At 63.7% G+C, this 57,102-nt stretch carries 50 protein-coding genes, 1 tRNA gene and 1 pseudogene (1 of these 52 cut by a window edge); 25 read left to right on the forward strand and 27 right to left on the reverse strand.

The window, feature by feature from the left end:
• From HMPREF2550_RS12215 to HMPREF2550_RS03165, 5 genes and pseudogenes are all read right to left on the reverse strand, one after another.
• A pseudogene (locus tag HMPREF2550_RS12215) lies at window positions 1–548 on the reverse strand (hypothetical protein); the annotation flags it as partial.
• A 21-nt stretch (window positions 549–569) separates the two neighbouring features.
• The gene (locus HMPREF2550_RS03150) at window positions 570–2,267 is read right to left on the reverse strand and encodes an MFS transporter (protein WP_246819737.1); all 1,698 of its coding nucleotides are present in this window, start codon (window positions 2,265–2,267) and stop codon (window positions 570–572) included.
• An 81-nt stretch (window positions 2,268–2,348) separates the two neighbouring features.
• The gene (locus tag HMPREF2550_RS03155; RefSeq protein WP_070764684.1) at window positions 2,349–2,879 is read right to left on the reverse strand and encodes a GNAT family N-acetyltransferase; all 531 of its coding nucleotides are present in this window, start codon (window positions 2,877–2,879) and stop codon (window positions 2,349–2,351) included.
• Between the two features lie 89 nt (window positions 2,880–2,968).
• Window positions 2,969–3,577 carry an LGFP repeat-containing protein gene (locus HMPREF2550_RS03160; protein ID WP_070789650.1) on the reverse strand — a complete coding sequence of 203 codons (609 nt, stop codon included), beginning with the start codon at window positions 3,575–3,577 and terminating at the stop codon, window positions 2,969–2,971.
• Window positions 3,578–3,641: 64 nt separating this feature from the next.
• On the reverse strand, window positions 3,642–4,322 hold the full coding sequence (locus HMPREF2550_RS03165) for a type 2 periplasmic-binding domain-containing protein (protein ID WP_070789651.1): 681 nt from the start codon (window positions 4,320–4,322) through the stop codon (window positions 3,642–3,644).
• A gap of 24 nt (window positions 4,323–4,346) precedes the next feature.
• On the opposite strand from HMPREF2550_RS03165, the gene HMPREF2550_RS03170 reads away from it, so the two are divergent.
• Entirely contained in the window at window positions 4,347–4,706 is a 360-nt protein-coding gene (locus tag HMPREF2550_RS03170) for a DUF5997 family protein (RefSeq protein WP_070789652.1), read from the forward strand.
• Here HMPREF2550_RS03170 and glyA read toward each other — a convergent pair.
• A complete protein-coding gene (glyA, locus tag HMPREF2550_RS03175; RefSeq protein WP_070789655.1) occupies window positions 4,703–5,995 on the reverse strand; it encodes a serine hydroxymethyltransferase in 1,293 nt (430 codons plus the stop codon). The two genes, HMPREF2550_RS03170 and glyA, sit on opposite strands and share 4 nt — an antisense overlap.
• Window positions 5,996–6,146: 151 nt before the next feature.
• Here glyA and coaA point away from each other — a divergent pair, with 151 nt between their 5' ends.
• A complete protein-coding gene (coaA, locus tag HMPREF2550_RS03180; protein WP_070789656.1) occupies window positions 6,147–7,082 on the forward strand; it encodes a type I pantothenate kinase in 936 nt (311 codons plus the stop codon).
• Window positions 7,083–7,085: 3 nt separating this feature from the next.
• On the opposite strand, the gene HMPREF2550_RS03185 is transcribed toward coaA, so the two are convergent.
• From HMPREF2550_RS03185 to mca, 3 genes are read right to left on the reverse strand one after another with little or no spacing between them, the layout of a single operon-like run.
• Window positions 7,086–7,856, reverse strand: a complete 771-nt coding sequence (locus tag HMPREF2550_RS03185; protein WP_038589441.1) for an isoprenyl transferase — start codon at window positions 7,854–7,856, stop codon at window positions 7,086–7,088.
• Between the two features lie 26 nt (window positions 7,857–7,882).
• Complete coding sequence (locus HMPREF2550_RS03190; protein ID WP_070764690.1) at window positions 7,883–8,194, reverse strand: hypothetical protein; 312 nt, start codon at window positions 8,192–8,194, stop codon at window positions 7,883–7,885.
• A gap of 25 nt (window positions 8,195–8,219) precedes the next feature.
• Window positions 8,220–9,077 (reverse strand): mycothiol conjugate amidase Mca, encoded by an 858-nt coding sequence (gene mca, locus HMPREF2550_RS03195; RefSeq protein WP_141757901.1) that lies wholly within the window; start codon window positions 9,075–9,077, stop codon window positions 8,220–8,222.
• A gap of 127 nt (window positions 9,078–9,204) precedes the next feature.
• On the opposite strand from mca, the gene HMPREF2550_RS03200 reads away from it, so the two are divergent.
• From HMPREF2550_RS03200 to HMPREF2550_RS03210, 3 genes are all read left to right on the forward strand, one after another.
• Entirely contained in the window at window positions 9,205–9,675 is a 471-nt protein-coding gene (locus HMPREF2550_RS03200) for a DUF4307 domain-containing protein (protein ID WP_070764692.1), read from the forward strand.
• 124 nt (window positions 9,676–9,799) lie between these two features.
• Complete coding sequence (gene greA / locus HMPREF2550_RS03205) at window positions 9,800–10,318, forward strand: transcription elongation factor GreA (protein WP_070764693.1); 519 nt, start codon at window positions 9,800–9,802, stop codon at window positions 10,316–10,318.
• Window positions 10,319–10,361: 43 nt separating this feature from the next.
• On the forward strand, window positions 10,362–10,826 hold the full coding sequence (locus HMPREF2550_RS03210) for a hypothetical protein (RefSeq protein ID WP_070789657.1): 465 nt from the start codon (window positions 10,362–10,364) through the stop codon (window positions 10,824–10,826).
• Between the two features lie 60 nt (window positions 10,827–10,886).
• Here HMPREF2550_RS03210 and HMPREF2550_RS03215 read toward each other — a convergent pair whose 3' ends face one another.
• A complete protein-coding gene (locus HMPREF2550_RS03215) occupies window positions 10,887–11,663 on the reverse strand; it encodes a Bax inhibitor-1/YccA family protein (protein WP_070789659.1) in 777 nt (258 codons plus the stop codon).
• Window positions 11,664–11,870: 207 nt separating this feature from the next.
• On the opposite strand from HMPREF2550_RS03215, the gene HMPREF2550_RS03220 reads away from it, so the two are divergent.
• Genes HMPREF2550_RS03220 through HMPREF2550_RS03235 form a run of 4 tightly spaced genes read left to right on the forward strand, consistent with a single transcriptional unit; the run spans window position 11,871 to window position 16,002 of the window.
• Window positions 11,871–12,785 (forward strand): suppressor of fused domain protein, encoded by a 915-nt coding sequence (locus HMPREF2550_RS03220; protein ID WP_168167680.1) that lies wholly within the window; start codon window positions 11,871–11,873, stop codon window positions 12,783–12,785.
• Between the two features lie 57 nt (window positions 12,786–12,842).
• The gene (locus HMPREF2550_RS03225; RefSeq protein WP_038589420.1) at window positions 12,843–13,601 is read left to right on the forward strand and encodes an SDR family NAD(P)-dependent oxidoreductase; all 759 of its coding nucleotides are present in this window, start codon (window positions 12,843–12,845) and stop codon (window positions 13,599–13,601) included.
• 11 nt (window positions 13,602–13,612) lie between these two features.
• Window positions 13,613–15,169 carry a phytoene desaturase family protein gene (crtI, locus tag HMPREF2550_RS03230; protein WP_070789662.1) on the forward strand — a complete coding sequence of 519 codons (1,557 nt, stop codon included), beginning with the start codon at window positions 13,613–13,615 and terminating at the stop codon, window positions 15,167–15,169.
• A 14-nt stretch (window positions 15,170–15,183) separates the two neighbouring features.
• Window positions 15,184–16,002 carry a hypothetical protein gene (locus HMPREF2550_RS03235; RefSeq protein WP_141760505.1) on the forward strand — a complete coding sequence of 273 codons (819 nt, stop codon included), beginning with the start codon at window positions 15,184–15,186 and terminating at the stop codon, window positions 16,000–16,002.
• Between the two features lie 17 nt (window positions 16,003–16,019).
• Here HMPREF2550_RS03235 and HMPREF2550_RS03240 read toward each other — a convergent pair.
• Window positions 16,020–16,096: transfer RNA gene (locus HMPREF2550_RS03240), tRNA-Leu, on the reverse strand.
• 190 nt (window positions 16,097–16,286) lie between these two features.
• Between HMPREF2550_RS03240 and HMPREF2550_RS03245 the strand changes: the two genes are divergently transcribed.
• From HMPREF2550_RS03245 to HMPREF2550_RS03255, 3 genes are read left to right on the forward strand one after another with little or no spacing between them, the layout of a single operon-like run.
• Window positions 16,287–17,312 (forward strand): DNA cytosine methyltransferase, encoded by a 1,026-nt coding sequence (locus HMPREF2550_RS03245; protein WP_070789665.1) that lies wholly within the window; start codon window positions 16,287–16,289, stop codon window positions 17,310–17,312.
• 2 nt (window positions 17,313–17,314) lie between these two features.
• On the forward strand, window positions 17,315–18,193 hold the full coding sequence (locus HMPREF2550_RS03250) for an NgoMIV family type II restriction endonuclease (protein WP_210400205.1): 879 nt from the start codon (window positions 17,315–17,317) through the stop codon (window positions 18,191–18,193).
• Between the two features lie 14 nt (window positions 18,194–18,207).
• Window positions 18,208–18,834, forward strand: coding sequence for a CPBP family intramembrane glutamic endopeptidase (locus tag HMPREF2550_RS03255; protein ID WP_070789668.1), 627 nt, complete (start codon window positions 18,208–18,210; stop codon window positions 18,832–18,834).
• On the opposite strand, the gene mfd is transcribed toward HMPREF2550_RS03255, so the two are convergent.
• Window positions 18,824–22,453 (reverse strand): transcription-repair coupling factor, encoded by a 3,630-nt coding sequence (gene mfd / locus HMPREF2550_RS03260; RefSeq protein WP_070789670.1) that lies wholly within the window; start codon window positions 22,451–22,453, stop codon window positions 18,824–18,826. The two genes, HMPREF2550_RS03255 and mfd, sit on opposite strands and share 11 nt — an antisense overlap.
• Window positions 22,454–22,457: 4 nt before the next feature.
• The gene (locus HMPREF2550_RS03265; RefSeq protein ID WP_070764702.1) at window positions 22,458–23,096 is read right to left on the reverse strand and encodes a TetR/AcrR family transcriptional regulator; all 639 of its coding nucleotides are present in this window, start codon (window positions 23,094–23,096) and stop codon (window positions 22,458–22,460) included.
• Window positions 23,097–23,313: 217 nt separating this feature from the next.
• Between HMPREF2550_RS03265 and HMPREF2550_RS03275 the strand changes: the two genes are divergently transcribed.
• Entirely contained in the window at window positions 23,314–25,347 is a 2,034-nt protein-coding gene (locus HMPREF2550_RS03275; RefSeq protein WP_070789671.1) for an acyltransferase family protein, read from the forward strand.
• Here the strand turns inward: HMPREF2550_RS03275 and HMPREF2550_RS03280 are convergent.
• Window positions 25,325–26,740, reverse strand: coding sequence for a multicopper oxidase family protein (locus HMPREF2550_RS03280; protein ID WP_246819738.1), 1,416 nt, complete (start codon window positions 26,738–26,740; stop codon window positions 25,325–25,327). The genes HMPREF2550_RS03275 and HMPREF2550_RS03280 overlap by 23 nt on opposite strands.
• 121 nt (window positions 26,741–26,861) lie before the next feature.
• On the opposite strand from HMPREF2550_RS03280, the gene HMPREF2550_RS03285 reads away from it, so the two are divergent.
• The 5 genes from HMPREF2550_RS03285 (at window position 26,862) to hisC (ending at window position 32,993) form a co-directional block, all read left to right on the forward strand.
• Window positions 26,862–28,106, forward strand: coding sequence for an MFS transporter (locus tag HMPREF2550_RS03285; RefSeq protein WP_070789784.1), 1,245 nt, complete (start codon window positions 26,862–26,864; stop codon window positions 28,104–28,106).
• A gap of 60 nt (window positions 28,107–28,166) precedes the next feature.
• Window positions 28,167–29,606, forward strand: coding sequence for a bifunctional UDP-N-acetylglucosamine diphosphorylase/glucosamine-1-phosphate N-acetyltransferase GlmU (gene glmU / locus HMPREF2550_RS03290; RefSeq protein WP_070789675.1), 1,440 nt, complete (start codon window positions 28,167–28,169; stop codon window positions 29,604–29,606).
• 9 nt (window positions 29,607–29,615) lie between these two features.
• Window positions 29,616–30,593 (forward strand): ribose-phosphate diphosphokinase, encoded by a 978-nt coding sequence (locus HMPREF2550_RS03295; RefSeq protein ID WP_070789677.1) that lies wholly within the window; start codon window positions 29,616–29,618, stop codon window positions 30,591–30,593.
• A gap of 67 nt (window positions 30,594–30,660) precedes the next feature.
• Window positions 30,661–31,947, forward strand: coding sequence for an amino acid permease (locus HMPREF2550_RS03300; protein ID WP_070789679.1), 1,287 nt, complete (start codon window positions 30,661–30,663; stop codon window positions 31,945–31,947).
• Between the two features lie 11 nt (window positions 31,948–31,958).
• A complete protein-coding gene (gene hisC / locus HMPREF2550_RS03305; protein WP_070789681.1) occupies window positions 31,959–32,993 on the forward strand; it encodes a histidinol-phosphate transaminase in 1,035 nt (344 codons plus the stop codon).
• Here hisC and HMPREF2550_RS03310 read toward each other — a convergent pair.
• Window positions 32,990–34,459 carry an NAD-dependent succinate-semialdehyde dehydrogenase gene (locus HMPREF2550_RS03310; RefSeq protein WP_070789683.1) on the reverse strand — a complete coding sequence of 490 codons (1,470 nt, stop codon included), beginning with the start codon at window positions 34,457–34,459 and terminating at the stop codon, window positions 32,990–32,992. The two genes, hisC and HMPREF2550_RS03310, sit on opposite strands and share 4 nt — an antisense overlap.
• Before the next feature lie 289 nt (window positions 34,460–34,748).
• Here HMPREF2550_RS03310 and HMPREF2550_RS03315 point away from each other — a divergent pair, with 289 nt between their 5' ends.
• The 3 genes from HMPREF2550_RS03315 to HMPREF2550_RS03325 all read left to right on the forward strand — a co-directional run bounded on the left by HMPREF2550_RS03315 (window position 34,749) and on the right by HMPREF2550_RS03325 (window position 36,844).
• Window positions 34,749–35,387, forward strand: a complete 639-nt coding sequence (locus HMPREF2550_RS03315) for a 50S ribosomal protein L25/general stress protein Ctc (RefSeq protein ID WP_070789685.1) — start codon at window positions 34,749–34,751, stop codon at window positions 35,385–35,387.
• A 61-nt stretch (window positions 35,388–35,448) separates the two neighbouring features.
• The gene (gene pth / locus HMPREF2550_RS03320; protein ID WP_070789687.1) at window positions 35,449–36,006 is read left to right on the forward strand and encodes an aminoacyl-tRNA hydrolase; all 558 of its coding nucleotides are present in this window, start codon (window positions 35,449–35,451) and stop codon (window positions 36,004–36,006) included.
• A 10-nt stretch (window positions 36,007–36,016) separates the two neighbouring features.
• The gene (locus tag HMPREF2550_RS03325; protein WP_070789690.1) at window positions 36,017–36,844 is read left to right on the forward strand and encodes a fumarylacetoacetate hydrolase family protein; all 828 of its coding nucleotides are present in this window, start codon (window positions 36,017–36,019) and stop codon (window positions 36,842–36,844) included.
• Here the strand turns inward: HMPREF2550_RS03325 and HMPREF2550_RS03330 are convergent.
• On the reverse strand, window positions 36,829–37,734 hold the full coding sequence (locus HMPREF2550_RS03330; RefSeq protein WP_070789692.1) for a nitronate monooxygenase: 906 nt from the start codon (window positions 37,732–37,734) through the stop codon (window positions 36,829–36,831). The two genes, HMPREF2550_RS03325 and HMPREF2550_RS03330, sit on opposite strands and share 16 nt — an antisense overlap.
• A 16-nt stretch (window positions 37,735–37,750) precedes the next feature.
• Between HMPREF2550_RS03330 and pth (HMPREF2550_RS03335) the strand changes: the two genes are divergently transcribed.
• Complete coding sequence (gene pth, locus HMPREF2550_RS03335; protein WP_371441166.1) at window positions 37,751–38,323, forward strand: aminoacyl-tRNA hydrolase; 573 nt, start codon at window positions 37,751–37,753, stop codon at window positions 38,321–38,323.
• Here the strand turns inward: pth (HMPREF2550_RS03335) and HMPREF2550_RS03340 are convergent.
• From HMPREF2550_RS03340 to HMPREF2550_RS03350, 3 genes are read right to left on the reverse strand one after another with little or no spacing between them, the layout of a single operon-like run.
• The gene (locus HMPREF2550_RS03340; protein WP_070789696.1) at window positions 38,320–38,844 is read right to left on the reverse strand and encodes an NADPH-dependent FMN reductase; all 525 of its coding nucleotides are present in this window, start codon (window positions 38,842–38,844) and stop codon (window positions 38,320–38,322) included. The genes pth (HMPREF2550_RS03335) and HMPREF2550_RS03340 overlap by 4 nt on opposite strands.
• 57 nt (window positions 38,845–38,901) lie before the next feature.
• Window positions 38,902–39,582 carry a potassium channel family protein gene (locus HMPREF2550_RS03345; protein ID WP_070789697.1) on the reverse strand — a complete coding sequence of 227 codons (681 nt, stop codon included), beginning with the start codon at window positions 39,580–39,582 and terminating at the stop codon, window positions 38,902–38,904.
• Window positions 39,575–40,876: a TrkH family potassium uptake protein gene (locus HMPREF2550_RS03350; protein ID WP_070764717.1), complete on the reverse strand. Its 1,302-nt coding sequence runs from the start codon at window positions 40,874–40,876 to the stop codon at window positions 39,575–39,577. The genes HMPREF2550_RS03345 and HMPREF2550_RS03350 overlap by 8 nt, the downstream gene beginning before the upstream one ends.
• A gap of 47 nt (window positions 40,877–40,923) precedes the next feature.
• Between HMPREF2550_RS03350 and HMPREF2550_RS03355 the strand changes: the two genes are divergently transcribed.
• Entirely contained in the window at window positions 40,924–42,513 is a 1,590-nt protein-coding gene (locus tag HMPREF2550_RS03355) for a peptide chain release factor 3 (RefSeq protein ID WP_070789699.1), read from the forward strand.
• Here HMPREF2550_RS03355 and HMPREF2550_RS03360 read toward each other — a convergent pair.
• From HMPREF2550_RS03360 to HMPREF2550_RS03370, 3 genes are all read right to left on the reverse strand, one after another.
• A complete protein-coding gene (locus tag HMPREF2550_RS03360; RefSeq protein WP_070789701.1) occupies window positions 42,510–43,373 on the reverse strand; it encodes a patatin-like phospholipase family protein in 864 nt (287 codons plus the stop codon). The genes HMPREF2550_RS03355 and HMPREF2550_RS03360 overlap by 4 nt on opposite strands.
• Before the next feature lie 73 nt (window positions 43,374–43,446).
• Complete coding sequence (locus HMPREF2550_RS03365) at window positions 43,447–44,337, reverse strand: patatin-like phospholipase family protein (protein ID WP_070789703.1); 891 nt, start codon at window positions 44,335–44,337, stop codon at window positions 43,447–43,449.
• A gap of 4 nt (window positions 44,338–44,341) precedes the next feature.
• Window positions 44,342–45,490, reverse strand: coding sequence for a YihY/virulence factor BrkB family protein (locus HMPREF2550_RS03370; protein WP_070789705.1), 1,149 nt, complete (start codon window positions 45,488–45,490; stop codon window positions 44,342–44,344).
• A 236-nt stretch (window positions 45,491–45,726) separates the two neighbouring features.
• Here HMPREF2550_RS03370 and HMPREF2550_RS03375 point away from each other — a divergent pair, with 236 nt between their 5' ends.
• Together HMPREF2550_RS03375 and HMPREF2550_RS03380 are read left to right on the forward strand one after the other, a co-directional pair.
• A complete protein-coding gene (locus HMPREF2550_RS03375; RefSeq protein WP_070789706.1) occupies window positions 45,727–47,151 on the forward strand; it encodes an HNH endonuclease signature motif containing protein in 1,425 nt (474 codons plus the stop codon).
• A gap of 9 nt (window positions 47,152–47,160) precedes the next feature.
• Complete coding sequence (locus tag HMPREF2550_RS03380) at window positions 47,161–47,559, forward strand: hypothetical protein (protein ID WP_070789708.1); 399 nt, start codon at window positions 47,161–47,163, stop codon at window positions 47,557–47,559.
• A 1-nt stretch (window position 47,560) separates the two neighbouring features.
• On the opposite strand, the gene HMPREF2550_RS03385 is transcribed toward HMPREF2550_RS03380, so the two are convergent.
• From HMPREF2550_RS03385 to HMPREF2550_RS03405, 5 genes are all read right to left on the reverse strand, one after another.
• Complete coding sequence (locus HMPREF2550_RS03385) at window positions 47,561–49,054, reverse strand: DASS family sodium-coupled anion symporter (RefSeq protein ID WP_246819739.1); 1,494 nt, start codon at window positions 49,052–49,054, stop codon at window positions 47,561–47,563.
• A gap of 67 nt (window positions 49,055–49,121) precedes the next feature.
• Window positions 49,122–51,362 (reverse strand): hypothetical protein, encoded by a 2,241-nt coding sequence (locus HMPREF2550_RS03390; RefSeq protein ID WP_070789711.1) that lies wholly within the window; start codon window positions 51,360–51,362, stop codon window positions 49,122–49,124.
• Window positions 51,359–52,915, reverse strand: a complete 1,557-nt coding sequence (locus HMPREF2550_RS03395) for a Rib/alpha-like domain-containing protein (RefSeq protein ID WP_141760508.1) — start codon at window positions 52,913–52,915, stop codon at window positions 51,359–51,361. Before HMPREF2550_RS03395 ends, HMPREF2550_RS03390 begins: the two co-directional genes overlap by 4 nt.
• A gap of 38 nt (window positions 52,916–52,953) precedes the next feature.
• The gene (locus HMPREF2550_RS03400) at window positions 52,954–55,053 is read right to left on the reverse strand and encodes a zinc metalloprotease (RefSeq protein WP_141760509.1); all 2,100 of its coding nucleotides are present in this window, start codon (window positions 55,051–55,053) and stop codon (window positions 52,954–52,956) included.
• A 459-nt stretch (window positions 55,054–55,512) separates the two neighbouring features.
• On the reverse strand, window positions 55,513–57,102 hold the 3' portion of the coding sequence (locus HMPREF2550_RS03405) for a zinc metalloprotease (protein ID WP_070789717.1). The gene runs 729 nt beyond the window's last position; only the last 1,590 of its 2,319 coding nucleotides appear in the window; its start codon lies beyond the right edge, outside the window; it ends in the stop codon at window positions 55,513–55,515.

Here is a 57,102-nt window from a genome sequence, read left to right on the forward strand (position 1 = left end):
AGGTTGGCGGTCACGCGCACCAGGTACTCCGCCTTTGGGCACCCGCCGTTTAGCCACCCGGTCACATCGTTCTTCGCAGCATCGAAGACGCCCTGGACGTCGGCGGCAGGGCCGGTAAGTCTCAGGGTGGCGTACCCATCACCGTGGTGGGTGACCCGTGCTTTCGGGGTGCGCGGCTCAGGGGCCTGCAACTCGGCTTTCAGCTCTGCGGCCACGCGGCGGATGCGCGCCAAATCGCCGGATGTGTTGCAAAGCTGATCGATGTAGTGCCAGCGCTTCGTCACGTCCTTGAGCGAACGGGCAGAACGGGTGATGTAGGCAAGCGTGTCCAACCGGTGGCCATGCACACGCGCGCCTTCTTGGGCACGCGCCTGGTACTTGGTGTGCGAGGTTTTCCCGCACAGCACCGAGGCGGTGTCGCGCAACTGCTTGGCGCGGTCGAGTTGGATGCCGTGCGCCTGCAATTGGGCAAGCTCAAGTCCGGCCGCTGCGTGAACGAAGTCGTATCCGCAGCGGTCAACCAAAGCAAGTGCATCCAAATCTGTCATGCACCCGACGATAAACCACGTTTACCTGCCAAAACAAGGGAATGTGAGAATACACCCATTATTGGCCAGAAACGGAACCAACGACCCAAAACCTGCGTCTAATCGTGGTTGGGCGTTTGCAGATTGGCGCTGCACCATCAGCGCGCCGAGAAGGCCGAGCACCAGGAAGGCTGCGGAGAAACCGATGGACCAGGCCGCGGAGTGTGCGAACGCGGTGGAGAGGCTCTCCACGGTGGCGTCGCGGGCGCTGCCGAGTGAGGCGACGAGGGGGTCGTTGGGCGCGGCGTCGCGAAGCTGCGCGATGGTGGAGCCGGCGGAGGCTTGGGTGGCGTGCGAGAGGCCGTCGAGAAGCTGCGGGGGCAACCCCTCGAGCGCCGCAGGGATGGTGCGGGCCATCGCCGCCGCCAGCGCGGAGCCGGCGATCGCGGCACCGAGGGCGGAGCCGAGCTGGCGGACCGTCGACTGGGTGGCGGAGCCGGCGCCGGAGAGTTCCTCCGGGATGTCGCGCAGCACCGTCGAGGTCAGCTGCGCGGACGCCAGGCCAAGCCCGATGCCGTACAGCACGAGCGCGGCGACCAGCCACCACGTCGCCGCCTGCACGCCCACCAGCAGCGCCACGCCGACGACCTCGAGGCCCAGGCCCAGCACAACGACGCCGGGCGCGGTCAGCCGTGCGGCGAGGTGGCGGGCGGCGGCTCCGGAGGCAAAGGCGCCGAGTGCCATTGCGGCGAGGACGAGGCCGGTGGAAAGCGTCGATAAGCCGACCGCATTGATGAGGAAAAGCGGGAGGACGAACATGAGGGAGAACTCCCCGATCGCCACGGTCGCGGCGGTGAGGTTGCCCCAGGAGAAGGTGCCGACCTTGAACAGGTGGAGGTCCAGCAGCGCGTCGCGGCCGTTGCGCGCGCGGTGCAGCTCCCAGCGGACGAAGAGCCCGATGAATACGATCCCGGTGCCAATGGCTACGGGCACCGGCGAGATCGACCACTGCTCCGGCCACGACCAGCTGCCAATCTGGAGGGTCTCCTTCTTGGTCCACCAGCCGAGCGTGGTCGCCTCGATCAGACCGAAGACAATTAGGCCGAAGCCGATTGCCGAGGTGAGCAGGCCGTCGACGTCCACACCGCGGGCGTCGCGCTTGCCGTAGGTCTGCGGTACCCAGGCGAAGATGCCAACGAGCACGAGTGCGCCCAGCGGGAGGTTCACCCAGAAGATCCAGCGCCAGGAAGCGTATTCGGTAAGCACGCCGCCGAGCAGCGGGCCGAGCGCCGCCGTGCCGCTCATCACCGCGCCCCAGACGCCGAATGCCGCGGCGCGGTCCTTGCCGCTGAACAGGGAGTTGACCGAGGACAGCGTCGCCGGCAGCACCAGCGCACCGCCGACGCCCTGGACCGCGCGGGCAGCGATGAGGCTGCCTGCGCCGCTCGCCGCCGCGGCGAGGAGCGAACCGCCGACGAAGAGGATCACGCCCGCGGCGAAAGTCGTGCGCCGGCCGATACGGTCACCTAGCCTGCCCGAGCCCAAGAGCAGGGCTGCGAAGATCACGTTGTAGATCGCGTTGACCCACTGCGCGTTGGTCAGGCTGAGATCCAGGGCGGAGATCATCGTTGGCAGCGCCACGCCGACGATCGTGCCGTCCATGACGATCAGCGCCAGCCCGAAAGCAAGGACGGCAAGGGCCTTCCACCGATTCGTGGTTTGAGTATTCAGCGTGTTCACGATCATCCTTTCGACGATTCCGACAGTAGGCCTGGTCAGACACTGTCAACATCGACCGATCGGATGATTCGCGGCTACACCTTACTTCTGATCGGGTTTGGGAAGCAGGAGCTCGTAGATGTCAGAGTCGCGCCACTCCCCGGCCTTCTCGCCGTAGGTCATCTTCGCCATGTGGTGGAAGGTGCCGACCTTTTCAAAGCCGCGCGAGATGTGCAGGCCGGCAGAGCCGGTGTTCTCCGGGAAGATCCAGGAGTGGATCGACCACTTGTCCAGCTCGATGCAGGTGGCGATGAGCTTGTCCAGAAGCGCGCCGGAGACACCCATGCCGCGCGAATCCGGGTGCGTGTAGATGGAGTCCTCCACCACGCCGTGGAAGACACTGCGCGAAGACGCTTTCGCGGCCGCCACCCAGCCGAGGACCTTCTCGTCGTCCTCGGCGTCCACAGCTACGAAAGCGGTCTCGATGATCTTGCCGCGGGAGAATTCTTCCCACGTCTGGCCGCGCGTTTCGTAGGTGGCGTTTCCTGTGCTCAGTCCCATTTCATAGATCGCCCTGACCTGCGTGTAGTCCTCTGGGCGCATTGGACGAATGTTGAAACCGTTTTTGGTCATGCGCTCCATTCTCACGCGCAAAAAGCCCTCGCGCAAACTGCGCAGAGGGCTTCGTTTCACCACGGCGGGTGAGGTGCTAAAACGGGGCTTTAGGCCTCGTTGATAATAGGCGCGAACGCACCGTTTTCACCGCGGGTCCACTCGATGGTGCCGTGCTCAAACTCCTGGATCCAGCCGGACTCATTCGGCAGCGGGGTCTCCGCCTCCGTGGGGAAGCCGAGGACGGACTCGTGGTTGCCGTTAATCCACTCGTTGGCGATCTCGCCCCAGATCGGCGCGCCACCGGTGTTCTCGTTCCAGGTGACGTAGTGCTCGCCGTCGTAGGAGACGATCCAGCCGTTCTCGGTCTCTTCGACGGAGACTGGCTCGCCCCAAGCATCGTCGGCGTACTTGTCCATCGCGGCTGCCAGGCCGGACGGTGCCATTACAGACTCGCCGTCAGCGGTAGCGATCTCCGTAGTGTCGCCCTCAGCGCCCTCAGCACCTTCTGCATCCTCGGTGTTGTCGGCCCCCTCAGCGCCCTCGGCATCGGTTGCGTCTGCGTCAGCGGTCTCGGTTGCGGTGTCCACCTCGGTTGCGGTCTCCTCGACCACGGAGGTGCCGTCGGTGCTCTCCGCATCGTCGGAGGAGCAAGCAACCAGGCCAGTTGCCAGGGAGAGGGCTGCTGCGGATGCGGCGAGCTTGCGGGAGATGGTCATAAACTAAGCACTCCTTTGTACGTTTTTGTACTGATTTATTACGGCCCCATTATGCAGGCTTTGCTTATCGACGCCGCCGCTTCCCACCCTTACGGGGGTGATTTGCACGCTTCCCCTTGCGAAAATCACCGGTATGCGCCTTAGTGCGCGTCTTCTCCGGTTTGGCTGCCTGGGTCGTGCGCGAAGAGCGCACGGAACGCCCCTTGGTGATGCCGACGAAGTCCTGAATCGCGTCGCAGTCGTCGGCCTTTCGCCACACAAGCGCCACCGGCGTCGGTGCCACCGAGGGACCAGTCACCTCGAGCGGGACGACCTGCTTCTTCGAGAGGTGGGTCAACAGCGGCAGCGGGCCGTAGGCAATGCCGACGTTCGCGGCCACGACCTGCAGCGCCTCACGCACCGCGCCAACGTCTGGCCGCTGCGAAAATGCAAGATTCACGTGCTCGCCTTCCAGGTCGCGCTCGGCGACCTTCTCCCCCACTTCGGCGTAGACAGAGTCTTTCGGTACAGCCACCCCCGGCGCTTCCTCGTAGAGGCGCACCACGTGAAAGTCTTCGCTCGCCTCGTCAAGCCGCGGGTCGGGCAGGCGGATGAGGGCGACGGGAGGTGGGGACGACGGGGCGTCGATAAGCAGGGCCCAAGGGTCGGGAGAATCGACCGCCTCGATGCGATTGCCGGTGGCCTGCTGGTAACGGCGGATCCACTTCCCCGGCGCGGAGCCGGTGACGAAGGCGAAAGAGAGCATGGACAGAATGCTACCGTGTGCAGCATGACTCAGAAGACGCCGTCGAGCACGGCCATGAAGCCGGAAACCGCCGCCAAGAAGCTGGGCGTGTACCTGCCCGCCACTCCGCAGGAGTTTCAGGAGGGTGCGGTCACCCACGCCGAGCTGCGCGAACTGCAGCACAACCCGCCGGAGTGGCTCAAAGAGCTGCGGCTGAACGGCCCGCACCCGCGGCCGGAGGTGGCGCGCAAGCTCGGTATCTCCATTACCGCGCTGAAGAAGCACGAGATGGATCGCCCGCTGACCACCGCAGAGATCAGCGAGCTGCTGAAAAATCAGCCTGATTGGCTGCGCGAAGCCCGCGCCGCGCTTGCCGCGCAGCGCGGTAACGACGAGGAAGCCTAGAGCATCTTCCAGTCTTCCAGCTCTGGGTAGAGCGGGTACTTCTCCGCCAGCTTGTCGACGCGGGCGTGCAGCGCCTCGACGTCGGCAGCCTCGCCCTTGATCAGGGTTTCGGCGATGATCTCGGCGACCTCGATGAAGTCTTCCTTGCCGAAGCCGCGGGTTGCCAGCGCCGAAGTACCGATGCGCAGGCCGGAGGTGACCTTCGGCGGGCGCGGGTCGAACGGCACGGCGTTACGGTTGACGGTAATGCCCACGCTGTGCAGCAGGTCCTCTGCCTGCTGGCCGTCCATCTCAGAGTTGCGCAGATCCGCGAGCACCAGGTGCACGTCGGTGCCGCCGGAGACGACGTCGACGCCAGCCTCCTTCGCATCCGGCTGGGTCAGGCGCTCGGCAAGGATGCGGGCACCCTCGATGGTGCGCTCCTGACGGTCTTTGAACTCGGGCATGCCCGCGATCTTGAACGCGGTGGCCTTCGCCGCAATGACGTGCATGAGCGGGCCGCCCTGCTGGCCGGGGAAGACCGCGGAGTTGAGCTTCTTGTGCAGGTCCTCGTCGTTGGTGAGGATGAAACCGGAGCGCGGGCCGCCGATCGTCTTGTGCACGGTGGAAGAGACCACGTGAGCGTGCGGCACCGGGGAGGGGTGCACACTGGCGGCAACCAGGCCAGCGAAGTGGGCCATGTCGACCCACAGGTAGGCACCGACCTCGTCGGCAATGGAGCGGAACTCAGCGAAGTCCTCATGGCGCGGATACGCGGACCAGCCAGCGATGATCACCTTCGGCTTGACCTCGCGCGCCTGCTCACGCAGCTTCGCCATGTCGATGGTGTGGGTGTCCTTTTCCACCTCGTAGGCAGCGACGTTGTAGAGGCGGCCGGAGAAGTTGATCTTCATGCCGTGGGTGAGGTGACCGCCGTGCGCCAGGCTCAGGCCGAGGATGGTGTCCCCCGGCTCCGCGAGCGCCATGAGCACTGCCGCGTTCGCCTGCGCGCCGGAGTGCGGCTGCACGTTGGCAAACTTCGCGCCAAAGACCTCCTTGGCGCGCTCGATCGCCAGCTCCTCGACCACGTCGACGTGCTCGCAGCCGCCGTAGTAGCGCTTGCCCGGGTACCCCTCGGCGTACTTGTTGGTCAGCACGGAGCCCTGCGCCTGCAGGACGGCACGCGGCACGAAGTTCTCGGAGGCGATCATCTCCAGAGTGTTGCGCTGCCTGCTCAGCTCGTTGACAATGGCGTCGTGCACCTCTGGATCAAAGGTGGCGAGATCCTGGTAGCGGAAGTCATCAGACACGTGCTCCGGGTCCTTTCACTTGTATTTAAGTAGCAATTCTGCACAGCCGCTTCAAAAACACGGCCGCTGGCTAGCAGTATAAACGGCCGACCCTGCGCGCGGGGCCACCTGTATTCACCTGCCCTCACCGGTGTTTGGAAGAATAGCTGGCATGGCTCAAGGCGCACGGGGCTTCGATTCCAGCCCGTATCTGGATTTCCACCGCGACGATTGGCGCAAGCGGCGCGCGAAGATGCCGCAGGTGCTCACCGCAGACGAGGTAGAAAAACTCAGCGGTATCGGCGAGAACCTGGATCTCCAGGAAGTCGCGGACATCTACCTCCCCCTCTCTCGCCTGATCCACCTGCAGGTGCGGGCGCGCCAGAAGCTCACCAACGCCACCGAGACCTTCATCGGCGGCGACCCGGGGCATGTGCCCTTCATCATCGGGCTGGCTGGCTCGGTGGCGGTGGGCAAATCGACCACCGCGCGCGTGCTGCAGGTGCTGCTACAAAGGTGGGATTCGCACCCGCGGGTAGACCTGATCACCACCGACGGCTTCCTCTACCCCACCGCGGTGCTGGAAGAACGCAACTTGATGTCAAGGAAGGGGTTCCCGGAGTCCTACGACCGTCGTAACCTCATGCGTTTTGTCACCGAGGTGAAATCGGGCAAGCCCGTGGTCAAGGCTCCAATCTATTCGCACAACGCCTACGACATCTTGCCCGGCGAGTTCATCGAGGTCCGCCAGCCCGACATCCTGATCCTGGAGGGCCTGAACGTGCTGCAGACAGGGCCGACGCTGATGGTGTCGGACCTGTTCGACTTTTCCATCTACGTGGATGCCGCGACCGAGCACATCGAGCACTGGTACATTTCGCGCTTCCTCAAGCTGCGCAACACCGCGTTTACGAAGCCGGGCGCGCACTTTGCAAACTACGCGGGACTTGACGATACCGCCGCCTCGCGCGAAGCCCGCGAGCTGTGGCAGTCGATCAACCTGCCTAACCTGGTGGAAAACATCCTGCCGACGAAGGTGCGGGCCTCGCTGGTGCTGCGCAAGGGCTTCGACCACACCGTGCAGCGGGTGCGCATGCGCAAGATTTAGGCGCTACTTGCCAAAGCGGCGCGAGCGCTGCGAGTACTCGCGCAATGCGCGCAAGAAATCGATCTTGCGGAATGCCGGCCAGTACGTATCGGTAAACCAGATCTCCGAATACGCGGCCTGCCACAGCAGAAACCCGGAGAGGCGCTGCTCGCCCGAGGTGCGGATGACCAGGTCCGGGTCCGGCTGGCCAGAGGTGTAGAGGTGCTCAGAGATGGAATCCACCGTGACCGCCTCGGCGATTTCGGCGGCGCTGGCCCCCTTGCCCGCCTCGTCCTGGATGAGCTCGCGTACCGCGTCGACAATCTCCTGGCGGCCCCCGTATCCCACCGCGATGTTCACGGTCAGCCCGGCCTTGCCCGTAGTCGACGCCGCGGAGCGCTGCATGCGCGCCACCACGTCCTCCGGCAACAGATCAAGGTGGCCGACAAGACGAACGCGACACGTGTAGTGCTCGGTGGCGAGGCCGTCGATGACGTCCGAGATGATGTCAAAAAGCAGCTCGACCTCTTCGGACGTGCGCTGGAGGTTCTCCGTGGACAGCAAATAGAGCGTGACGACGTCCACGTCCATCTCGGCACACCAGCGCACGAGCTCGCCGATTTTGGCCCCGCCCGCGCGGTGCCCCTGCGAGATGTCGCTCAGCCCGGCCTCGCGGGCCCAGCGGCGGTTGCCGTCGGCCATCACGGCGATGTGCTTCGGCCGCTTCTTGCCGCGCAGCTCGCGCCGCAGGCGGTACTCGTATAGCGGGTACAGGATCTTTTCCAGCACAGTCACGCCCCTCACCTTACCTTTTGGCGCTGCTAGAAGATGCGCTTCTTGCTCCGGTCGTACACGCCGGCTTCCTGCATCGCTTTGTCCACCGCCTGTGTATCGAAGGGATCAATGCCGTGCGCTTGCGCGAACTGCTGGCGGCGACGGAAGCGGGAGAAGCGCCGGTGAAACGCGTATCCGAGCGTGAGGATCGCCGCAGCCAGCACGACGATGATCAACAGCCCCACCGGCGAGGCCTTGCCAAAGTCCGGCCCGACCGGCGTTTCCGCCGGTGCCTGGGCAAGCACAAAACTGGTGGCGTTGGTGGCGGAGGCGGCCAGCGTGGAAAACATCGAGCTCATTGTTCTTTAAGCGTCCTTCACTTCTCTACTTCTCTGCGGCGGGTATCCCCGCGAACAGGTCATCCTCGGGCAACGTCGTCTCAACGCGGCTGCGCGCGAGCTCAAACTCCTCAGTCGGCCAAACTTCCTGCTGGTCTTCGACCGGGCTGGCCAGAAACGCGCCGGCCGGGTCGATCTGCGTGGCGTGTGCCCTTAGGGCCTCGGCTCGGTTGGAAAAGTACTCGCTGCACTCCACCCTGGTGGTCACTCGGCTCATCACGTCCGCCTTGTTCTGCTCCCAGCGGGCAATCATCAGCTCGTAGGGGCTGGGCTTGCCCTGGGCAAAGAGCCGCTCCTGCAAAAGCTTCATGCGCTGCAGGATGAAACCGTGGCTGTAGTACATCTTCAGCGGCGTCCACGGCTCGCCTGCCTCGGGCGCAAACTGCGGGTCGCCGGACTTCTCCCAGGCCAGCATGGAAATGGCGTGCACCATGAGGTGGTCCGGGTGCGGGTAGCCGCCATTTTCGTCGTAGGTGATGATCACGTGCGGGCGGAACTCGCGTATCGACGCCACGAGCTTCTTAGTCACCACCACCGTGTCCTGCACCGCAAAGGAGCCTTCCGGCAGCGGCGGCCGCGGGTCGCCCTCTGGCAGCCCGGAGTCCTGGTAGCCGAGCCATTCGTGCTCGACGCCGAGCGCAGACACCGCGCGCGCCATTTCTTCCTCGCGCACCGCGATGATGTTTTCCAGCACCCCGGGGCGGTCCATCGCCGGGTTGAGAATGTCGCCGCGCCGGCCGTCGGTACAGGTCACTACCTTCACGCGGTGCCCTTCGGCGGCGTAGCGCGCCATCGTTGCCGCACCCTTGGACGACTCGTCGTCGGGGTGGGCGTGGATTGCCATTAACCGCAAGCCAGTCACTGAGAAACTCCAACTTTTGTAGGGGGTAGTGCGTTAGCTTCGGCCCATCTTAGTACGATCAGGGTCAAAGTCATCTTTCACTCCCGCAGCAGTTTGTGAGGTCACCGTAGTGTCTAGCTCGAGGTCGCACTCCTCTTCCACTTCCACCCGCCAGCGTTATGGTGCAGACGCGGAGAAGAGCTCGAACCTCCCCGGGCGCATCGTGGCTATTGCCGCTGTGTTGCTCGTCGGGTTCATGATCTTCGCCGTCGCCCGCGTGGTGAGCGACCGCTCCGCGCAGCCGATCAGCGCGGATTTCATCTCCCAGGAGCGCGTCGACGATAGCACCTCCCGCCTGTGGATCGACGTGACCCGCGACGACCCGGAGGTTCCCGCCTATTGCATCGTGATCGCGGTGGACTACAACCACGCTGAGATCGGGCGTCGTGAAGTGGTGCTCCCCGCAGGGGGCGAGACGATGCAGCGCATCCCGGTAGACATGCCGGTCAGCGGGGACCTCGCCTCGGGCCGCGTCTACGGCTGTTCTGAGCAGATCCCGCCCTACATGGATGCGCAGAGTGCCTTCTACGCTGCCAGGTAGCACCTCGCCAGTGTGATAAAATCCCGGCTGTATATTTGTACGAGCAAGAAGAGTGTTCCGTCGGACTGGGCCCGACCTGTATACCAGGCGGGCTCGTTTGACGTATGAGGGAAGGGTAAACCGCATGGCTGATACGCAGAAGCAGTACATCACCCCGGAGATGAAGGCCAAGCTCGAGGCAGAGCTGCAGGCGCTGATTGATAACCGCCCGGTCGTCGCAGCCGAGATTAACGAGCGCCGCGAGGAAGGCGACCTGAAGGAGAACGCGGGCTACGACGCAGCGCGTGAGCAGCAGGACCAGGAAGAGGCCCGCATCAAGCAGATCTCTGAGCTGCTGGCCAACTCCACCACCGAGCGCACCGGTGTGGTCGAGGGCGTCGCGCACGTGGGTTCTGTCGTGCACGTCTACTACGACGGTGACGAGAACGATAAGGAGACCTTCCTGATCGGGACCCGCGCGGCCTCCACCGGCAACAAGGACCTGGAGACCTACTCGGAGAACTCCCCGCTGGGCGCTGCCGTGGTTGGTGCCTCCGAGGGCGAAACCCGCACCTACACTGCCCCGAACGGCCGCGAGATTTCGGTGACGATTCTTAGCGCGGAGCCGTATGATTCTGTTAAGGCGTCCACGCCGCGCGCTTAACCCGCTAGATTTTAAAGTTCAACCTTAAAGAAGGACTGATCCTGTGATTTCCGTTTCCCGCACCGCTGCGGCCGGCCTCGTCGCCGTGGCAGCTGTCTCCCTCGCCGCATGCCACCCGCCGCACCAGGTCGATTCTGAGCAGAAGGTCGACACCGCTACCAGCCAGAAGGCTGAGTCGCTGGCATCCTACGGCGCTACCACCTCCGCCTCCAGCGCCACGGCCACCTCCGCGGCTGTGGCGGATGAGACGCCGACGATTGCCAACTGCGGCGCTGTCGAGCTCGAGCGCCCGACCGAGTTGACGCTGGATTGCCAGGGCCAGGACGATGTCCTGCGCAACATCACCTGGGATTCCTGGGAGGCAGACATGGCCACCGGCACCGGTACCCGCAATGCGCAGCAGCCGGAGGTTGCCATCTCGCTGAGCAACCCGCAGGTGGTCAACGGCGTGCTGGCCTACACCGACATCACGGTGGACGGCACCGCGATCTACCCCGAGGGCAACTAGCCCACAGCGTAAAAGCCCGGCCCCGCAAAGATTGCGGGGCCGGGCTTTTGTTGTGCGCGCCTAGCGGTTTTGGAAGATGTAGAGCAGGCGCAGGATCTCGGTGTAGAGCCACACGAGGGTCACGGCGAGGCCGAGTGCCACGCCCCACGCAGCCTTCTCGGGCGCGCCGGTGCGCACCAACTTGTCAGCCACGTCGAAGTCCTGCAGGAAGGACAGGGCGGCCAGCACGACGCAGACCAAGCCGAAGATGATGGCGAGCGTGCCACCGCCGCGCAGCGGGTTGATCCCGGTGAAGATAGCGAGCAGGAAGTTGCCCAGCGCCATGATGGCCACGCCGAAGATCAGGCCAGTGATGATGCGGTTGAAGCGCGGCGTCACACGGATGGCACCCGTGCGGTAAACCACGAGCATGCCGATAAAGACGCCGATGGTGCCGACGATCGCCTGGAAGACGATCATCATGCCGTTCGAGTCACCGACCTGCATGCCCGCGAACAGGAAGGAGAAACCGCCGACGAACAGGCCCTCGAAGACGGCGTAGAGCAGCGTGAGAGTCTTCGAGCCGAAGTTCTTCGAGAACGCGTGCACGAGCACGGTAATGAAGGCGGCGATGGCACCGCCGAAGGTCAGCATCATGCCGAGGCCAGGATTCGACAGGCTCAACATGAAATTCGCGACCGCGAAGACGACGATGACGGCAAGGGTGATGCCCGTCTTGCTCACCACATCATCGATGGTCATCGGGCGGTCGGCAGCCCGCGAATCGGGGGCACCAGGCGCGTAGCCCAGCGGCTCTGGCTGCGGCAGGTTCTTCAGTACTGGGTTGTTACTTCGCACTGAGTTCAGTCCTTTCCTTTTGGGAAGATTTTCACGCGTTGCTTTATGCGCAAGTTCACTGTGTATAACGCGTCACGCTTACAGATAGTTCCCGTTTGCGCCCGAGGTGCTTATGGTTGAGCTATGCAGCTGCCCAGTTGGGGCGCGCCAGAGCTGTTTGCCCGCGCCCATCCTCAAAGGTTTCGCCCCGCGTTGGTGGGCGATTGTTTGCGCGAACGCCTCATTTCGTGCACCGGCGACCCGGATCCTTTTGCCACGTCTTACCGCGGCGTGGACATCTTCGCCTTCCGGGTCGATGCGCCACTGCCCCATTGGCTGTATTCCACCTTTGGGCTCGCGCCGGTGCGTTCCTCGCAGCCTCTGGCCGGTACTCACACGGAGCTGACGTTCCGAGTGCCGGTCGGCACTGACCCGCTGCCCCCGGAGTGGCCCGCCGTGTTACTTGCGCACTTGGTGCGCCACATCCGAAACCGCGGGTTAAGCATCGAACCGGGCCACTACATGGACTTGCGCCACCCAGTGCGCCCCGACGCCCGCCTGACCGGGCTGAGCTTCGTCACCGACCCGATCCTCGGGCTGGTTGACGGTCCTCTGGCGCTCGCCCAGTTCACCTACGCGGTCGGGCTCACCACAGCTGACCTTGAGGCGGCGCTCGCGTGGGATCCGCTGAAGCTCACGGGCGTGCTTGGCGACGTCTTCCCGCTCGGACTCAGCGACCCCGACCGCGCGGATCTCGCCGCAGATCCCCAGGCTGCGGCCCGGATCGCAGCAGCAACCGCAGCCGAGGGCTCGAGCATTGGCGCGGCGAGCGTACGCCTGCTCGACGCGGAGCCGGGTGGGCGCGTCGACGTCGACATCGCCGGCGCGCGGGCAATCCTGCGCGCAATGCGCCACCGGCTCCCCTTCGACCGCAGCTTCGCGCTGGTCGAGGACACCGGCAACGCATGGCTGCTGTTCGAGCCCGACACAACTGCGGAACTACTGCCACAGGACCAGGGGCTGCTTATTCACACTCCAGCGAACCTGCGCAACGAAATCCTGGCCACCCTGGACGCGAAGCCGGGCAAGTACAGCTTCGTCAGCGCACCCCTGACGCTGCACGTGGTGGACACCAGCACTTAAGGCCCGGAAGTTTTACAGTGGGGAAAGCAAGGTACACGCAGAAGGAAAGGACTCCCCATGGGTATCTTTGACAATCGCGTCGCGCTGGTCACCGGCGCGGGTTCCGGTATCGGCAAGGCAATCGCCCAGGACTTGGCCGCCCACGGTGCCAAGGTTGTGGCTAGCGACATCAATCTGGAGGCCGTGGAGGCAGTCGTCGCTGAAATCGAAAACCACGGCGGCACCGCCAAGGCCTTCACCCAGGATGCCTCGAGCAAGGAGGACAACGCTGCGGCGGTCGCCTTCGCGGTGGAGCATTTTGGTGCGCTGCACCTGGCGGTCAACAACGCGGGTATCGGCGACCAGGTGCCGCTCGCGGAGAAGAAGCTCGAGGACTGGGACCGCCTGATCAACCTCAACCTCAACGGCGTGGCCTACGGTTGCCACTATCAGCTCATTCAGATGCTCGCCCAAGACGACGAGGTCCCGTGCGCGATCGTGAACATGTCGTCGATCCACGGCTCGGTGGCCCGCCGGGGCGGAATCGCCGCCTACGCCGCGGCCAAGCACGGGGTAATCGGGCTGACCAAGTCCATCGCCGCTGACTACGCGGACAAGGGCATCCGTTGCACGAGCGTCGGGCCGGGCTACATTGATACCCCGCTGCTGGAGCGCCTGGGAGAAGAGAAGCGCCAGGAGCTTCGGCACCGCCACCCGCAGGATCGCCTGGGCAAGCCAGAAGAGGTCGCCGCGCTGGTGCGCTTTCTGCTCAGCGATGAGGCGTCCTTCATCAACGGCTCCTACCACCTCGTCGACGGCGGCTACACCTCCATCTAGAAAGCATTCCTGTGTCCACTACTTCACCTCAACGCGCTGCTGTCATCGGTGCCGGCTTCGCGGGCCTTGCAACAGCGGCGCTGCTCGCTCGCGAGGGCTACGACGTCACCGTCATCGAAAAGCTTGAGACCGTGGGCGGGCGCGCCGGCGAGGAAACCTACGAGGGGTTCCGCTTTGACATGGGTCCCTCGTGGTACCTCATGCCGGACGCCTTCGACCACTTCTTCGCGCTCTTTGGCTACCGCACCGAAGAGCTTTTGGACCTGGTGCCGCTCGACCCGGCCTACCGCCTGTTCCCGGAAGGCCAGAACCCGATCGATGTGCCGAAAGACCCGGCGCAAACCGTCCATCTTTTCGAGTCGATCGAGCCAGGGTCTGGGAATGAGCTCACCGAGTACCTGGATTCTGCGCAGCGGACCTATGACCTCGCGTTGCGGCACTTCCTCTACACCACCTTTTCTTCCCCTAAGGCGTTTCTCACCCCCGAGGTGCGCGCGGGCTACGCGGATCTGGCCAAGTTCCTCACCACCCCGCTCGACCGTTTCGTCGCCCGCCGCTTCCGCGACACGCGCCTGCGCCAGATGCTCACCTACCCCGCGGTCTTTTTGTCCTCGCACCCGTCGAAGACTCCTGCCCTGTACCACCTGATGAGCCACACGGATCTCACCCAGGGCGTGCGCTACCCACTCGGCGGTTTTGCCGCGGTGGTGGACGCCGTCTACCGAGTAGCCCGCGAGCAGGGCGTGCGTTTCCGCCTCGGCACCGAGGTCAGCGCGATCACCTACTCAGGTTCGCGCGCCACCGGTGTGCGGGTGGGTGCAGAGCAATTGCTTTTCGACGTCGTCGTGTCCGCCGCAGACCTCCACCACACAGAGACTCGCCTCTTACCCCCGAAGAAGCGCCCCTACGACGAGCCATACTTCAGCACACGCAACCCTGGGGTCAGCGCAGTGCTGGTGCTGTGTGGGGTGCGCGGGAAGCTGCCCCAGCTGGACCACCACAATCTGTTGTTCAGCCGCGACTGGGACACGGACTTCGACGCGGTGTTCGCAGGCCCGGTCGCCGAACGCCCGTTGGGTGCTTCGCAATCGATCTACGTCTCGAAGCCGTCTGCCACCGACCCGGGCACGGCCCCGGACGGCGATGAGAACCTGTTCGTACTGGTGCCTGCCCCCGCCTCGGCGGCGCTGGGAACGGGCGATGCGTACGGCGAGGGGGCGTCGATAAGCGTGCAGCGCATTGCAGAGGCCGCGCTGGACCAGATCGCTAAGTGGTGCGACATCCCGGACCTACGCGAGCGCATCGTGGTGCAGAAAACTGTGGGCCCGGCTGACTTTGCGGCGCGCTACCACGCGTGGTCCGGCGGGGCGATCGGACCAGCACACACGCTGCGCCAATCGGCGTTCCTGCGCGGGCGCAACGCCTCGCGCAAACTGGAAAACCTTTACTACGCCGGCGCAACGACTGTGCCCGGAGTTGGCGTGCCAATGTGCCTGATCAGCGCGGAAAATGTGTTGAAGCGACTGCGCGGCGATACAAGTTCCGGCCCACTGCGAACCGATTTTTAAGTATGGTCGGGCGCATGAAACGACACACTGCAATTGCCGCATCAATCGTGACCACCATCGGCCTGACCCTGGCCGGCTGCGCCGAGGACGACGCCACCGTCGCAGAAACCTCTGAAACTGCAGAATCCGCAGAGTCCGCAGACACTGCTGAGTCGGCGGAAACCTCCGCAGCTGAGGAGCGCGACGCCGGCGAGGCCCCCACCGAGCACAGTGAGAAGGCCCAGGAGCTCATCGCCGCGTTCAAGGAGCACTACCCGGACGCTGAAGAGACGGATCTCAACGAGCTGTACGCGCAGATGGAACAGGCCAATGAAGACGTGCCCGACGATTCTGACGTGAAGGTGGACCCGCCGGAGTGCGACTTCTCCGATGAGACTGATGAGCTGGACACGCTGGCTACTGAGCGTTCCTTCGGCACTCTTGTTTCCACAACCGTGGGCGGTTCGGAGCCCACCGAGGATGACATGGGGATTCCCCCGATGGATGCTACCTCTATCGACCTAGTCGTCCACGACTTCGCCAACGAGAAGGACGCCAAGACCTACCTCAAGGGCAGCGACCTGTACGGCGGCAAGTGCTCCGAGATCACCGTCACCAACGGCGAGGGCGAGGGCGCGTTTGAGGCCCACCAGACCTTCGAGAAGACCGACCTGTCCCTCGACGGCGCGGACGATTCCTTCTCCAACAACGTGACCATGGATGGCGCGCTCAGCCAGAGCGGCGGCATGCTCTTTGCTCGCTTCGGCAGCACCGTGGTGACCATTTCCACTTCTGGCCAGGACCCGGAAGAGGCCCGCCAGGCACTCGAGGACACCGTTGCGGCCCTGAATTAAGGGAAAACGGGCAGATTTGGTGCCCCCAGTGGGACTCGAACCCACACTGAATCGATTTTAAGTCGACTGCCTCTGCCGATTGGGCTATGGGGGCAACAGCCAAATATCGTACCTGCCCGCACCGCTTCATCCCGAATCGGCACCGTGTAGCCCTCTGGGTAAGGTAGTAACGCGCCCAACGGAAGAACAAGCGAATGAATGTTCGACTAAAGTGCTTCCGATGTTTGCCCCGGCATTACACTCATGCCTTAAAACAAATGGGTTAATACAAGGTAGGTTGCACGATGAAGAAAAAGCTGACGTCAGTTGAGATTTGCGCAGGTGCCGGTGGTCAGGCGTTAGGCCTGGAACAGGCTGGATTCGACCACAGCGCTGTTGTAGAAATTGATGACCACGCGGTTGCAACGCTTCGCGCCAATCGTCCGGAGTGGAATGTTATCCACCAGGATGTCTTAGAGTTCGACATCTCCCCCTACACCGAAGATCTCGATCTTTTTGCGGGAGGTGTCCCCTGCCCTCCTTTTTCCATTGCCGGTAAGCAGCTCGGTCAGGACGACGAACGCGATCTTTTCCCACGCGCAATTGAGCTGATCGCCGAGGCTCACCCTAAAGCTGTCATGCTTGAAAACGTCAGGGGCTTGGCGCAGCCCCGCTTTGCGGCTTATCGAAGTCAGCTCGTCAGCCAACTCGCGGATCTGGGCTACCAATCACATTGGGAACTCATCACCGCGGCCGACTATCAGGTGCCTCAGCTTCGGCCACGCTTTATTCTCGTTGCACTCAAAGACGAGTACGCGGAATACTTCGCCTGGCCCGAACCTGTAGGCACCAGAACAACTGTGGGTGAGGCGCTTGAGCCGCTCATGGCCGAGAATGGCTGGCCTGGCGCAAAGGCATGGGCGAAGCAGGCCAACAATATAGGCCCCACCCTAGTTGGCGGTTCGAAGAAGCACGGTGGCCCTGACGTTGGCCCGTCGCGGGCACGGGAAGCCTGGAAGAAACTCGGTGTGCGGGGCACCAGTATCGCGGAGGAACCTCCTGCCGCAGATTTCCCAACAGATCTCCAGGAGGAGCTTCCTCGCCTTACTGTAAAAATGGGCGCAGTGATCCAGGGCTTCCCTGCAGAGTGGAAGTGGGAAGGCGGCAAAACCGCCGCCTGGAAGCAAGTGGGCAATGCCTTCCCGCCACCGGTCGCACAGGCTATTGGTACTCGCATCGCGGCTGCGTTGCAGAAAGAACCGCTGGCCCAGCTCGCACCCGCGACTCCGATCATCCCCGACCTGCCGCTCCTGGAAGAGATTTCATCATGACAATGCACCCTGCACTCATCACCGCTGCGCGGCAGAACCTCCACCGGGAGCTAGTCGATAGCGGAACGCTGACCATCGCGGAAACGACGCTTGGCCGGGTAGCTTCAAATGCTGATCGGAGCCAAGCCACCTCCCGCCGACTCTCTTTGCACGTCGCCGAGCAGCTTCATGCGCATACTGCTGTAAAAAGCGCGGGCCAAACCGCTGGTGCAGGATTCGAACGCATCGTCGCCGATTTCTTGCGGGCTACGTTTCCGAAGATGCAATCCGCTCGTCCAGGCGATTGGACAATCCTTAACGTAGGTAGCTCTCGGCGAAAAGATCACCTCTCCGCGTATGAGCCTTACACGCATCTGGCCGACCTCGCCGAGGCGATTCGTTTGAACCCCGAAATCGGTGCCTCGCTTGGCAATAACTACGTCATTTCCCCGGACATCCTCGTCCTGCGGGAGGCTTTACCCGATAGCACCTTGAATAGAGATCTCAAGGTGGTTGATGACCACTCAGGATTGCTTTCCCCAGTGCGTGCTACAAACCGCAATTCTCCAACTCAGCACGTTCACGCGGTTATTTCCTGCAAGTGGACAATGCGCAGCGACCGATCCCAAAATACACGCGCGGAGGCACTGAATCTCATCCGCAACAGGAAAGGACGATCTCCGCACATCATCGCTGTCACAAACGAACCCACGATGAGTAGAATCGCTAGCCTTGCCCTCGGCACCGGCGACATTGACATGGTGTACCACGTCGCACTCAATGAGCTGATGCTAGCAATCGAGGATGAAGGTAGCGATGACGCGAAGGAGCTCCTCGAGACACTGGTACATGGCAACCGATTGCGAGATATCGGTGACCTCCCACTCGACCTATCGGTCTAACTATCTGTACCCCAATGCCCCGCCAATGGCTCTTCCTGATGCCCTGCGCCCTCGGCGCACTCGGGCTCTTCCTCGCCCGCCGCGCCGGCGACGGCTCCCCCGGTTTCTTCGCCGCCACGCTCGCTACCGCCGCACTCTACGGTCTCGCCTGGTGGGTGTGGGGAAATCCTTCGGCGTTTGCCGGGCCGCGCAAGCTTAACGACGTCGCGCTCGGGGTCGCCTCCGGCCTCGCTTTAGCCCTAGTGTTTTTCCTCGGTGCGCTCGTCGTCGCCCGCATCCCGTTTTTGGCCGAGCCAGCGACGGAGCTGCTCGCTACTCCAGAGAAAGGCGGGCTCGCTCCCACTCTCGCCGTACTCGTGCTCAACGGGGTCGGCGAGGAGCTGGTCTACCGCGACATGGTGCCCCGCCAACTCCGCCTCTTAGGCATGAGCATGAACGCCCAAGCCTGGTTTTCCACCTTGCTCTACACGCTGATCACCGTGGCGATGGGCGTGCCACTTTTGCTCGTCGGTGCCTGCCTGCTCGGTGCGCTCGCGTTCGTGCTCGCCGCGCGCACCGGCAGGTGCCTCGCCCCAATCGCAGCACACCTGACCTGGAGTACCTCCATGGCCCTGGTGCTGCCGCTGCTACTTACTCGCTGACGGAGATCACTTTCTTCTTCTTGTGCTTCTCTGGTTGCGCAATGCCGTTGACGTCGATGGTGTCGATGTCGAACATGCTGGAAAGGAAGTCGGCGACCCACTGCACGAGTTCGATGTCGCGCAGGTTCGGGCTGTTGATCGTCTTCGATTCGCGCGGCATGGGCACTTGCAGCGTCTTCGCTGCGGCACGGTAGTTCGCCCCGGAGTAGAGGCGCTTGAGGCGCACCTGCTTGGAGTCGGGCAGCTCCACGGGGTGGAACTTGATGCGCGTGCCCTGCACCATGATGTCGGAGACGCCAGCCTTGCGCGCCTGGTGGCGCAGCCGCGCCACGGCCATGAGGCGATCGACTTCCACCGGCATGGGGCCGAAACGGTCCACCATTTCTTCTGCCACGCGGCGCAGGTCTTCCTCCTCGCGAGCCTCGGCGAGTTTGCGGTAGATCTCCAGGCGGAGGCGTTCGGCGTTGACGTAGGTGTCGGGGATGTGGGCGTCGACAGGCAGATCCACCCGGATTTCCTTCGGCCCCTGGTCGGTGCCGTCGACGGGGCCGCCGTCCAGCATGGTCTTGAAGGTCTCGACGGCCTCGCCGACCAGGCGGACGTACATGTCAAAGCCCACCCCAGCGATGTGGCCGGACTGCTCGGCACCCAGCACATTGCCGGCACCGCGCATCTCCAGGTCCTTCTGCGCGACGGCGATGCCCGCGCCCAGGTCGTTGTTCTGGGCGATGGTGGACAGCCGGTCGTAGGAGGTCTCGGTGAGCGTCTTGTCCTTCGGGTAAAGGAAGTAGGCGTAGCCGCGCTCGCGGGAGCGGCCGACGCGCCCGCGCAGCTGGTGCAGCTGACTCAGGCCCATGTTCTGGGCGTTTTCCACGATCAGGGTGTTCGCGTTTGCGATGTCCAGGCCGGTTTCCACAATCGTGGTGCACACGAGCACGTCGTATTCGCGGTCCCAGAAGCCCTGCACCGTCTGCTCGAGCACCTGCTCGCTCATCTGCCCGTGCGCGACCACCACGCGCGCCTCCGGCACGAGTTCGCGCAGGTTCCGCGCAGTCTTCTCGATGTCGGAGACCTTGTTGTGGATGTAGAAGACCTGCCCATCCCGCAGCAGCTCGCGACGGATCGCCGCCGCCACCTGCTTCTCCTCCTGCGGGCCCACGTACGTTAGCACCGGGTGGCGGTCCTCGGGCGGAGTCGTAATCGAGGTCATCTCGCGGATTCCGGTCAGGCTCATCTCCAGGGTGCGCGGGATCGGCGTCGCGGTCATGGTGAGCACGTCCACGTGGCTCTTCAGCGCCTTGATGTGTTCCTTGTGCTCCACGCCGAAGCGCTGCTCCTCGTCCACGATGATCAGGCCGAGGTCCTTCCAGTGCACGCCGGTGGCGAGCAGGCGGTGCGTGCCAATGACGACGTCGACGGAACCGTCCGCCAGCCCGTCGGTAATCTCCTTCGCCTCCTTGGCGGAGGTGAAGCGGGAGAGCTCGCGCACCGTCACACCGAAGTTTTCCATCCGCTCAGCAAAGGTGGTGTAGTGCTGCTGGGCCAGCAAGGTGGTCGGCACGAGCACGGCCACTTGCTTGCCGCCCTGCACCGCCTTGAAGGCAGCGCGGACCGCTACCTCCGTCTTGCCAAAGCCGACGTCGCCGACGATGACGCGGTCCATCGGCGTCGGCTTTTCCATGTCCTCCTTGACCGCCTCGATTGCGGCGAGCTGGTCCTCGGTTTCCACGAACGGGAAGGCGTCTTCCATCTCCTGCTGCCAGGGGGTGTCCGGGGCAAAGGCGTGGCCCGGCGCGGCTTGGCGCTTGGCGTAGAGCTCGATGAGCTCTCCGGCGATCTCGCGCACGGCGGCACGCGCCTTGCGTTTGGTGTTCTTCCAGTCCGAGCCGCCCATCTTGGACAGGTGCGGCTTCTCCCCGCCGGTGTATTTGCTCAACAGGTCGAGCGATTCCATGGGGACCCAGAGCTGGTCGCCGGGCTGGCCGCGCTTGGCCGCCTGGTATTCCAGGACGATGTACTCGCGCCGCGAGTCCTCGTCGCCGGTCTTGATGGTGCGCTCGGCCATCTTCACAAACTTGCCGATGCCGTGCGTGTCGTGCACGACGAAGTCGCCCGGAGTCAGCGCGAGCGGATCGACGCGGTTGCGCCTGCGCGGAGCGCGCCGCTTCGCGCCGGCGATGTCGCCGACGCGGTTACCGGTGACGTCGGTCTCCGTGACCACCACCAGGTTGGGACCCGGGAACACCACACCGGCGTGGCTGAGCGCTTGATAGAGGGTCACCGCGCCCTCAACGGGTTCGAGCCCATCGGTGGCGATCCGGGCAGACACCCCGTGCTCGCGCAGCCGCTCGGCAGTGCGCTCGATCGTGCCCTTGGCGGGTGCGACGAAGGCGACCTTGCCGTGGTTTTGCTGGACGTGCAGTTTCAACGTGGCGTAGAGCTGTTCGATCGCCTTCGGGTCGCCCTTCGGCGCGGGGGCGGGCTCGAATTCCAGGGGCAGGGTCTCCGTATCGTCAGCGGTGAACATGCCGGGCGGGGCGAACGTCCACCAGGCGTTGCCTGCCTTTCGCGCCGAGACTTCCAAAGACTCGTAGGAGCGAAACGACGACGCAGAAACATCAAGCCCCTCCACGGCGAGCGGGCCCTCCGCCCCCATGGCTGCGGCCTCCCAGCCCGCCTCGAGAAACTCCTGGTCGGTGACCTCCAAGTCCGCGATGCGGGAGCGTACCTTCTCCGGCGAAGTCACCAAGCAGATGGAGCCGGAGGGCAACAGCTCCGGCAAGACCGAATACGGCTGATCCGTGAGCGCGGGGATGAGCGCTTCCATGCCGTCGGCGTGCATGCCCTCGGACACGCGGGTGAGCAGCTGCACCAGGGTCGGGTTGGAGGGGAATTTCCGGGCGAGGGCGTCGGCTTTTTCGGACACGGTGACGTCGATAAGCAACTGCCTGGCGGGGAAGATTTCGACGAGCTCGGTCTCTTCGATGGTGCGCTGGTCCGCGACCGCGAAGCTGCGGATGTCGGTGACCTCATCGCCCCAGAACTCGATGCGCACCGGGTGCTCGGCGGTGGTTGGGAAGACATCGATGATGCCGCCGCGGGTAGCGAAGTCCCCGCGCTTGGACACCATGTCGACGTGCTCGTAGGCGTAGTGGGAAATCTGCTCGGTGAGCTGCCCGAAGTCGTACTCGTGGTCGCGCTCGATGCGGATCGGCTCGATCTTCGGCAGCACCGGCTGGCAGGCGGCCCGCGCGGCGGCGACGATCACCTGCGGCATCTCCCACAGCACCTTGGCGCGGCGGCCCACCACATCGGGAGCGGGCGACAGGCGCTCGTGCGGCAGCGTCTCATACGCCGGGAACTGCGCGACCTTGTCCGGACCCAACAGGGCTGCAAGCTCGGCGGAAAGGTCCTCCGCCTCGTGGCCCGTGGCTGTGATCACCAGCAGCGGCACCTCGCGCGCGAGCGCACCGGCGGCCCAGGCGCGCACCTGGTCGATCCCGGTCACGTGCAGCGTGTCCATCCCAATGTTGGCCACCAGCCCCTTGAGCTTGGGGTCGGTCAGGGCCATGGTGAGCAGCCCGCCGAGTGCAGGTGCCGAAGAGACAGTATTTGGCATGTACTTAGTCGTCCTTACTTCCCTTTGTAGGCTCAATCTCAAAAGGCACGATGTGCGGCTGTGCCTCCAGGCCGCGCAGCCCGTTCCAACACATGTTGGCAATGTGGGCTGCGGTTTCGTACTTGTCCGGCTGCCGCTTATCCAGCCACCACAGGGCAGTATTGGACACCGTGCCAACGAGTGCCTGCCCGTACAACATGGCCACCGACGCATCTAATCCACGCTGCGTAAACGCCTGCTCCAACAGCGCGGAGACCTGCGAGGTCACCCGGTTAAGCAGCGTGGCGTACGAGGGCCTCTCCCCCGGCGGCTGGCCGCGCGCGATAATGATAAACCCGTCGGTTTCCTCCTCCACGTAGGTCAAGACGGCGACCACGCCTTTCTCGATGCGCTCGCGCCAACGGCCGTGCTGGATCACCGTGAAGATGCGCTCCTCCAGCTTCGCCATCTCCTGCTCGATCACTGCGCGGTACAGGCCTTCCTTACCGCCGAAGTGCTCGTAGATGGCGGGCTTGGAGACCTCCGCGCGTGCGGCGAGCTCCTCGACAGAAATGCCGTCGAGGCCGCGCTCCGCAAAGGCGGCGCAACCGACGTGGATGAGTTGGTCCCGACGCTGCGCGCCGGTCATTCGCTGACGAGCCATGCCACCCAGCTTACGTTCCGCGCACCGCAGCCTGGTATTTAAGGTTTTGACAACCATGCGCTAGAATCGGTGCCTGCTGTTCCCCATGGTGTAATTGGCAACACTACGGTTTTTGGTACCGTCATTCTAGGTTCGAGTCCTGGTGGGGAAGCAACTACCCGGCCCGCGACTCCGCGGGCCGGTTTTCGTTCACGCCCCACCGGAAGGTTCGCTGTATATGCCCCGCCCTATTCACAGCTCAACCAAGTACGTCCCCGCACTTGACGGTATCCGCTCTATCGCGGTGCTGTTGGTGATTGCGTACCACCTCAACCTTCCTGGCTTCGGCGGCGGGCTGCTTGGCGTCGGCGTGTTCTTCACGCTCTCTGGCTACCTCATCACCCTGAACCTGATGAACTCGCACCTGCGCCACGGCACCTTAAAGTTGCGCACGTTTTGGGTCCGCCGCTTCCGCAGGCTGGCGCCCGCCATGCTCACCACCGTGCTCGCAGTGCTCATCCTGAGCGTGGCTTTCGACGCCGCAAACCTCCGCACCCGGGCATTCGAGGCCTTAAGCTCCGTTGTCTACCTGAACAACTGGCACAACATCGCCACGGGCACCTCCTACTTCGACCGCTTCAATGGGCCGGGCCCCTTGGACCACATGTGGTCGCTGTCCATTGAGGAGCAGTTCTATCTCCTCTGGCCACTGGTGTTCTGGCTGCTGCTCAAGATCTTCCGCCGCCCGTGGCTCGTGGCAGCCGCAACGACTGTGCTCGCCGGAGCCTCTTTCGCCTGGATGTGGGTGCTCGCCCAGCCCGACGTTGACCCGACCCGCGTGTACGAGGGCACCGATACGCGCGCCGGCGGCCTGCTGCTCGGCGCAGTGCTGGCCATCATCGTTGCTTCTCGACGCCACGAGAACAAAAAGGTCGCCAACTCCCCCATCGCCGGCACCCTGGTCGGCGCGGTGGGCTTCGGCGGCATCTTCGCGCTCAGCATGCTCGTGGCCCAGGAGAATATGTTCCTGTACAAGGGCGGGATCCTGCTGCTGAATGTGGCCACCGTCCTGGCGATCTACTCCGTGCTGGGCACGCGCGGGCCGTGGACCGCCATCTTGAGCTGGGAGCCGTTGCGCTGGATCGGCGAGCGCTCCTACGGCATCTACCTGTGGCACATGCCGGTGATCTACTTCATGCCTAAGACCTGGCTTACCGAGCACCTGTTCTGGGCCTCGGTGCTGGCCATCGGGCTGTCGGTGGTCCTCGCCGCGCTGAGCTGGACGCTATTTGAAAACCCGATCCGCCGCCACGGCGTGTTCGGCCCGCTGAAGAAATACAAGACACAGCCACTCCAGGCCCTGCGCCCGGCCTCGCTCGGCTCCATGATCACCCTGGTCAGCGTGATTTCCATCGGGATTATCGCCCTCTTCGCCCAGCAAGGCAGCAACGCACAGAAACCAGCGATGGCGCTGCCCGCCGAGGCCCAAAGTGGCGGCAGCCGCGAGCGCACACAAGAAGAAGCAACCACCACCGAGGAGGCACCCGCCGCCACCTGGGAGGACCAGGACGCAGACACGACCATGGCGTGCAGGCAGGTCATCCACGTCGGCGACTCCACCTCGATCGGCATGTTCGATCCGGGCCAGCTGCCCGAGGGCGCGGAAACGGCCATCGACCGCTACCTCGACGCCGGTGCCGAAAGCGTCGAGACCAGCGTCTTCGGCGCCCGCGCCACCAACCAGGGCTTCAACGGCAACGGCGAGAACTACCCTTCCGCCATCGAATCCGTCCAGGAGCTGCTCAACATGGGCGTGGCCGACGAGGGCACCTGCTGGGTCATCGCCACCGGCGTCAACGACGCGGCGAACGCGGACGCGGCGCGCTCCTACGGCTACGACCCGACGGGCGAGCTCGAGGAAAACATCCGCAAGATGCTCGAGCTTCTCGACGGCTACCGCGTCATGTGGCCCACCGCCGCCACCGGCTCGCCATCAAACTCCTACTACGCCAACGAGAATATGGAGGAGTTCAACGCGGCGCTACGCAAGGTGGCCAAGGAGCGCAACGACGTCGTCGTCTACGACTGGGCGGCGGAAGCACGCGCCAACCTGGACTGGTTCCTCGCCGGCGACGAGGTGCACTACAACGCCGAGGGCAACGACATCCGCGGCATCCGTTTCGCCGCTGCCCTTGCCCACGCCTTCCCCGCCGGTGTTGAGACCGAGGACATCCCGAAGGATGCCGAGGTTAGCTCCGAGGGGCCGAAGTAGGGATTCTGAACTGGCCCATCATGCCCTCGTCCTCGTGGAAGAGCATGTGGCAGTGGTACATGAACGCGTAGTCGTCGTTGCGGTGCATCGGGATGTCCACCGCGAGGCGCACCGTTGACAGCGGCGGGACGTAGATAGTGTCGTGCCAGCCCTCGCGGAACTCCACCTCGCCGTTCTCAACGTCGAGCACGCGAAAGCGGGCGTTGTGGATGTGGAAGTTGTGCGGCCAATCCGCGTTCTCGTTCGTCACCGTCCACAGCTCTGGGCCGGCCTCCGTCTTTTCAAAGTCGATGCGCTCCATGTCCATGGACTGCTCGTTGATCTGAAAGCCGTTGAGGCGGAACTCGCGCTCGGCTACCCAATCGGTGCCTAACTCCTCCGCGCCCACCAACCGCTCCGGCAGCTCGCCTTCGCTCCGCGACGTACTTCCCACGATCTCCAGCAGGTCGAATACGTCGCCTAAGCCGAAGCCGTTGGCCACCTCTTCATCCGGCAGCCCGCCCCGGTTGTCCACGCCGATGCTGCGCAGCATCAGCTCGTCGCCCGGCTCCACATCCACGATCACCTCGGCGCGCTCGCCCGGGCTGAGCAGGATGGCATCCACCTCAACCGGCTGTTCCAGAAGCCCCTGGTCGGTGGCAATCACATGCATCGGCACACCAAGACTCAGGTTGTGGAAGCGCATGGTCGCGCCGTTGACCAGGCGCAAGCGCAGCTTGCCCGCCGGTGCCTCGAACCGGGGTTTGGTAATCCCGTTGACCAAGGGGGTATCCCCGAGCAGGCCGTAGGTGGGGTCGATCGTCTCGTCGAGCTGCCCGTCGTCGGTGAACTTTGCGTCCGTGAGCACGACCGGGATGTCGTTCACCCCGTATTCATTCGGCAGCCCAAGCGAATCGGAAGCATCATCCGCCACCACGATCCCGCCCGCCAGCCCCCGGTACGCGTGCAGACCTGAGACCCCGTGCGGGTGGGGGTGGTACCACAGCGTCGCCGCGTCTTGGTCCACCTGCCACGTCGGTGACCACGTCTCACCCGGCGGGAAGGCGAGCGCCGGACCCCCGTCCGCGTCCGCGGCCAAGTGCATGCCGTGCCAGTGCACCACCGTCGGCTCGGTGACCTCGTTACGCACCGTCATGTTGATGGTCTCGCCCTTGCGCATGTACAGCGTCGGGCCGAGAAAAGACCCATTGAACCCCCAGGTCGTAGTTGCCACACCAGGCAGAATCTCGTGGGTGCCTTCCTGCGCCGTCAGCTCAAAGGTGCGCGTGGTCCCCTCTACCTCTCCCTCATATAACGGCGGGATGGGCAGCGGCCGTGCCTCTTCATCAGCGCCTCGCGGCTTTGGCTGGTCACTCGTTGCACAGGCCGCGAGCACCGCTCCCGCGCTCAGCACTACTCCTTTAAAGAACGTTCGCCGGGACAATCCACGTGTCATGCAGTACCTCCTGCTTGCCTGCGAGTTTGGTGCGCCTAATACGCGCAGCCGTTTCTCCCCAACCCTACTATTTGGGCTTATGAGCACATCCCCAGATTCCGCCATGCCGCACCAGGAGCACAATGCCCGCCGCTTCATCTGGTCGAACGGCCTGCAGGGCATCGGCGATCAAATCGTTGCCGCCAAAACTGTCCTGCCCTGGCTCTTCACCGCCGCCGGCGTCCCGCATGCGTTTACCTCGCTCCTCGTGCCGATCCGCGAGTCCGGCTCGATGCTCCCCCAAGCCGCGCTCACCCCGTGGATCACCGCGCAGGCGCAGCGCAAGCGCGCCTGGTTGATCGGTTCCTGGGGCCAGGCCATCTCTGCCGCCCTGATCGCGCTCAGTGCCATGCTTTTCGACGGCGCACTCCTCGGCGTCATCGTCCTTCTCCTCCTCGCCGCGCTCTCGGTCTTCCGCGCCCTGTGCTCCATTGCGGGCAAGGATGTCCAGGGCCGCACCATCGCGAAGGGCACCCGCGGGCTGATCACGGGCCGAGCTACTGCCCTGTCTGGTGCCTTTACCTTAGGCATCGGCCTCATCTTGTGGCTCCTGCCAAACGACCTCCCGCGTTGGGCGATCGTAGCCCTTCTGGCCGTGGGTGCCTCCACGTGGGCATTCGCCTCTCTCGTCTTTAGCACCATCAAGGAACCTGCAGAGGATCCCTCTCCGAAATCCAAGGACAACTGGGCCAAGCAGACCTATGACTTGGTCAAGGGCGACAGGCAGCTGCAGAAGCTCCTGGTCGTGCGCTCGCTCATGCTGGTCACCGCGCTGTCCACCCCGTTCATCGTGGTGCTCGCGCAGGAAGAGGGCGCGAACTTGTCCAGCCTGGGCGCGTTCATCATCGCCTCCGGTGGTGCCGCGCTTTTAGGCGGGCGCATCTCCGGTGTCTTTTCGGATCGTTCTTCAAAATCGACGATGGCCTGGGCGGCCGGGGTGGCGTCGACAAGCTTGCTCCTGCTCGTGGCGAGTGCCAACCTCCTGCCTGCCGCGGCCAACGCGTGGATCATGCCGATCGGCTTCTTCGTGGTCAACCTCGCGCACACCGCGGTGCGCGTGAGCCGCAAGACCTACCTGGTGGATATGGCCGACGGCGACCGCCGCACCCTCATTACTGGCGCGGCAAACACTGTGATGGGTGTGGTGCTGTTGCTCGTCGGCGCGCTCTCTTCGGCCATCTCCGTGTTCGGGCCGCAGATCACGCTCATCTTCTTGGCTATTGTCGGTTTCATCGGCGTCGCCTCTGCCGCAAGCCTCAAAGACGTCTCCCGCGGCACCGCATAGCGGCCGATACGTTAACGTAAGAAGACATCTGCCCCCTGTAGTGAATCAAAGGAGCTAAGCGTGGCCAACCACTCTCAGCGCGCCGTCGTCGTTCTCGCGGCCGGCGCTGGTACCCGGATGAAGTCGACGAAGCAGAAGACGCTGCACGAGATCGGCGGGCGCAGCCTGCTCTCGCACTCGCTGCACGCGGCCGCTTCCGTCGAGCCTGCGCACGTCGTGGCCGTGGTGGGCCACCAGCGCGACCAGGTCGGCCCCGCAGTAGATGCGATCGCTGAAGAGATGAACATCCAGATCCTTAAGGCAGTGCAGGAGGAGCAAAACGGCACCGGCCACGCAGTGCAGTGCGGCCTAAGCGCGATCCCGGACTTCGACGGCACCGTGGTGGTGACTAACGGCGATGTTCCCCTGCTGCAGCCAGAAACCATTGACGCGCTCATTGCACAGCACGAGCAGGCACACGCCGCCGTGACCGTACTCTCCCTGGAGTTTGCCAACCCGACCGGCTACGGCCGCATCATCCGCGATGAGGCTGGCAACGTCCGCGAGATCGTGGAGGAAAAGGACGCCAACGATGAGCAGAAGCAGGTCCGCGAGGTCAACTCCGGCGTCTTCGCCTTCGACGGCGCGGTGCTGCGCGACGCGCTGACCCGCATCAACTCTGATAACGCGCAGGGCGAGCTCTACATCACCGATGTGCTGGGCATCGCCCGCGGCGACGGCAAGAAGGTCGCCGCCTTCATCGCTCCCGACGCCCGCGAGCTCGCCGGGGTCAACGACCGCGTGCAGCTGGCCGCGGCTGGCAAGGAGCTCAACCGCCGGCTGGTGGAGAAGGCAATGCGCGGCGGCGCGACCGTCATCGACCCGGAGACCACGTGGATCGGCGTGGACGTGGAGATCGGCCAGGACGTGACCATCTACCCCAACACCCAGCTGTGGGGTTCCACCGTTATTGGGGATCGCGCCGAGATCGGCCCGGACACCACTCTGACCGACATGGAAGTACACGCGGGCGCGAAGGTCGTGCGTACCCAGGGCGAGCTCGGCGTGATCGGCGAGGACGCCACCGTCGGCCCCTTTACCTACATCCGCCCGGGCACCGAACTGGGTGCGCGCGGCAAGCTCGGTGGCTTCGTCGAGTCCAAGAACGCCAAGATCGGCGAGGGCTCCAAGGTCCCACACCTGACCTACATCGGCGATGCGACGGTGGGCCGCGAATCCAACATCGGTGCCTCCTCCGTGTTTGCCAACTACGACGGCGTGAACAAGCACCACACCACGATCGGCGACTACTGCCGCACCGGCTCTGACACCATGTTCGTCGCTCCGGTCACCATCGGTGATGGTGCGTATACCGCCGCGGGTACAGTAGTGACTGAAGATGTCCCGTCTGGCGCGCTCGCCATCAAGGAGGGCCGCCAGCGCAACATCGAGGGTTGGGTGGAAAAGCGCCGCCCCGGAACCGACGCTGCGGAAGCGGCGAAAAACGCACGCGAGAACTAAAGGATCGCAATGACTGGATACTCAACTGAAAGCCACAAGGACCTCAAGGTCTTTTCTGGTCGCGCACACACGGCACTTGCTGAGCAGGTTGCCGAGGAGCTCGGCATCGAGCTGGTGCCTACCACCGCCCGTGATTTCGCCAACGGCGAGATCTTCATCCGCTTCGAGGAGTCTGTCCGCGGTGCGGACTGCTTTGTCATGCAGTCGCACGCACAGCCGCTGAACAAGTGGCTCATGGAGCAGCTCATCATGATTGACGCACTCAAGCGCGGCTCCGCGAAGCGCATCACCGCGATCCTGCCCTTCTACCCCTACGCCCGCCAGGACAAGAAGCACCGCGGCCGCGAACCGATTTCGGCCCGCCTGATCGCCGACCTGCTCACCGCCGCTGGCGCGGACCGCATCGTCTCGGTGGACCTGCACACCGACCAGATCCAGGGCTTCTTCGACGGCCCGGTCGACCACATGCACGCCCAGCCGATCCTGGTGGACTACATCAAGTCCAAGTACTCCCTGGACAACCTGGTCGTGGTCTCCCCGGACGCGGGCCGCGTGAAGACTGCGGAGAAGTGGGCCAACGCGATGGGCGACGCCCCGATGGCGTTCGTGCACAAGACCCGCGACATCGACGCTGCGAACAAGGTCGTCTCCAACCGCGTCGTCGGCGAAGTCGCTGGCAAGGACTGCGTGCTCATGGACGACATGATTGACACCGGCGGCACCATCGCGGGCGCGGTCGGCGTGCTGAAGGAGGCGGGCGCGAAGTCCGTCGTCATCGCCTGTACTCACGGCGTGTTCTCCGACCCGGCGCGCGAGCGTCTGAGCGAGTGCGGCGCGGAGGAAGTCATCACCACCGATACTCTGCCGCAGTCCACCGAGGGCTGGAAGAACCTCACGGTGCTGTCCATCGCCCCGCTGCTGGCGAAGACGATCCGCGAGATCTTCGAAAACGGCTCGGTGACTACCCTTTTCGAGGGCCAGGCATAGCTTGAGTGAATCAACCACCCTCCCGGTCGATGATGGTGGCCTCAAACGTGGCGTAAAGACACGCCACATGCTGATGATCGCCCTGGGCTCATCCATCGGCACGGGGCTGTTCCTCGGCTCCGCGGAGTCGATCGACTACGCCGGCCCGGCGGTGTTACTCGCCTTTCTTTTCGTCGGCGCGATCGTCTACCTGCTCATGCGGATGCTGGGCGAGATGGCCGTGGCCCACCCGGTCTCCGGCTCCTTCGCCGCCTACGCACGCGACTTTATCGGCCCGCGGGCCGGTTTCATCGTGGGCTGGAACTGGTGGTTTACCACCATCGTGGTGGGCATGATCGAGCTCACCGCGATGGGCACATTCCTGGACTTTTGGTTTCCGGAGATCCCCCACTGGCTCACCGCGCTCGTCACTTTGGCCATTGTGGTGCTCATCAACGCCGCCCGCGTCAGCGTGTTTGCGGAGGCCGAGTACTGGCTCTCTTTGATCAAGGTCGTCGCACTGAGCCTGATGATCATCTTAGGGCTCGTGCTGGTGCTCGGCCTCGGCCCCGAGCCCGCGGTGGGCACGGAAAACTTGTTCATCCATGGCGGGTTCTTCCCCAACGGGGCAACCGGCGTGCTCTTCTCACTCGTCGCCGTGACCTTTACGTTCGGCGGCATCATGTCGATCGGCACCGCCGCCGGCGAGGCTGAAAACCCGTCACAGACCATCCCGCGCGCGGTCAACTCCGTGATCTGGCGCATCCTGCTGTTCTACCTGGGCGGCATGAGCGTGATTCTGCTGCTCGCGCCTTGGGACGAGCAGGGCGATTCCGCCAGTCCCTTCGTTCGCGTGCTCACCGCCGTGGGCATCGACGGCGCGGCGCACGTGCTCAACCTGGTCATCCTGGTCGCGGTGGCGTCCGTGTGCAACACCATGACGTACTCGGGCAGCCGCATGCTGCGCGACCTGGCGCGCAACGGCCAGGCTCCGGAGTTCTTCGGGGCAACCACCAAGAAGGGCCTCCCACTTCGGGCGCTGCTTTTCGACGCCGCGCTCATGGGCGTCGTCGTCATCCTCAATTATTTCTTCGAGGGGAAAGTCTTCGCGATTCTCCTGGCGATCATCGTGGGCTCTGAGCTGATCACGTGGGCGTCGATAAGCTTTGCGCACCTGCGCTTCCGTGCAAACGGTGGGCATTCGAGCTTCATGGCACCGTTCTACCCTTATGCCAACTGGCTGTGCGGTGGTTTCTATGTGCTGGTACTCGTGCTGATGGCGGTGCTGCCCGACTACCGTGTCGGGCTCGGCGCGCTGCTCGCCTGGATTGTTGGCCTGAGCATTATTGGAGCGACGCGGAAACAGTCGGCCTAAAATAGGCAGGCATGATCCGCAACGACCTCGCTTCCCTGCCCGCTTACGTTCCCGGTGCGCGCGAGCACTCGCCCGACACCATCAAGCTTTCCTCCAATGAGTCGGCCGCCGGCCCGCTGCCGGCCGTGCAGGAGGCGATGCGCGAGGAACTCGCCGGGGCGAACCGCTACCCGGATATGGGCGCGGTGGAACTGCGTGAAGCCCTCGCCACGCACCTCGGCGTGAGCTCCGAGCAGGTCGCGGTGGGCACTGGCTCCTCGGCGCTGTGCCAACAGCTGGTGTGCGCGACCGCGCAGCCGGGAGACGAGGTGATCTTCCCCTGGCGCTCCTTTGAGGCCTACCCCATCTTCGTGCAGATCGCGGGCGCTACTCCGCGCCCCATCCCCCTTGATGCACACCACCGCGTCGACCTCTCGGCAATGGCGGCGGCAATTAACGACTCCACCCGGCTGATCTTCGTGTGCAACCCAAATAACCCGACCGGGACCACCCTCACCACCGCCGAGTGGGATGCGTTTATGGCAAAGGTGCCCGCGCATGTCACGGTCGCACTCGACGAGGCCTATTTTGAGTACAACCGCGCTACTGATACCCCGGTGGCCACTGAGGAGATCACGAAGTACCCCAACGTGGTGGGCCTGCGCACCTTCTCCAAGGCCTACGGCCTCGCGGGCGTGCGCGTCGGCTATGCGTTTGGCCCGGCGGAGCTCATCGAAGCCATCAACAAGGTTGCCGTGCCGTTTTCCGTCAGCTCGGTGGCACAGGCCGGAGCACTTGCCTCATTGGAGGCATCTGAAGAGCTTGCAGCGCGCGTCGAAGAGACCTGCTCCCAGCGTCAGCGTCTCACCGAGACGCTCAAGCCCTACGGAACACCAGAATCACAGACGAACTTCGTGTGGTTGCCAGATGCCCCAGAAAACCTTGCCGCTGAGATGGCGGCCCAGGGCATCCTCGTCCGCGCGTTCCCCGAAGGTATCCGCGTTACGGTGACCAACGAGGAAGAAACGGACGCGCTCCTTTCTGCCCTAGATACAGTCCTGGATTAGAAGCGCGCGTAGGGGTCGCGCACGCCGATCATCTGCACCTCGGTGTACTCCAGCATGCCCTCCAGCGAGCCCTCGCGGCCCAGGCCGGAGGCCTTGACCCCGCCGAACGGGATAGAGGCATCGGAGACGACGCCGGTGTTGTAGCCCACCAGGCCGAACTCCAGGTGGTCGGAGGCACGCCACATCACGTCCGGGTCCTCGGAAAAGACATACGACGCCAGGCCATACTCGGTGTCGTTTGCCAGCGCCCACGCCTCCTGCTCGGTGCTGAAGGTGAAGATCGGGGCGATGGGGCCGAAGATCTCCTCGCGGAACACCTTCGCGTCCTTCGAGGCACCGGTGATCACGGTCGGTTCGAAGAAGAAGCCCTTGCCCTCGACGGCCTTGCCGCCGGTGAGAATGGTGCCGCCGTGGGACACCGCGTCGTCGACAAGCGCTTGCATGTGCTCCTGGGCCTTCTTTTCCACGAGCGGGCCCACCTCAACACCCTCGTCCATGCCGTTGCCAACCTTCAAATTACTCACCGCCTTGGCCAGCTTGGTGGCGAACTCCTCGGCGATCGACTCGTGGACCAGGATGCGGTTGGCGGCGGTGCAGGCCTCGCCGATGTTGCGCATCTTCGCGGCCTTGACCCCTTCGACGGCACCGTCAATGTCGGCATCAGCAAACACAATCGCCGGCGCATTGCCGCCCAGCTCGAGCGAGACCTTGACCACGTTGTCCGCGGCCAGCTTCATCAGCGCGGAGCCGACCGGGGTGGACCCAGTAAAGGAGAGCTTGCGGCAGCGCGGGTCCTTGAGGATCGGCTCCGAGACATCGGAGGCCGACTTGGAGGAGACGATGTTGATCACGCCCGCCGGCACACCGGCCTCCACCATGGTTTGCACGAAGTACTGCATGGTCAGTGGGGTCAGCTTCGCTGGCTTAATCACCACGGTGTTGCCCGCGGCCAGGGCCGGCGCGATCTTGCGCGTAGCCATAGAAAGCGGGAAGTTCCAGGGCGTGATCAGCAGGCAGGGCCCGACCGGCTTGCGCACGGTGACCATGCGGTTGCCCTTGGCCGGGTAGCGGTTAGTGTGGCCGAAGAAGTGGTTGGCTTCCTCGGAGAACCACAACAGATAGTCGGCCCCGTAGTCCACCTCGCCGAGCGCTTCGGTGTAGGACTTGCCCATCTCCGTGGTCATGATGGCCGCAAACGCTTCCTTGCGCTCCTTGACCAGGTCGTACCCCTTGCGCAGGATCTCGGCGCGCTCGCGGGGCGAGGTGTGCGCCCACCCGGCCTGCGCCTCGTCGGCTGCGGCGAGCGCGTCCAGGGAATCTTGGCGGGTGCCAGACGCCATCGTGGCGATGACTTCCTCGGTGGCGGGGTTGAGCACCTCGTAGGTCTCCCCTTCCGCGCCATCGCGCCACTCGCCGTTGATGTACAGGCGGGTTTCTACCTGGTCCAGGATTGCTTGGATGTCCATGAAGTGTGTCCCTTCTCGTTTTCGTAGGTAAGCACCTTCTGGTCTACCAGCGTGACATAGCTAAAGGGACCACTTTGCAAGTGCTCTACGCCACTTGGCAGGCGACGGTTTGGATGAGATGCCCCGAATTGGATATACTTACCGGGTCTCGGCGAGGGCTGTACAAGCCGTTATCGACGCGATATGTATCCAGACTTTTCAAGCCTGCGATCACTCGACGAGCACCTGTCACGTTCAAGTGGTCGCAGGCTTTTCCTGTGGCCCAACTATTTACAACAAGGAGTCACACATGGCTGTTACCCCGATCCTGGTCCCGGTTGAGAAGCGCGAAGAGTTTGGCAAGGGTGCCTCTCGCCGCCTGCGTCGCGAGGGCCGCATCCCCGGTGTCCTCTACGAAGCTGGCATTGACAACGTGCACTTCTCCGTCGACCGCATTGAGATCTCCGCAATCGTGCGCAACGAGGGCGTCAACGCCATTCTCGAGCTCGAGTACGAGGGCGAGAAGCTGCTGTGCATGGTCAAGCACGTCGATCAGAACGTCCTGACCCTGGACATCGACCACATCGACGTCCTGGGCATTAAGCGCGGCGAGAAGGTCAACGTTGAGGTCCCGGTTGTCACCACCGGCGAGGCTCACCCGGACGCTGTGGTCCTGGTGGAGAACGACCTCATCGAGATCGAGATCGACGCCCTGAGCATCCCGGACGAGCTCGAGGTGTCCATCGAGGGCAAGGAGATCGGCGACCAGATCCTGGCTGGCGACATTGTCCTGCCGGAGGGCGCAGCGCTGCTCTCCGACCCGGAGGACCTGCTGGTCAACTTCACCTACGAGCAGGTTGACGAGGAGCTCGAGGAAGCTGCCGAGGAGGCCGAGGAGGGCGGCGCCGAGGCCGGTGCCGAGTCCACCGAGGAGTCTTCCGAGGAGTAATTCCTTCGCTTAAGTCTCGCCCACTGCCGCGCTCAGTGGGCGTTTCTTTATGCTTAAAGTCGTGTCTTCTTCTCCAGTTCTAGTTGTCGGCCTGGGCAACCCGGGCCCCAAGTATGCAGGCACCCGCCACAACGCGGGCATCGCGCTTATCGACGAGCTGTGCTCCCGCGCCACCCCCATGCCCGCCCAACTCGCGGTGCACAAGCGCACGAATACCGAGGTCGCCGAGCTTGCCGCAGGCAGGCTCCTCCCCGACCGCCAGGTCATCCTCGCCCGCACCCGCGCCTTTATGAACGTCTCCGGCGGCCCCGTCAAGGCACTCGCCGACTACTTCCGCGTGGCACCAGCGGATGTCTTTGTCGCTTACGACGAGCTCGACCTTGATTTGGGCGAGGTGAAACTGCGCAAGGGCGGCGGCGACCACGGCCACAATGGCCTGAAATCAGTCACGAAGTCCTTAGGCGGCAAGCCCTACCACAAGCTCGCTCTAGGTATCGGCCGCCCGCCGGGAAGAATGGCCCCTGCCGACTACGTACTCAAGCCGTTTTCTGCCAAGGAGCAGGTCGATCTGACAATCGCGGCCGCCGATGCGGCGGATCTCTGGTTGAAATCCGTATAAGTTTAAGGGCATGCGCTTAGTTACACTGCGAGTCCCCGGCCACGATTTCACCATCGCCGCCCGCCTGGAGTCCGACACCACCGCCGTGACCTTCCCGGGCTTCCCGGATGTCGGTGCCCTCCTGAAAGCAGGCGATCGCTCTACGTGGCAGGAGGGAGAAAAAGTCGAGTTCACACCCGACCAGCTCGCCCCCGTCATTCCCCGACCGGGCAAGATTATCTGCGTCGGTCTGAACTACGCCAAGCACATCGATGAGATGGGCCACGAGCGCCCCGACGTGCCCACCCTGTTCATCAAGTTCCCCGAGGCCCTCATCGGCCCCTACGACGACGCGGAGATCCCCGACTTCAACGCCGACACCCTCGACTTCGAGGGCGAGCTTGCCGTGGTGATTGGGAAGTACACCCGCCACGTCAAAGAGGCTGATGCGAACAAGCACATCGCTGGATATTCAGTAATCAACGACTACACCCAGCGCCACATTCAAAAGCGCACCAAGCAGTGGCACCAAGGGAAATCACTCGAAAAGACAGCCGGGTTTGGCCCCTGGTTGGACACCGAGTGGCAGCCCGGCCCCGTGCTCACCACCACCGTCAACGGCGAGGTCATGCAGCAGGCCCCCACCGACGACCTGGTGTTCTCACCCGCAAAGCTCATCGAGTTCATCTCGCACCTCTACCCGCTCGAGCCCGGTGACGTGATTGCCACCGGCACTCCCGACGGCGTGGGTCACGCGAGGAACCCCCAGCGCTACCTCGCCGACGGCGATACGGTGCGCGTAGAGATTGAGGGCCTCGGTGCCATCGAGAACACGACTCGGGTCTACCCGGCCAAGTAGGCCTCGATCTCTTTCGCCGGTGCTTCCATGAGTTCGCCGCGGTCTTTGCCCACCAGGCAGTAGTCCGCGTCCGGCGTCATCGGGCGCAGGTAGGGGTAGATCGGCGGCATGTCACGGTAGCGCTTGGTCAACTCGTTTTCTATTCCGCGCGCGGGACGGCCAGAGAATGCCCTGCTCACCACAGTGCGCCGATCAGTGCGCAAGAGTTCGCGGTTCCGCGGGCTCGTGCCGGCCTCGTCAGCTAAGAGGAACGCCGTGCCACAAGCAACAGCATCAGCGCCCAAATCAATGAGCCGCTCCACGTCCTCCGGCCCGCGCACCCCGCCAGCGGCGATGAAGGGAACGCCTAGCTCTGCGACCTCCTCCACGATGGTGTCCAGGTAGAGCGTGTCCGGCACCTCATCGGGAGACCACGTGCTGCGGTGCCCCCCCGCCTCGGGCCCCTGCACGATCAGGCCGTCTGCGTTCCACAGGTCCCCAATAGCCTCCCGCGCGTCCTCGATGCGAGTCACTGTGACCCACACCTCCGAGCCCACCGAGTGCAGCCGCTCGACGTGCTCGGGGTGCAGCGGCCCGAACGTCGTACTCACGATCGGCGGTGCCGCTTCAACTACCAGCTCAAACTTTTCCTCGAAACCGCTGGTGACATCGGCCTGTGGGACCTCAGCGCCGAGCTCGGCGGCGACCATCTCGACGTCGATAAGCGAAGGCTCTGGCTGCGGCATGAAGAGATTGACGCCGAAGGGCGGCTCACATGCTTTGAGCCAGGTGCTGGCCTGATCAACAGTGCAGGTGCCCAGCGCCAAAAACCCGAAGCTGACTGCATTCACTAGCTCTGGCGTGGTCGGGCCGCCCGCCATTGGTGCGGCGACGATGCGTGGAAGGTCCATGGTTATGCTTGTCCTCGTGTTCGATTTTCTCAAGCGCTTCCGGCCCGCGTCCCCTACCGCTGAGTGGCTCGTGATGGGACTGGGCAACCCCGGCCCCAAGTACGAGACCACCAAGCACAACGTGGGCGCGCTCGCTGTCGACCAGTCTGCCAAAAACCTGGCCCCCGTGCGGGGGATCAAGGCAACGGTGGAGCACATTGGCGACGTCGCGTGGGCCCGCCCCACCACCTTCATGAATCTTTCCGGCGAAGCGGTTGCTCCCCTCGCAAAGCAGCTCGGCGTACCGCCCGAGCGCATCGTGGTCATCCACGACGAGCTCGACCTGCCCGCTGGCAAGGTACGCATCAAGCTCGGCGGCAATGAAAATGGCCACAACGGGCTCAAATCCATCACCGAGCACCTGGGCACCCGCGACTACGTGCGCGTGCGCGTCGGCATCGGCCGCCCGCCGAAGGGCGTCGCTGTCCCCGACTGGGTGCTCGGCCCTCTAGATGGCAACGAGGCGATCGAGACAGCAGCCGAGGCCGCGCGGCTTGTTTGCTCAGACGGTATCGCTGCCGCGCAAAACGAGATCCACGCGAAGAGCTAGGCCAGCGCCTGCTCGATATCGCCGAGCACCGTGGTCAGGTCCTTGTGCTTCTGCTCGCGCGGCTGGGGGAGGTCGTCGAAAAGCGACAGCGCGACCTGGTTGCGCACGCCGAACATGGAGAAGTTCGCCACGATCTGACGCCAGTGCTCGACTGCGCGGACTGCACCGTCAGCACCGTAGCCGACGAAGGCCACCGGCTTTGCGGCCCACTCGGAGCCCAGCGAGTCAAAAGCGTTCTTCATCGCGCCCGGCACCGAGTGGTTGTACTCGGGGGTGATGAAGATGAATCCGTCGCAGGCGTCGATTGCAGCCGACCACTTGGTGGTGGCCTCGTCCGCGTACTGCTTGTTGGCGGCACCGGGGACCGTTTCCGCCTCCAGCAGCGGGACGCGGAAGTCCGCCAGGTCGAGCAGCTCGTAGTCGTAGCCCTCACGACCTGCTGCGTTGTCCATGACCCACTTGGCCACGGACTCGCCTGCGCGGCCCTTGCGGATGGAGCCAAGGATGACACCGATCTTCATGAATTTCTCCTTCCCGCCAACATTGTTGACGTGTCTACATTGGGTACAGAATGTATCCTAGCATCTCGAGAACTTTTCCAAATCCGCCGGGCTTCCCGCCGCGACGATGAGGTCGGAGCGACGCAGCTCAGACCCCGCCTCAAGCGGCACCCACCGCCCCTGTCCCTGCCGCACAGAAACAAGTTGCACACGGTAGTTTTTCCACACGTCCGCAGGGTCGAGAGGCTTTCCAACCACCGCTGCTGGCGCACTCAGCTTGGTCACGCCGTAGCCTTCTGCAATCTCGGCGAAGTCCTGGAAATCGCCGCTGAGTAGGTGCGCCACGCGCCGGCCAGTGTCGCGCTCCGGGCGCACCACGTGGTGCACACCAATCTGGGAGAGGATGCGCGCGTGGGCCTCCGAGTCCGCTTTCGCCCAGATGTCTTTGACCCCTATTTCCACCAGGTTGGAGGCGGTCAGGATGGAGGCCTCCAGGTGCGAGCCGATCGCCACGACGACGCGCTCGACCTCCTCGATCCCGAGCTGCTGCAAGGCCTCCGGGTCGGTGCCGTCGGCAATCAGCGCTTCGGTGAGGTAGGCGACCTGCTCGCGCACCTCCTTGTCGCCGACGTCGATGCCTAGCACCTCGACGCCGTTGTCCATCAGCTCGTGCGACAGCGCGGTGCCGAACCTCCCCAGGCCGATCACCACGACCGGCGGGATATCAATCGTTGCGCGAGAACGGAAAAACTTAGCCAATGAAGGGCCTTTCTTCGGGGTAGCTGAAGCGCCTGTCGACGGTCCGTGCCGCCAACGCCGCTACCAGGGTGGTTGGGCCAACTCGGCCCAGGTACATGATCATGCACAGCACAAGCTTCGACGTTGTTGAAAGGTCCGCCGTAATACCTGTAGACAATCCGGAAGTGGCAAAGGCGGAGATCACCTCAAAGGTGACCTGATCTGCCGTGAACTGTGGGTCGAAAATGCGCAGCGTGGCCACGCCGACAACAACCACCACCACACCCGCGACGCTCAACGCGAGTGCCTGGCGGGTCACCGTATGCGGCACGCTACGGTGCCCAATTGTCGTGTTTTTACGACCGCGGAACTCGGCCGCCATCGCCGCAAGCAGCACACAAAACGTAGTCACCTTGATCCCGCCTGCGGTACCCGCGGATCCTCCGCCCAGGAACATGAGCATGTCCGTGCCCATGAGCGTGATTGGGTGGGCCTGCCCATAGTCCACGGCATTAAACCCAGCGGTGCGCGGAGAAGCACTCGCAAAGAAAGCGTTAAGCAGCTTCTGCCCTAGCGGCATCGGCCCCAGGACCCCGCGCCACTCCGCGCAGGCGAAGAACACCATGCCAAGGAGTAAGAGAAGACCCATCGCCCAAAGCGTCATGCGCCCGGTGATAGATATCCTGCGGCGTACCAGCTCCGCCCAGACGGGAAACCCAAGGCCACCGCCAATCAGCGCGGCGGCCAGCGGCAGCAGGATCCACGCGTCGGCAGCAAAGGAAACGAGATTGTCGCTGTGCGTGGAAAATCCCGCGTTGTTGAAGGCGGAGATCGCGTGGAAGATGCCCTCCCACGCCGCACGCGGGAAGGAATACCCATAGCCCAGCATCAGCCGCGCGCCCACGAGCACCGCAATCGTGGCCTCGACCACCGCGGTAAACGCGAAGGTAAAGATGAGGGTCCGAAGAATACCCCCGGACGTCATCGGCCGCCCCTCGTACGCCCCTGTCTTGCGTGCCTTCAAACTGATGCGTCCGGTCAAAATATACCCGGACAGTGAGGCCAGCGACATGATGCCGAGCCCACCGAGCTGGATCAGCACCAGGATGATCACTTGGCCCGCGGGACTGTAGAAGGTAGCTGTGTCCTCCACAATCAGGCCCGTCAGCGAGACCGCAGAGGTCGCTGTAAACAGTGCCGAAAGGAACGAGGCACCTCCAGCAAAAGGCATCATCAAAAGGACAGTACCCACAATGATGAGCAGCAAAAACCCGGAGGCTGTCAGCCGCGCTGGGCTCGAAAGCAACTGCTTCACGCTCTCGAACTATAGACCCCTTTTTCCCACCGCGTAGACTCTTCGGCATGAGTTCTGTCGCTTCCGAGGCCACACGCCGCCGCACCTTCGCTGTCATCGCCCACCCCGACGCCGGTAAGTCCACGCTTACCGAGGCGCTGGCGCTGCACGCACACGTCATCTCGGAGGCCGGCGCTGTCCACGGCAAGGGCAACCGCAAGTCCACGGTCTCCGACTGGATGGACATGGAAAAGGACCGCGGCATCTCGATCGCCTCCTCGGCCCTCCAGTTCGAGTACGCCCCCGCCGACCACGAGGGCGAGCCCTACGTGATCAACCTGGTGGATACCCCTGGCCACGCCGACTTCTCCGAAGATACGTACCGCGTCCTGTCCGCCGTGGACGCCGCGGTCATGCTTATCGACGCCGCGAAGGGCCTCGAGCCCCAAACCCTCAAACTCTTCCGCGTCTGCAAGGCCCGCGGACTGCCGATTGTCACCGTGGTGAACAAGTGGGACCGCGTTGGCCGCGAGCCCCTCGAGCTTGTCGACGAGATCGTCAACGAGATCGACCTCCAGCCCACTCCCCTGTACTGGCCCGTCGGCGAAGCGGGCGACTTCCGCGGGCTGGCCCACATCAGCGACGAGGGCGAGGCCGATACCTACGTCCACTTCATCCGCACCGCGGGCGGTTCCACCATCGCGCCGGAGGAGCACTACTCTCCCGACGAAGCCTCCGACAAGGAAGGCGAGACGTGGGACACCGCCGCCGAAGAGGTCGAGCTGCTCGCCGCCGATGGCGCCCTGCACAACCAGGAGCTCTTTGAACAGTGCGTGACCTCCCCGATCATCTTCGCCTCCGCGATGCTGAACTTCGGCGTCCACCAGATCCTCGACACGCTGTGTGCGATTGCCCCGGCACCCCGACCGAAACAGGACCGCGAGCTCGACGGCGAGTTTTCCGGCGTGGTGTTCAAGGTGCAGGCGGGCATGGACCGCAACCACCGCGACACCCTGGCGTTCATGCGCGTCGTCTCCGGCGAGTTCGACCGCGGCATGCAGGTCACGCACGCTCAATCGGGCCGGACCTTCTCCACCAAATACGCGCTGACCGTCTTCGGGCGCAACCGCGACACGGTGGAAACCGCCTACCCGGGCGACATCATCGGCTTGGTCAACGCCGGCTCGCTCGCCCCCGGCGACACGATTTACACCGGCAAGGCCGTCCAGTACCCGCCCATGCCGCAGTTCGCGCCCGAGCACTTCCGCACGCTGCGTGCCAAGTCGCTGGGCAAGTACAAGCAGTTCCGCAAGGCACTTGACCAGCTCGACGCCGAGGGCGTGGTGCAGATCCTGCGCAACGACCTGCGCGGCGACGCCGCCCCGATCATGGCCGCAGTCGGCCCGATGCAGTTCGAGGTCATGCAGGCCCGTATGGAAGTGGAGTACAACGTGGAGACGGTCACCGAGCCCGTCCCCTACTCCGTGGCGCGTCGCACCGATGCAGAATCCGCGGAGGCGCTCGGTCGCCAGCGCGGTGTGGAGATTTTCACCCGGAGCGACGGCGAACTCATCGCGCTGTTTGGCGATAAGTGGAAGCTCGCCTTCGTGGAGAAGGAGAACCCGGACCTGACAATCGAGCCGCTCATCGCGGATTAACTGAGGAATTCTTCCCACGCGGGCCACTCGCGCTCGAACTGCTCCTTACCCGCCACGTAGTTGCGTTGGAGTCGGCTCGTGCGCCGCTCGATGGATTCCGTCTGCATGTTGTCCGGGAAGAAGACGAGCGCATCACCTGCACTTTCTGCGGCGAGGATCTCGCGTTTGGAGGCGTTGTAGCGCGCCGGACGCTCGTGCAGCGCCGCGCCGATTTCCGGGTAGCGGCGAAACATGCCGCGCACGGCGGTCGGCTGCACCAGGGGTTTCTTCCAGTAGTCGCGGGGGCGGGTTGCTAGGACGAGAAAACGGGTGAAGCCGGCCTGGCGCGCGGCGTCGATAAGCAGGCCCCCTGAGGCCCCGAGGGCACCGTCGACGTAGGGAACCCCCTCGATCAGCGTGATCGGCATGACTTTGGGCACGGTGGATGAGGCGCGCGCCGCACTGCTGACCAGCGAAGGGTCTTGCAGAAAGTCTCCTCTCCCCCAACTCACCGTGGTGCCGGTATCCGCGCGCATCGCCTCGACGTGGACCTGCGTGGGCGAAGCAGCGAAAGAGGCGAAGTCGAAAGGCAAGAGCTTCTCGGCGTGCCCGTAGATGAAGTCCGAGTTGAAGTAGCCCTTGCCTTTGGCGAATTTGAGCACGCCGCCGAAGTGGGGATGCGCTGCCAACTCTGTGAATGCGGCGCGCGCTCGATTCGGATCGGCCGACGCGTAGTTCAGCGCGTGGACCGCTCCGGCGGAAACCCCGCCGACCCAGCCAAACCTGACTTGTTCGATGAGGTGGACGATCGCGGGGGCGGTGTAGGAATTGCGCATCCCGCCGCCCTCGATAATCAGGGCCACATCCCGCGCATCGATCATGCGCCAAAGTCTAGAGCCAAAATGCTGGTCCTGCTGGGTAAGGGATTCTTCGTCATCGCACTCTGCCGCGCGATTAAGGCCGCTCGTTAAGGAATTCCCGGATCGCTTCCCACTCGCGCTCGACCTGCGCTTGGCCAGAAGCATAGTTGGCCTTGAGCTTTTCCACGTGCATCTCCGTGGATTCCACGCTCATCTGCTCCGGGTAGAAGACATAGGCATTACCCTCGGCCTCTTGCCGCTTCACCTCGGCGAGCGCCTCGTTGTAGATGCCGGGTCGCGCGAGCATGGCATCCACCACGCGCGGGGTGCGGCGCAGGATGCGTCGCAAAGCACGCTCCCGCTTCTCCGGCGGCTTGACGTAGTCGCGCGGGCGGGTGAGCACCACCAAAAACCTTTGGAAGCCCGCGTCTTTTGCCGCCTGGATGAGGATGCCGCCAGAGGTCCCCAGCGCGCCGTCGACGTAGGGCACGCCGTCGACCTCGCGCATCTTCATCACTAGCGGCAGGGTGGACGAGGTCCGCGCGGCGATATTGATCTGCTCAATCGTGCGCAGATCTTCGCGGCTGTAGGCGACGGTCTCGCCCGTGTCGGCGCGCACCGCCTCGATGTGGATCTGCTCCTCGGTGTGCAGAAAGGTCTCGAGGTCAAAGGGCAGCTTCTGCTCGTAGCCCTCGTAAATAAACTCGCCGTTGAGCAGCCCTTTGCCGCGCACGACGGTGCGCCACCCACCGAACTCGCGATTGCCGACAAAATCGGTGAAAGATGCGTGCGAGCGCTCCGCATCCCGCGAGGCGAAGTTCAATGTGTGGCTCGCGCCCGCGGAAACGCCGCCCACCCAGCCAAACTGCACATTGTTGGCGATGAGTTTTTCCACGACTGGCGCGGTATAGGAATTACGTGTGCCCCCACCTTCGAAGATGAGGGCGGTATCGCGGGCGTCGATAAGCACTGGCTCGATTGGCATGGGCCTATCCTAGAAGATCGACCCGGGAGTTCTTGACTTCCCGCTCACTCCGCGCAATCCAACGCTGCACCTTCAGGCGCCACTTCGTCCCCTCACTAGAACGCGGGCGCGCCTGAATCGTACGCTCGGAGTCGTAGCCAACCTGCAGCTCTTTCGCGCGGAGCACTTCCGCGTCAATCTTCACCCCTTCGAGCAGCACGATGTTCATCACCCAGACCAGCGCGAGCACTGCCAGCACAGTCCCGAAGGCTCCATAGGCACTACGCACACCGATCGTGGAAAGGTAGACGCCAAAGCCCCACCAGAGCAGGAAGCCGACGAGCAGCGCGGCCGCGGATCCCAGGGTGAGCAGCCGGAACCTCCCCGGCCGCACGTTGGGACTGAAGTAGTACATCAGTGAGAGCAGAATCATCGCCATCAAAACGATAGTTGGGCCCCGCAGATACCCCCACACCGGCAGGAACTTCCCGGTCAGATAATCCAGCACCCCTTCGAGCCCGAGCGGCCGCGCGATTGGCCCGAGCACCGTCTCCACGATCGATTCGGTCAAAAGCGTCCCGAGCAAAATCCCGACCGCACCAACGACCAGCATCAGTGTGATCAGCCACATCGTCACCCACGTCACCACCATCGGCCGCCCCTCGGTGCGCCCATAAACCAGGTTGGCGTTGCGCGAAAAACTGCGCACGTACGCCGACGCCGCAAGCAGCGAAAGCACCAGGGACACGGTCAGGGCCACAGTGCTTTGCGACGGCGTACCCACAATCACTTCCAGCAAATTCATCGCCTCACCACGCAATGCCTCCGGCACGTAGTTCTGCACCAGCTGGGCCAGGAGCTGGTCGACCGCGCCCGGGTCACGCGACAGCAGCAGCGTGGCGATCGCGTACGTCGAGACCACCATCGGTGCGAGCGAAAGCACCGTGTAATAGGTCAGGGTCGCGCCGCGGTCTACCATCGCGTCGTTGGAAAAATCGGCGACCAGACGCTTGGCCACCAGCACCCACCCCGCCTTAGTGAGCCGATTACTTTTGTCGAGCGGATTCGGCTTGGTGTCCGGCGGAGGCGGGACATCGAGCTCGCCAATGCCGTAGGGCAGCACGAAATCGATGCGGCGCGAGACAATCTCGGGGCCCTTTTCGGCATCTTCCATAGTTTCTAGGGTATCGCCCCCTGGGTAAAACCCGCGCAGGTGTTGGGGTGATTCGAACAGAGGATTGGGGAAAGTACCCGCTCTGCGGGCCGCATTCGCACTTCTGTTCTAATTTTCGAGAAATTTTCGTTCCCATGTTCGGGTGGGTCTATAGAGTGCGGTGCATGAACACTTTAGACAACGAACGCCCTTGTACACCCTTCTTTCGAATCGACAGACCAGGCGACGCCAATTGCATGCTCGGGCGCGCCCTGCGAGAAGCCGAGCATGCGCTGTTTAGCCCGTTTAGTAAAGATGACACTTGCATCGAGGACTTCGACCTCGCCGTCGACCGCTTAGCCCAGCAAACCGGGCACGCAAAGACCGTCATCCGCGGCGGAATCTTGGCATACAACCGGCTCGTAGATCTGCCACAGCTCCGCGCGCTGCAGGACGAGCACACGCGGCTTTCGCTCGGCCACCTGCGCGCGATCCACCGCAAGATCGACGAGCTCGGTCCCGAGGCGGACGAAGAGCTCCTCGCCGACATCGACGCCTACCTTGCCGACCTCTTTACCCCGACCAAACCGAACCAGCCTTTCCCGGACCCCGCAGCAGTTACGCGCAAGCTGCGCGAGGAGATCCGCCGTATCGATCCGGGCTTGAGCTACCTGCCGCGCAGGCGTCGACAACGCGAAGCGCAGCGCGAAAACAGCGCGGAGTTTACGCACGAATCCTTCGGAGGCCGGCGCAAGGGCGTCCTCTTCCTCACCACCGACACGACGACGCTGTCCGCGGTGCGTGCGTTCGTGGAGGAAACCGCACGCGAGCACAGCTTAAGCCTGCACGACGCGGTCATTGGGCTGCTCAGCGGAACGTATTCCCCAGCCGCGAAGGCCAACATCCAGGTCTATGCGCCCAAGGGCCGCAAGGCCGGCGAGCCCGTCTTCATCCCAGGTTTCGGATGGACGGACCCGGAAGCCACGGTCGCTTTCGACGAAATGTGTGAACAGGTCCCTCCGCGAACCGTCGACCTGGAGGCGGCAGCGTCTGCGAAAACCGACAGCTACACCCCCACCGCCGCGATGCGCGCACTCGCGGAGGCCCGCGACGGCACTTGCTGCTACCCCGGCTGCAGTCGGCCCGCGCACACCTGCCAGCTGGATCACCGGATTCCCTTCGGCGAGGGCGGCGAAACGTGCGTGGACAACCTCTACTGCCTCTGCCAAAAACACCACAACGTGAAGACAGATAAGCAGGCATTCTACGTGCCCGACCCGGCCACAGGCGACATCATCTGGCTCTACGAGGACGGCCACTACGAGATCGCTGAGTCCGAGGGCATCCTCGACCAGCAACTCGGCACCCCGCACCCCCGCTGGGTTTCCTCCCTCGAGGCGGTGAAACAGAATCGGGCCAAGATGGCGGAATTCAACGCCCGCGGGCACGCGATCATGGATCAATACGACCGCGACGGTGACGTCGTCAGCTGTGAGCTCGCCCTTGCAGAGCTGGAAGACGCGTTCGGCATGCGCTTCCAGTTCCACCCCGACCCCGAGACGATGGTGCCGCAGCAGGCACCGGACGAGGAGGAGCCCCCGTTCCCGGACTACGAGTTTGAGAACAACCCCGACAACTATTGCATCGACGACGCGAACCTGCCACTACCGACGGCCGGATAGACTTCCACCATGGCTTTCTTAGAACGCATCCGCGCCCTCTTCACCGGAGACGACACCGCCCCGCTTGTGGAGTACCCCGAGGAGTTCGAGCGCGTGGAAGTCCCCCGCCTCGAGGTACATACTGCGAACTTGTCGCCGGATACCGACGAAGTCCTGGTCATCCTCACCACCACCCCGGCGCTACTTGGCGTGCTCAAAGAGACTCCCGGCCCCGTGCAGGCGGTGTGTGAGGGTGCGCGGCCGGTGACGTTCGTGCCCGTCGAGAAGCGAGCGGACCCACTGCTCGACCCGAACCTTGGGTGGTTGATCCCTGTGACGGAGGCGACTCGTCGTGAAATTGCGACAACCCCCGATGGGCCCGGGGCGCACGAGTTGTCCTCGCTGCACCTCGGGCTAGTGTTGGAGTGATTTAGAGCAGCCCGATCCACTGCCAATATGTGGCGGAAAGGAGCAAGACCAGCAGGTAACCCGCGATGGTCAGTGGGATGCCCGTCTTCAGGAACTGGCGAGTCGTGAACGCGCCGGTACCGTAAGCCAGCATGTTTTGCGGCGCGGAGATCGGCAGCAGGAACCCGAAGCAGATGACAAACTGCTGGATCACCACGAAGCCGATCCCGCCGTTTGGCACGTCCAACGTTGCCGCGAGCGCGATGAAGACCGGGATCAGCGCGGAAGCCAGCGATGTCGCCGACGCAAAGCCAAGGTGGATGATGATGTTAAACAGCGACACGATCGCAATCGTCGCCAAAATCGGCATGGACGCGATACCCAGCGCGCCGAAGGTCTGCTCGGACAGCCAGGTTGCCGCCCCGGTTTCCAGGAGGAAGGACCCCAGGGAGATACCCACCGCAAACACGATGAGCGTGCCCCAGTTGATTTTGTCCTGCGCATATTTGAAGTCCATCACGCCAATGCCCGGCAGAAGCATCAGCGCGATCGCGGCAACCGTGATCGTCGAGGAGTTGATCGGGTGGAGGAAGCCCTCGGTTGCCCAGAAGCCAAGCAGCACCACGGCGATAGCGGTGAGACGCTTTTCCGCGCCCGTCATCGGCCCCATCTCTGCCAGCTGCTTCTCGACGAGCGCACGCCCACCCTCAATGTGATCCACCTCAGGCTTAATCGCCGCGCGCATGATGAAGTACAGCGCAATCGACATCAGCACCGACCAGGGTGCGGCCCACAAGAACCACTGGCCCCAGGACACGGTCTGTCCCATCTGGTCTTCGATGAACCCGATGGCCACCAGGTTCTGCGCCGCAGCGGTTTTGATGCCGACGTTCCAGATGGAGACGGCCTGCACGGCCGTAATCACCAGCAGTGCGGACAGCTTCGAGTTCACGGCCAACCCGAAGGCCGCGACCATGCCCAGCAGAATCGGCACGACGGCACCTGCGCGGGCGGTCGCCGAGGGGACGAAGAAGGCGAGGATGATGGAGATGATGATCGCGCCGGCAACAATGCGCGAGGTCTTTTCACCTGCGATTTTGAGCACGTAGAGCGCGATACGACGATGTAGTCCGGTAGCCTGCATCGCGGTCGCGAGCGCGAGTGCCGCGGCCACGAGCGCCACCGCGCCGCTGGAGAAACCGGACAGCGCCATCCCCAGCGCTGGCCCTGTACCGAAGAGCTCCCCGGGGGTCTCTGGATCAGGCGAAAGGCCGACTAGCAGGGAAATCAGCGAGATGATCAGCACCGAGCTGACCGGGTAGCTCACGGCCTCGGTCACCCACATGATGACGGCGAACGCGAGCATCCCCAGCGCGATCTGCCCCTGCCACTCGATCCCCTCAATCGGGATGAGCAGCACCGCCGCCAGCGCCACAAACGCAAGGAAGAACGAAATGATCTTGCCCTTGCTTCTCGACGCCTCCTTCTCCTCGTGTGCTGTGGCTGCCGTTGTCACGATCTTCTCCCTTTCTTCAAATTGGTGCTACCACCAATCTTAACGCCAGCAGCACATCTCGCTCTAGCTAGAACATTCCCGACGCCCACGCGGCACCGCCGAGCAGCGCCGCGATCCCGCCGATCGCGCCGAGGACGGCCAGGATGATGTTCAGATTCGAAGAGCCCTGCTGCGGTGCCGGGGGTGTTTCTTTTTTTTGCCCAAGCTCCGCACCCAACTTGGTCTCGGCAAGGTCTTTCACTTCCTGCGAGGCGTTCGGGTTGTTCAGGATCTCCTCGCGTACGCGCCTTGCCTCGTCCTTGGTGTAGTCCAACAGGGACAGTTCGTAGCGCTCCGCGAACACCTCGTCGCCGCGGGCGTTGTGTATCCGGACCTCCAGCGGCATGGTTGCGCCTGTCAGGCCGGCGACGCCCGTGATCGGGATGTCGAACTTCACGGACGGATCGGAGGCCAGCTGGCCGGGCACGCGGATCCGCTCGGAATACTGGCCACCCGGGTAGGTCACGGAGAGGTCGTAGTCGTGCAGGTCCAAGCCCAGGTTGCGCAGCTCGGCCGTGACGGTGTTGTCGGTGCGGGAGGTGATGATGGAGTTGGTTTCGGCGTCGATAAGCCGGAAGCCCGCTTGCCCGTCATTCTCCTCCGCTGCCGCGAGCTCGAGCTCGCGGGCGGTGACGTCCTTGTGCGCGGCAACCACATCGTCCGCGCCGGCGGTCGCCTCGACCCTGCCGATGAACTTGCCACCCAGGTCGAGGTTGTCCCAGTCTGGGGCCACGGCGTACGAGCCGGTATAGCAGGTGTACTCGCCGCAGCGCTTCGCATCGCCGCTGCCCTTTGAAGTTTCCGTGCTGTAGTCGAACTTGGAGAACTGGTAGAGGTAGTTCATCACCGAGGCGTAGTTCTTCAGCAAGTCCTGGGTGTCCACGCGCGTCGGCGACAGCGCCGCGCCGGTGTGGGTCAGGCCCAGGTTGTGGCCGAACTCGTGCAGGATCGTGTTGCGGAGCTGATCCTGACCGGTGAGGTAATCGTGCTTCGCCACGTAGAAGACCGAGTCGCTGACCAGGCCCATGCCCGTGGAGTAATCGTCGGCCTCCAGGCGGTCGCCGATCATGCCCACTCGGAACACGGGCAGGCGCGAGCCCAAAAGACGGTCGCGGTCGGCGGCAAGCTGTGCGTTGTGGTTGCCGTTTTTGAAGTAGAACTCCTGGAAGTCCTCGGTCGCGCCACCATAGCGGGTGCCGTAGTTGGGGATGTTGGTGTACATCTCGCCGGCGTCGATATGCAAGTTGATCCCGCGCTTATCAAAGAGCTCGACCAGCTGGATCAGCGCGCCGCGGGAGGGGCGGTACACGTTCGCATTAGCGACGGCGCACTCAGCGAACTCGTTGAAGCCGTCGGCATCCGCGCCGTAGCGCTGGTCGCGGTCGCAACCAAGCGTCTCCCACTGCGACTTCGACCAGTTCAACTGCAAAAACAGGTCAGGGCGCTGCGGATCCGCACCCCACAGGTGGAGGGGGAACTGCTCGCCGTCGGCGGTGGTGAACCCTTCGCGCTCCCACGCATCCGGCAGCCCGTCGCGGTCGGAGTCTATGGCGGATTCCTGGGTGGCAACCTCCATCTCCATCGACGCAGTCAGCGAGCCTTGTGCGGGCACTTGCTTTTTCCAGGAGCCGCGCTGGAAGGAGGAACCCTCCCCCACGTGGCCGACCTTGCCCGCGGCAGTGGTTTCGTCCTGGTCCGTGTCTACTCCGGAGGCGGTGGCGATGCGGTAGCGCAGCGTCGTCTCGTAGCCGCCCTCGGAAGGGGCGAGGAGAAACGCGCCGTCGGCAAAGCGAGCCTTGTGCTCCTCGTAATTCATCAGGCGCGAGTTGAAGTCGACCGCGAAGTCGCGCGCTTCATCAGCCAGGTTCTCCAGCGTGACGTCGACTGTAAGCTTTGTTTTTTCCACCGTGAACACGCGGGTGACTTTTACCTTCCGAGTATTGTCATCGTGCTCTAGGGTGATCACGTCCGCGCCGCCACGCTTGCTCTTGCTCACAGAGGTATCGCTGGGCAGGTAACGCACCTTTCCGCCGTCTACCTGCATCGCCACGTCAAAGCTGCCGGACATCAGACCAGCGACAGAGGCCGGGTGCTCGAAGGTGAACGTGGTGGTACGCCCCTTCGACACGTCGACAACGGCGAAGCCCTCTTCGTCCGCGGCCGGCGTCATGTGCACGCCGAAGGGCATGTCCTTCACCGTCGCCACAGCGGGCACGGGCACCATCAGCATCGCCGCGGCGAGGGCGGCTGCTACGCTCGCACGTTTCACTTCAAGCCTCCAAACTGGCTCCACGCCCACTGCGCGCCTGCGCCGACAGCGGCCATCACTACCATGACCAGCGGAATCCACCATGCGTCTTTCACGCTCGAGGCGGGCTGCGGTGCGGGCGGCTGCGGCTTTTCATCCGCTGTCAGCCGGATCTTCTGGTCCTTACCATCGACGCGCAGGTTCACCTCGTAGCTCGCGCCACGCATCGCGTCCTCCGGAACGGTGGCGGTCACCTTACCGGTAGCTTTGTCCACGTCCAGGCGCACGCCGCCGTTGTCGATGATCTCGACCTCGGAAGCCTGTGCGTCGAGGATTTCCGTCTTCTTGCCCGGCGGCAGTACTCGTGGTGTTTCCGCAGGAGTCTCGCCGGACTGTGCGGTCGGCTCGGTGAGCTTCAGTGGCACGGCCACCTGCTCCTGGGAGCCATCCGAATAGCTCACGCGGACATGCAGCACCGTTTCCTGCGCGCCCTCATCCGGGGACGCGGAAATCGTACCGTCGACCTGGTCGATCGAGACGCGCCAGCCGGAAAGCTTGGTGTTGTCGGCGCGCAGCCACCAGTACTCGGCATCCTTGGGCATGTTGCGCTCGCCAGTCTGCTTGACCGCCGCGTGCTCGCCCGGGGCTACCTCAATCGGTGCCCAGCCAGGGGTGAAACGCTTCGCGGAAGGCAGCGCGTTGATGTGGAAAGCCGCCTGCGCAGTGACCTTCTTTCCATCCGGCATGGTGGCAACGACCGGGACCTGAACGATCTCGCCAGCTTCCTGCTGAAGACCAGCGGTGTCCAACGTGACACGGCCGGTGTCTGCGTCGATTTTCGCGTTCGGTGCGTCGGTGGAGAACTTCACGCCCTCCGGCACCGGCTGGCTGGAAAAGTCCCTGCCCTGGTGCGAGATAGTCGCCATCGGTGCGGCACTCGTCGCCGAACGCCCCTGCTCCACAGAAGTCACCGGGTACTGCAGCGCCTTGAGCGTCTCCGGGCCGGTGACCTGTACCTTCACGGTGTTGACCTGGCCAGCGGAGGTGCGGACGTCTACCTCATAGTCCCCCGGCGTCGTGCGTAATGGCGGCATCACCTCAATGGTGCCGTCGGCAAACACCTCGGCCCAGGCCGGACCGTCCATCTTCTCGACGCTCACACCCCGCCCGTCGCCCGTAATCTGCGGGTTAACTGCAGCGCGGCTCCCCGCCGCAACGCTCATGTCCTCACAGGAAAAGTCGACGTTGCGCTTTGCGCCGTTGGTGAACCGTGCAACAACATCCTTCGGCCGAGTCAGCTCGACGGTGGTGAGCTGGCTACCCGTCCCCTTCACATCCACCCGATAGCTGTACGTGCCGGGTGGAACCTGGAACTTAGCCAGTCCTTCATAGTTTGTGACGCCGCTGAAATGCACAGTCGGGTCACCAATTTTTTCAATCTTGACTTCCGCGGCATCAACAGGGTCGTCATGGTGTTGCACTTTCACCGTGAGCTGCACGGTTTCTTGCGCCACGGCGACTGGGGCGACAGCGACGGCAGCGGCGACCGTCACCGCCACGAGAGGGTTTGGCATCCAATGCATTTCAGGGCCCCTTTGTGGGTAGGAGTGGGTTATATGAGGTTGTTTGCCCAGGCGAAGGCGGCTCCGCCGATGAGCGCGAGCAGCAACACGATCGGCACGGCGACCGCAGCGGCAGAGCTTGTCTTCTCTGGCTGCGGGTGCTTCTCCGATGGCGCTTGCACAGCTGTCGTCGGGGGCGTGGGAGTTGCTTTTCGACGATCCGCGCCCTGCATCGCCGTCGTCGCCGGTGCCTCACCAGCGCGCACCGGGACAGCAAGGCGGTCCTCGAAAGCCGTGACCCCTCGTTCGCTCCTGACCATCACGTCCAGCGGCAAGCTGCCCTGGGTCTCCGGGGAGACCGGGACGCGCACCGTCGCGGTGTTGTGGCCGGTACGCACCCCACCGAGCACGACCTGCGTTTTGGTCTCACCGACGATTACGTCGAAGCGGCCGAGATCCAGGCCCGGGTTGCGCAGCTCGAGGGTGACCGTGCCTTCTTTTCCAGCGGTGAGGTCACCTTCATCGACGATCTCCACGTCAATGCTGCCGTTCTCGCTTTCCGCCTGCGCGATCTCCCGGTCGAGCTTCTCCAAAGCGCGGACGTCCACCTTCTCGGCCTCTGCGCCAGCGGTGCCGACGGGACGGCCAAGGCGCGCCGAGTTGATGGCGAGGTTGTCCCAGTCCGCGGGGATGCGGTAATCGCCCGTGTAGCAGTCCACGCCAGCGCGGTTGCACTCCTGCGGCAGCGGGCCGCCAGAAACGGCCTCCTCATCCGAGTAGTCGAAGTAGCTGAACTGGTACAGGTAGTTCATGACCGACTTGTAGTTCGGCAAGTAGTCCGACTTCGGCACCTGATCCTTGAACTTCGTCGCACCGTTGTGGTTCAGGCCCAGGTTGTGGCCGAGTTCGTGCATGATCGTGTTGCGGAGTTGGCTCTCCTTTGTCATGCGCTCGTGCTTAGCCACGTAAAAGCCGTTGTCGCCCACCAGGGAGACGCCGACCGAGTAGTTGCCAGGGCTCATCATGTCGCCCACCACACCCGAGTGGAACACTGCGGAACGCTGCCCCAGCAGGCGGTTCACGTTGCTCACCATGCGCAGGCCCGGAATGGAGGACCTGAAGTAATACTCCTCGTAGTCCTCGGTTTCCCCACCGTGGCGCGTGCCGTAGTTGGGGATGTTGGAGTAGTACTCACCCGCGTCGATGTGGAGTGCGATATCGCGTGCGGCGAAACGCTCCACGAGCTCATCGAAGCTTGTGCGGGAGGGGCGGTAGCTGGTGGTCTTTGCGTCCGCGCACTCGGTTTTGCCCGGGTTCTCGAAGCAGCCGAGGCTCTCGTACTCGGAGCGCATCCAGTTCATCTGCAGGAAGATGTCGGGGCGGTGCGGGTCTGCGCCCCACTCGTTGAGCGGCAACCGCGTGCCGTCGTTAAGCGTGACGCCCTGCTCTTCCCACAGATCCGGGAGGCCGTCGCGGTCGCTGTCCTTGGCGGACTCCTGGGTCTCAAACGTCAAGGTTGCGCGAGCGCGCAGCGAGTCGCCGGGAGCGACCTCATCGAACCAGCGGCCGCGCTGGATCTGGGCACCGTTCTTATCCACGCTGCCGAGCTCGCGGGAAGCGGTCGTGTCGTTGAACGAGGGGCCGACGCCCGAGTAGCGTGCGCCGGGGAACTCCAGCACCGTGTCGTAGCCGCCGAACTCGGGGCCGACGGTGAAGCGGCCGTCGGCAAAAGCGCCGTTCAGCGCGCGGTCCGTGTTGATCCAGTTGGTCAGGTCGACCTGGAGGTAGCGCTTCTGCGCGCCCGTGTTTGTGACGGTGACTTCGACGTCCACGACGTTGCCGCGCGTGCGGATCTCCCGCTTCACGCGCACCTGCCGCTCGGCATCGTCGTACTCGACGGCAGTGTCCTGGACTGCAGTGTTTGCCGGGGCCATACTGCGGGCACCCTCAACCATGATGTCGGTATACAGCGTGCTGGAAAACTTCCCAGCAACCGAATCCTCATCCTTGTAGATCAACTGAGCCTGACGGGAAGCATCCAGCTCAACCTTGGAAGTTTGGGCTGCTGCATGTGCAACGACTGGCTGCCCACCAAGCACCAACGCAACCCCCATCGCAGCCGCGGTGCACGCCCTTGCCAGCCTCTTCATGCGGCACTTCCTCTCTTTTGCTAAAAACCACGCACGGCCCCTCACCCCGCACCTCCAGTTTTATGCACTTTTGATGCTGAGAGGGGCCGCGCTCACTGAAACTTAAAGGTACAGGAAATGCCACGATAAACAAGGTGTTGAACAATATATGGACTGGTCGTCGACAGTGGTACACCAACTGGTCCCGGTGATTATTTTGCACCGCCGACGCATAGTATTCACCGAGTGCGGCATTATCCGTCCGGAGACACGTTGACGCCTCACATATTTTGGCGCAAATCTCTCAGGAAACCCTAGCAAGCCTTTCCCTACCAGCCAGGCAAGGCCAATCACACACTCAGGTTCCTCGCGGCAACTCTATGCAGCCCGCCGAAGTAATGTGGCACACACTTAGGCGGGGCACATTTACACCTCACGCACTTCCCGAAAAATACGGTTTTTTGTGAATTTACTCACACTCTAGATGAGGCCCTGACTCATCGCCCACCCCAGGCCAGCGGCACCGACACCACCAAGCGCAAGCAGCACAGCAATCACAATAGCCACAGTGGAGGGTCCCTCAGCAGGCTTCTCCTTCTGCGTGCCGTCCGCACCCGGTTTGGTGTGTTGGTTTGTGGGCTTCGCCGCTGACGGGTCCTCGATCCCGTCGAGCTTCGACTTAGCAAGACGCTTGACCTCAAGGCTCGCGTCGGAGGCAAGCACCTCGTTGAGCACCCGGCGCGCCTCCTCTGCGGTGTAGTCAAGCACGGAGACCTCGTAGCGCTCCGCGAAGACGCGCTCGCCATTGTGGTTGGTGATCTGGATGTGTACCGGCATCACGGGGCCGGTCAGGCTCGCCGCGTTCTTGATTGGGATGCGGATCTCCCTCTCATCGCCCGCTTTCCCGATTGCCGGCAACTCGACGACCTGGCTGTGGCGCTGTCCGCCGGGGTAAGTTGCCTCGATGGTAAAGCGCCCCACGTCCGCGCCCAGGTTGCTAATCGTGCCCTGCAGCGCGTTGTCGGTACGCGAAGTCACGATGCCGTTGACACCGTCGCGGGTGGTGTCCATGTAGAACCCGGCGCGGCCCGAGTTTTCCGCAGCCGCGTTGGCAGCCAGCCTCCGCGGGTCCTTTTCGTGGTGCTCGTCTGCGTCAATCTCGCCACTGCCGGTGGTCAGGTCACCCTTGCCCACGTTGAAGCCGGGCAGGTCGAGGTTCGCCCAGTCGGCGGGAATCACCACGTCGTGCTCGCCGCACTCGCCGGACTGCAGGCAGCCATTTACCCTGGTTTTGGTGTCCTTATCCGCGTAGTCGAAGTGGCTGAACTGGTACTGGTAGTTCATCACCGACTTGTAGTCCGGGAGCGAGAGATCCCCGCGCAGGGGGTTTTCCGGGACGATTGGGCCGGAGTGCCCCAGCCCGAGGGTGTGGCCGAACTCGTGGAAGATCGTGTTGCGCAGCTGTTCCTGCGTCGTCATGTCTTTGTGGTTCGACACGTAGAAGGCCGAATCGCTCACCAGCGCCACGCCGGAAGAGCGGTTGTTCGCCGCCATGCGGTCGCCGATGATGCCGAGGCGGAAGACGGACTTGCGGTCGCCAAGGAGACGGTCGCGCTCCTCGAGCAGCCGTTCACCCTGGGTCTTTTTGTCGAAGTAGTACTTCTCAAAAGGCTCGGTCTTGCCGCCGCGCGGCGTATCGAGGCCCACGAGCGACTCGGACTGGTACGAGTCGCCGGCGTCGATATGCAGCGAAATGCCCCGCTTGGCAAACACTTCCTCCAGATCCCGCAGCGTGGCGGTGGTGGGGCGATACGAGTTCACATTCGCAGTGGCGCAGCCCGCGAACTGAGCAAACTCCGGCGCAGTCGGCGCGAAAGCGTGCTGGCGGGAGCACTGCATCGTCTCCCACTCGGCTTCCATCCAGTTCAGCTGCAAGAACAGGTCCGGGCGTTTAGGATCGGCTCCCCAACGGTGAATGGGCAGCTGCGTGCCGTCTGGCAGGCGCACTCCCTTGACTTCCCACTCGTCGCGCAACCCGTCGCCGTCGGTATCAATCGCCGAATCCTGCGC

It is taken from the genome of Corynebacterium sp. HMSC074A01 (assembly GCF_001831515.1).
In the GTDB taxonomy this organism is placed as follows: Bacteria; Actinomycetota; Actinomycetes; order Mycobacteriales; family Mycobacteriaceae; genus Corynebacterium.

Excerpts from the sequence above, each read along its gene's own strand:
- HMPREF2550_RS03155 (WP_070764684.1), bottom strand. The coding sequence starts at position 2,879 with ATGACCAAAAACGGTTTCAACATTCGTCCAATGCGCCCAGAGGACTAC.
- HMPREF2550_RS03160 (WP_070789650.1), bottom strand. The coding sequence starts at position 3,577 with ATGACCATCTCCCGCAAGCTCGCCGCATCCGCAGCAGCCCTCTCCCTG.
- HMPREF2550_RS03165 (WP_070789651.1), bottom strand. The coding sequence starts at position 4,322 with ATGCTCTCTTTCGCCTTCGTCACCGGCTCCGCGCCGGGGAAGTGGATC.
- HMPREF2550_RS03170 (WP_070789652.1), top strand. The coding sequence starts at position 4,347 with ATGACTCAGAAGACGCCGTCGAGCACGGCCATGAAGCCGGAAACCGCC.
- coaA (WP_070789656.1), top strand. The coding sequence starts at position 6,147 with ATGGCTCAAGGCGCACGGGGCTTCGATTCCAGCCCGTATCTGGATTTC.
- HMPREF2550_RS03190 (WP_070764690.1), bottom strand. The coding sequence starts at position 8,194 with ATGAGCTCGATGTTTTCCACGCTGGCCGCCTCCGCCACCAACGCCACC.
- mca (WP_141757901.1), bottom strand. The coding sequence starts at position 9,077 with ATGGCAATCCACGCCCACCCCGACGACGAGTCGTCCAAGGGTGCGGCA.
- greA (WP_070764693.1), top strand. The coding sequence starts at position 9,800 with ATGGCTGATACGCAGAAGCAGTACATCACCCCGGAGATGAAGGCCAAG.
- HMPREF2550_RS03225 (WP_038589420.1), top strand. The coding sequence starts at position 12,843 with ATGGGTATCTTTGACAATCGCGTCGCGCTGGTCACCGGCGCGGGTTCC.
- HMPREF2550_RS03235 (WP_141760505.1), top strand. The coding sequence starts at position 15,184 with ATGAAACGACACACTGCAATTGCCGCATCAATCGTGACCACCATCGGC.
- HMPREF2550_RS03245 (WP_070789665.1), top strand. The coding sequence starts at position 16,287 with ATGAAGAAAAAGCTGACGTCAGTTGAGATTTGCGCAGGTGCCGGTGGT.
- HMPREF2550_RS03250 (WP_210400205.1), top strand. The coding sequence starts at position 17,315 with ATGCACCCTGCACTCATCACCGCTGCGCGGCAGAACCTCCACCGGGAG.
- HMPREF2550_RS03255 (WP_070789668.1), top strand. The coding sequence starts at position 18,208 with ATGCCCCGCCAATGGCTCTTCCTGATGCCCTGCGCCCTCGGCGCACTC.
- mfd (WP_070789670.1), bottom strand. The coding sequence starts at position 22,453 with ATGCCAAATACTGTCTCTTCGGCACCTGCACTCGGCGGGCTGCTCACC.
- HMPREF2550_RS03265 (WP_070764702.1), bottom strand. The coding sequence starts at position 23,096 with ATGGCTCGTCAGCGAATGACCGGCGCGCAGCGTCGGGACCAACTCATC.
- HMPREF2550_RS03275 (WP_070789671.1), top strand. The coding sequence starts at position 23,314 with ATGCCCCGCCCTATTCACAGCTCAACCAAGTACGTCCCCGCACTTGAC.
- HMPREF2550_RS03285 (WP_070789784.1), top strand. The coding sequence starts at position 26,862 with ATGAGCACATCCCCAGATTCCGCCATGCCGCACCAGGAGCACAATGCC.
- HMPREF2550_RS03295 (WP_070789677.1), top strand. The coding sequence starts at position 29,616 with ATGACTGGATACTCAACTGAAAGCCACAAGGACCTCAAGGTCTTTTCT.
- HMPREF2550_RS03300 (WP_070789679.1), top strand. The coding sequence starts at position 30,661 with ATGCTGATGATCGCCCTGGGCTCATCCATCGGCACGGGGCTGTTCCTC.
- hisC (WP_070789681.1), top strand. The coding sequence starts at position 31,959 with ATGATCCGCAACGACCTCGCTTCCCTGCCCGCTTACGTTCCCGGTGCG.
- HMPREF2550_RS03310 (WP_070789683.1), bottom strand. The coding sequence starts at position 34,459 with ATGGACATCCAAGCAATCCTGGACCAGGTAGAAACCCGCCTGTACATC.
- HMPREF2550_RS03315 (WP_070789685.1), top strand. The coding sequence starts at position 34,749 with ATGGCTGTTACCCCGATCCTGGTCCCGGTTGAGAAGCGCGAAGAGTTT.
- HMPREF2550_RS03325 (WP_070789690.1), top strand. The coding sequence starts at position 36,017 with ATGCGCTTAGTTACACTGCGAGTCCCCGGCCACGATTTCACCATCGCC.
- HMPREF2550_RS03330 (WP_070789692.1), bottom strand. The coding sequence starts at position 37,734 with ATGGACCTTCCACGCATCGTCGCCGCACCAATGGCGGGCGGCCCGACC.
- HMPREF2550_RS03340 (WP_070789696.1), bottom strand. The coding sequence starts at position 38,844 with ATGAAGATCGGTGTCATCCTTGGCTCCATCCGCAAGGGCCGCGCAGGC.
- HMPREF2550_RS03355 (WP_070789699.1), top strand. The coding sequence starts at position 40,924 with ATGAGTTCTGTCGCTTCCGAGGCCACACGCCGCCGCACCTTCGCTGTC.
- HMPREF2550_RS03360 (WP_070789701.1), bottom strand. The coding sequence starts at position 43,373 with ATGATCGATGCGCGGGATGTGGCCCTGATTATCGAGGGCGGCGGGATG.
- HMPREF2550_RS03365 (WP_070789703.1), bottom strand. The coding sequence starts at position 44,337 with ATGCCAATCGAGCCAGTGCTTATCGACGCCCGCGATACCGCCCTCATC.
- HMPREF2550_RS03370 (WP_070789705.1), bottom strand. The coding sequence starts at position 45,490 with ATGGAAGATGCCGAAAAGGGCCCCGAGATTGTCTCGCGCCGCATCGAT.
- HMPREF2550_RS03375 (WP_070789706.1), top strand. The coding sequence starts at position 45,727 with ATGCTCGGGCGCGCCCTGCGAGAAGCCGAGCATGCGCTGTTTAGCCCG.
- HMPREF2550_RS03380 (WP_070789708.1), top strand. The coding sequence starts at position 47,161 with ATGGCTTTCTTAGAACGCATCCGCGCCCTCTTCACCGGAGACGACACC.
- HMPREF2550_RS03395 (WP_141760508.1), bottom strand. The coding sequence starts at position 52,915 with ATGCCAAACCCTCTCGTGGCGGTGACGGTCGCCGCTGCCGTCGCTGTC.
- HMPREF2550_RS03400 (WP_141760509.1), bottom strand. The coding sequence starts at position 55,053 with ATGAAGAGGCTGGCAAGGGCGTGCACCGCGGCTGCGATGGGGGTTGCG.